The following is a 57,671-nucleotide window of genomic DNA, read 5'->3' as shown; positions in this document are numbered from 1 at the left end:
GTAATTCAAAATCAAAGTAACCACGGTTCGCAAGAATGACAGCATGTCCTACACCCCCATGTCCTTTACTCAATACAAGACGGTCCCTGTCTTCCCACGATGGATTTTTAGGGTCTATTCGCATATATTTCCAGTAAAGAACGACCATAAAATCCACCATACTTAAAGACCCACCGATATGGCTTCCACCTGACCAATGGGTAACATCGACGATGTCTTTTCTTATCTTTTTAGCAATGGTTTTTAGTTCTTTGTGTTCTTGTTCTGTTAAGGGCATAATTGAATACTCCTCTACAAATCTTTTTTATATTATATAGATGATTTTAAAACCTTAAATGCTTCCTCGCAAATATTCCATGTTTTTTGGATATCGGCATCAGTATGAGCCATAGATAAGAACCAATTGTGGTGGGAAGTAAAGAAGGCTCCTCGTTTTGTGCATTCTGCACACCATCTTTGATGAAGTTGTAGACTGGGGTCATCTGTAATTCGATAGTATGCCATAGCAGGGTGCCCTGTAACTTTTAAATTAAATCCATAATCTTTGGCTAACTTAATTAAACCTTCATTAAACTTATTTCCCAATTGCTCAAGATATTCGGGTGCTTTTAATCTTTTTAATTCTTGAAGATTGGCTATTGCAGCTGCCATAAAAGCAGCAGAATACCAATAACTACCGGTATGAAATACTTTGGATGCGGTTACTTTTAATTCTTCTTTGCCTACAAGGGCAGATATAGGATAGCCATTACCAATGGCTTTACAAAAACATATTAAGTCAGGTTTAAATTTGAAATATTCATTAGAACCGCCTAAATGAAGTCGAAAACCCGCCCGAACATCATCACTGATTAAAACAACACCATGTTTTTTCAATAACTTCTGAACGCTATCCCAATAACCTTCTGCGGGATATTCATTATCTGCAAACACAGGATGATGATATGGAGAGGATATAAAACCAGCAACCTGCCCATAGTTTTCTTCTAATGCTTGTTCCAGTGCCTTCAAATCATTCCAGGGAATCCGAATAACATTGGCTACATCTTCTTCGGTGACCCCGGGATGACCAATCCCCTGCATCCAGGGCGCTGTTCCGTGATACCCTCCTTTGATGGCTATAATTTTTTTTCTGCCTGTCTCTGCACGGGCTATCATCACTGCATAGTTCGTTACATCGGCTCCATTCTTAGCAAAAAATGCCCAATCCGCTACAGGAATTAAATCAACTAAAAACTCTGCTAACTCTACCATTTTTGTAGAAGCAATACTATTGGCGTCGGCCTGTTTCAATTGATTTATAAATGCTTCATCTACTACAGGGTTGTGATAGCCCATAATCATCGGACCATAAGCACACATATAATCAATAAATTCATTTCCATCTACATCCCAGAATCTGCACCCATCAGCACGAGTGCTGAAAAAGGGATAAGCATTTGTCGGAACACAGGGAGCTGGACTGAAATGTCCGTATACCCCACAAGGAATAACACGAGTTGCTCTTTCAAACCATTTTTGACTTTCCGAATAGTTGTAAACTTGCATAAATACAACTCCTTTACTGTTTAAGAAATATATTGCGTAATTCGCCCTAAAACCAGTCCTACATTATCAATAATAGGTATGATTCCGGAAATATGAATTTTCCCCAATCCTAAACCCGCAAATGTATCTAATTTGTTTGTAAGCAAAAGTTTGGTAGTTTCAAGGTCCTTTAAACTCAAAACGGAACTAATATTTTGTTCTGATAATGGGTCAACATATTTCCATTTACCATCTACATATCCAAAATATACTGCAAAATTAATACTTTCTATACTTACTTTTAATATTCCCGGAGGTGTGCCTGCAAGTATTTTTTTAGATACTTCTTCTTTTTCAGCAAGAACTTCGGCAGAACGCAGGGCTGTTTTAAGTTGGAGTATCGCATATATTTTTTTCTCTTCTTCGGTATAGTTTTGCGGTCCTTTTAAATAATACTCTAATCGTTTGGTAAGTGCATCAAAATTTTTCTTTAGAAAAGAAATCCGTGTAAAACCTTTTAATAAGAAAGGGAGTTTCCCTTGTTCAAAAACTTGTACTACATGTTCAGGGCTCATAAGAAGAATGTGGATGGTAGGATTATCCACTTTTTCAGGAGAATACGAAATTTCTCCGTTTTCAATCTTTAAAAAAGTTTTTTCTCCATTTCGAAGTGAAAAGAAAATTTTCTCGTTGGCAGATTGAATTAAATCTTTTGCAGGTTTGTCTAACTGAACGAGGTCAACAAGAGATGGTAATACAGCCTTTAAATAAATCGAGGCTTTAATGGTGTTTTGAATGTTACCTGATTCTGTTTTACAGAAAGGACAGGATAATGTTCCCATATCTTATACCCTTTAATTGTTTTTATTGAATTTTATATTTATGAATAATATTACAAAAATGATGGCCCTTTTACAAATTTTTATTTGTGGTTTTGGTCTGAGGGTTTGTTTATTTTCAAGATTTGTGTTTCTTTAAATTGAACGAGGCTTCTACATTCAGGATATTTCGGCAAGAATTGATTATATGTATCGCGAATGATTTTTAAATCCTCTTCTATATTTCCTGTTGGTATTAACGCAACACCAGAATTTCCAACTCTCTTAGTTTTATAATCCCAGAAGCCGAAAACAATAGGAACTTTTGCATGATAGGCAATATGATAAAAACCGCTTTTCCAATGGTCGCTAAATTCCCTTGTGCCTTCAGGTGCAATAGCGAGAACCACTTGTTCATTTCCTTCAAAAAGTTCAACTGCCTGTTCTACAAATCGATGAGGTGTAGAACGGTCTACGGGAATTCCTCCAATTCTTTTCAAAAACCAACCAAAAATACCTTTGAATAAAGAACCTTTGCCTAACCAATTTCCACGAACCCTTAATGCAAAACTACATAAAATTCCTACCAATCCATCCCAATTAGATGTATGAGGTGCAAAAATAACAACATATTTAGGGTAGGGAGGAGGAGGACCTTGTACCTTCCAACCCAATAATCTTAAAATTAATGTTGCTCCTGCACCTAAAAAAAATTTACTTTGCCTGCTCTTGCTTTAATCATATAAATTTACCTTACATTACAATAGTTTAACATCTAACAGTTATATTATAAACAATAAATTAAACCTTATTGCAAAAAAAATAATAAAAGGGGCAATTCATGAATTGCCCCTACAAATTTTTTTGTTTTTTCGCCATTACAAAATATTTTCAGCAAATTCTCTGTGTTCTTCTTTGTCTTCTATGAATAAAAATTCTATGTATATACATTTAAAGTATGAAATGTATATTTTTTACGACCTTTGCATTAATGATACTTATTTTTATTTGTGTTTGTTAGTATGATTCGAGATCAGAAAAAAAGCACAGACGAAATATCTGTCCTAAAGGAAGAACAAAAAATATTTTACCCTTATATGTTGTATGTCTTATAAAAAGGATTATAAATGTGTTTTTGAGGATAAATAAGAAATTATAAGTTGTCAGTCCCTTTTATCCATTTTATTTTATCTATTTCGATTGTTTTATTTTCCCTATCCATTCCTACACTCATAGAGAACACTATTCGGTATATTCGATTTGACACGCTCAACCATCGGATTGTTCCATATGTTTGAGCATGTAGACCCAACTGTTACTTAAATCAGTTTGCAAAAATTCTTAAAATATTACAAATAAAGTCTGGTAATTTTTGGTTTGAAGAGGAAATCTTAACAGAACCACTTTCCAAATTACTAAAATCACTAACACAGGTTTTGTTAATTCTTGCAATAACCCAATAAAATTTTGTTATCGTTTTCCCATGAGGATTACACATATCATTGCAATTTGATGAACATCCACAAGTAGTTTTATTCTGCTCTTGAGGTTCAATGATTATTATGTCTTCATAATAGAGGTTACTTGTCCATGGTGATATAGGAACAGCAGATGCGAGGTTATTTTCATCGTTCCTGTAAACACGATATTCTACGGCTCCCGGGGAAGAATTCCATGAGATAAAAATTTTGTCAGGGTAAATTCCATCAGTAGCAGAAATTCCTGAAGGAGGTGACGGCTTATTACAAGTAACAGTTATTTTATGTCTTATCGGGCTGCTATCTATTTCCTGGTCATTTACAACAAGTTGGAATTCATAAGTTCCTTCTATGTCTGCTGTAAAATTAATAATTTTTGCCGTGGGGTTTAATAAAGCAACAGAACTTCCTGTCGGTATAGAAACAATAGACCACTTATATTTCAATTCAGTTACATCCATGTCAGAATCATAACTATCTGAACCATCCAGAATTATTTCATCTCCAATAAATGCTGTTTCAGGTCCTTTAATAACAGCCACAGGAGAACGATTGATACATGTAATCTGGAAGTTTACTGTGTTACTTCTTAAGAAACCATCATTGACAACAAGTGTCCCCTGATAGAAGCCCTTTTTGTCTATGTTTAATGTGATAGTCGGTTGGTCTGCATTTTGTATTATTACTGCACTGTTTTCGGGTTTTGACAATAATATCCATTCATAGTAAATAGGAGTGTTGTCTACATCATAACTATCTGAACCATCAATAGTAACAATATCCCCCACATGTACCTGAAAATTATCTTGTTTCAATTGAGCCACAGGAGGATTGTTTGTGGTACTGACTCTAACGAGAACAGGTTTGCTGAATAGTTTCCCATCGGAGACGATTAACTGTATCTCATAATCGCCTTCCACATCAGGTATAAAGTAAGGTTTGGGTGAATTCGCATCAAAAAGTTCTGCCTGACTTCCAACAGGTTTTGATATGATTTCCCAGATATAAACTAACTCATCATTATTGGGGTCATAACTGGAACTTGCATCAAGATAACACTGTGTCCCTACTACTGCATTTCTATCTGTCCCTGCAATTGCTACAGGAGCCACATTCCCTGTGGAAAGAGAAATTTTTGTTATATCCGATGTTGTCTTTCCATCGTTAACTTGAAGTTCAATAGTATAAGTTCCTTCTTTGTCAATATACAATCGTGTTGTAGGTTCTGTTAATGAACTTAAAGTAGTTTGACTATCATTAGGTCGGAAAGATAACTGCCATTGATATGTAATAGTATCTCCATCGGGGTCATAACTACCTGTCCCATCTATTGTTACTTCATCGCCTATTTTTATTATCTGAGGGGCAGATATGATTGCTATTGGTGGGACATTAAGAGTCCTGAGAACGATTTCCGAACGAACTACAGAGGAATATGGGTCTGATACAAGTAATTCAATAGAATAATATCCCGGGTAATCGGGTATGAAGGAACAAATAGACTCAACGTTATTACTTAATTCCGTTTTACTCCGTTTGGGTTTATCGAGGAGTTTCCAGTTAAAGGAAAGTTCATCTCCATCCGGGTCGTAACTTAAAGATGCATCTAAAACATTAGTAGTTCCAATTTCAAGATATTCAGAAGAAATTATAGTAATTACGGGTTGACGATTTTCCGTAGTAATTATTGCTATAACCGGATTACTCCACATATTTCCATCGTAAACTTGAAGTTGCACTTGATAATCCCCATGACGGTCAGGTATCAGTTGTGTTATAACTTCTGCAGGATTGGATAATTGAGCAAAACTTCCCTGAGGTTTAGCAATGAGTGTCCATTGATAACCCTTGATAGTATCTCCATCGGGGTCATAACTATCTTCTGCGGAGAGAGGTACAGGGCTATTTATAAACCCCTGTGTTTCGGATTGAATTATCGCTACAGGGCGTTGATTAGAAATTTCTGCAGTAATAACGCAAGAAGCATTACCTCCCCATGGGTCTGATATCGTAACTTGAATCTCATAAGTTCCTTTACGGTCAGGTGTGAATGTAAATTCAGGTTCTGTTGAGTTTATAGAACCTATCGTGCTTTCTACTGGTTTTGAAATAATTTTCCAGGAATATGTAAGAGGGTCATTTTCTGGGTCATCTGTTTCAGGTAATGGTATGGTTAAAGGTTGCCCTACAGAACCTGTTATAGGTTGTTCCGGACATTGTATTTCGGGAGAACTATTCGTTGCTGTAATTTGTGAGGTTACTAACTCACCCGATTCAAAACCGTCATTTATTTGAAGAGTAACACTGTATTTCCCTGGGACATCTGTTTTTAGCCCAGCTATATTATTTTGAATTAAATAAATCTCTGCGCTACTTAATATAGGTCGGGATAGAAGTTCCCAATTAAAAGTAAGTGGGTCATTATCTGAATCAGAACTTTGTGTAGCATCGAAAAGAACCGTTTCACCATGAGGAATTTCAATAGCACTGGGGGTTACAATTGTTTGGGGTTTCCTGTTTACACATTGTATAGAGATGGTTTTATCTGTTTTTTCATAAGTATCGGAAACCTCAAGTTTCAATGTATAAGTGCCTCGTTTATCGGATATAAAACTAATTTCGGGTTGTGATGTTGAACTAAGTATTGAATTACTTCCCGCAGGTGCTGATACCAATCGCCATTGATATGATAATGGGTCATTATCTATGTCAAAAGTTGCTGATGCAGAAATAGAAACATTGGTATTCAAATAAACAGGGGTCGGAAAATTAATCGCAATTTCAGGGAGATGATTATAAACATCTAATTGCCATTGCATAAACGAATTATCAAAGCCATCTGAAATGTACAATATAAATTCATATTGACCTAATAAGTCCGGTGTAATTGTTACAATATTATTTAAAACCCCCTGAAGAGATACACGACTGTTATCAGGTTTTTTTACCAATTTCCAAAGAAAGTTTATTTCATCTCCGTCCGGGTCTATTACTGATGACGCATCTAATGTAACAATATCACGAGGCCGTGCTTTCTGTGGACCATTAATTATAATTTCAGGTAGACGATTAATGACTTCAATAATAACAGTATCGGGTTCACTTTGTGCAAAACCGTCTGAAACAATAAGTTGTGCAATATAGGTTCCTGGAAGGTCGGGAATTAAAATAGGATTTGCAGTATTTGCATTTCTTAGATATTCAAAACTATCAAAAGGTTTACTAATAAGACTCCATGAATAATTAATTCGGTCCCCATTAGGGTCGTAGGAACCTGTCCCATCAAGAGTAATAGATGATGGACGATATACATTTGTTATATCTTCTCCTGCATTGGCTATAGGAGGCTGATTTTCTAATGATTCTGATTGAAATTCTACGATATATGAGTTATAACCAGATTTGTCAACAAAGTGTAAGGAGGGTTTTTCAAGGTCATGTTTATGACTCGTATTCGTAGGTCTACTGACCCAATAATTTGCAGATGGAATAACACTCATATCTATTCTTCGGATACGAAGAATAACGGCATTTTCAGGAACATCTTCTGGAAAATTGGAATGTAAATAAACATAATCAGTCTGTTGTAAAGAGGTGTAAGAAATTCCGTATTCTTTGGGGGAATTTCTTGTAGGCACCCATACAGGATTTGATGGTGCGGAAATACTTAAAGTTTTTCCATCAGGTAAATAAATATTGTCAGGTATTCTTTGTCCATCATTATCATCGTTGCTAAGCAATCCAGTAATTATTGAAGCATTATCTCCTGTAATTTCAATAGTATGGATTAAATCGTGATACTGTTCCTTTGTTATAAGAGGTAATGGACTTCCCTTATCATTTTTATATGTCCATCGAGAGTTTAGATTCCATTTATTGGAAAGAGGTGGAGATAGAAAATACCATAGATAGGAAAGAGCCTGTTCTTTTTCAAAAGAAAGGTTGTTGTAAGTTAATTGTGGATAATTTGTTTTTATTCCGTTTATTTTCGTTTGAATTAAAGACAAAGACGCAATACTACCCGTTTCATGTATGTATTGAATATCCTCCCATTCAAATTTTACAGGATAATTAATATTACCTGACGGGGAAGATAGAATGGCTAATGGGAGGACTGTTTCTTGAGGGTTTTCTGCACTGGATGAAATTTGCAACTCGTGTATTTGCGGGGAAAATACATGCTCCGTTAATATCGGTTGAGAAAGGATTTTTATAGGTAGTGGGGGAGAGGATATATCCCATGTTCCCTGTAAAGAAGTAATATAAATTTGTGCAGACAAACTAATTTCAGATGTAGGATTCTCCCAAAATTCATTTAACGGATAAACCAGCCATTGTTTTTTCTTTATACTATCTTTTGACATGGTTGTTTTATTCAAATTAGATAATTCATAAATCTGAAACAGAGATGTTATATCTTCTCCATTTTCCGTATTTTTAATTTGCCATTGAATATTCATTTGCTCATAAAGTCCTATCTGATTGGCTACTCTCATTGTGATAGGTAAGACCTCGCCGGTAGATAGTGTCATTTGTCCCGTTGAATAGGAAAGAATGGGTACTTCTTGATTAGATTGATTATCGAGTAGTAATACTTGAATGTTTATTGGAACAATGACTGTCTCAGGCTTTGTTTCTTTTATTTGATATAGGTCTCCATAGACAGGGGTATAATCAGGACATAAAGCCCCCGTATTCCATAAAGGTATTACCATGAATTGTGACATGTTTTTATTATTTATTTGTTCCGAGAAAGTAATACCTGTCAAAACTGATGAAGAACATATAGAATCAAAGTCAAAAAATTCTGAAACTTGTGTAATAACAGGAATATTAATGGAAGATTGAGGTTCGATGGTCCCTAAATATTGCACAGGATACTGTGTATTTAATAAATCAGTTTGATATGGATATAAATATACATCATGTACAGGATTGTTCCCTTGATTCGTAATGGAAAGAGTAGAATAATAAGGTGAACCCGTGGTGATAAAAGGAATATAACCTGGTGATATTGTTAATGCAGAAGTATTGTTCGGTTCCAGTGTGGATGTATTTGATATTGAAGTGAGGTAAGGGTTCTGATTCTCATCAATAGTATAACACCAGAATTGTTCCGATGAGAAAGGTTCTAAATGAATGTCAATTGTTTCATGAGTATTTTTTAAATGGGATATAAAATAGGTTTGACTTTCAAATCCTTCGCTCATTACAACTATAGAAAAAGGTGTTTCTGGAAGGTGGTTTACTTCAATCTTTCCATCGTTATTTGTTTTAGAAGAATAGAGAACAGTACTTTCATTAACGATAGAAACATCTGCATTATGGATGGATTCATTCGTATATTTGTTTAAAACATTTATTGTTAAACTTTTTGTGGTATCTGGAATAATTTTTACAGGAATAGAAACATTTAACCCAGATTGAAAATTTATAGAAAGAGAGGTATTTATAGGTTCGGGTATTTCAATAAAAGGGATGCCTACCTGTAAAGAAACAAAATAACTTTCACCTGCGGGAATATTGTAAATTGCATTTGGACTAACTAAATGAATATTAGGATTATTAGGCTCTAATTGTATCTGAGCAGGTCCCGAGTCTTTTCCACCTGGGTTTTTTAGTTCTATCGTATAAAATTGGGTTTCCCCAATAACCAAAGGCAGAGAAACCTCTTCAGGCATAGATGTAATTATCGTTTGATAGGGTTTGGGACTAATATCGTATTGAGCCGTAGCGCGAGTTCCTGAATTACTTTGCAAACTAAGTGTTATAGGAAAATTATTTTGTGTTGTTGGCTTTGAATACAGAACAAGTTTGCAAGTTTCCTTAGATTGACCTTGTATGGAAGATGGAATAACATAATCATAATTCCAATCAGAGGGTATTCCCGTTACTACGAATGTTAATTGTTTTTCTTCCGTATCTCCTAAATTAATAATATCAAAAGGAATAGTATATATTTTATCAGGGATAACTTCAAGGGAATAATTTGTAGGAGTTATGGTAAGTCCCCGCAATGAGACTTCTTTAGTAATAGGATAATCTTCTTCCCTTGCATCTTTGGCTGAAATGCTGTATATTCCTCCTTCCGTGTTTGATACAGGGTAATATGTATAGTATATGTTCCCTTCTGAGTCCGTAGTAAATGAGTTTGTTTCTGAAAATCCTCGATGGGTAATTTGTAAAATAATTTGTTTCCCTACAGCAGGTTGTAGATTTTCAGGATTATATGCATACACTCTAATAGGAATAGGTATCCCTGTATTTCCTTCTGTTATATCTGTAGTGAGTTGAAAATCATATTCTCGGGGTTGTATTTGTATGATTTCGATAACCCCAATATTATTACCCATTGACTCTTCATAAACAGTCTTTGTTTTGTTAAGGTAAGTAAGAATATAAAAATTACCAGATATGGAGGAAGGTAATTTTGCTTTTAATGTATTTGTATATTGTTCCCCTACAGAAACAGAAGTATTATTGGTAATACAAGTTATTTCAATATCTGTTTCGTCAAGCCGTTCATCGTTGGATAAGTAGAAACAATCAATCCAACTTTTATTGTCGATATTTACAAAACCTGTATTTTGAGCTGTATATTTAATTGTTATAACTCCTTGAGAAAAAGGTGTCGTGGGCGTAACTGTCCCTGAAATAAAAGCAAGGTCTGGTTTTGGAACAGGTGTTAAATATATTTTAGAGATACTTGTTGTAATTTGGTCCCCAGTTGTTCTGTATATACCATAACCCGAAATTTCTTGTATACCCTCCGTTTCAGGAGACACACGAACGGAAAAAGAGAAAGTAATTCCTCCAGATGGGACAAATATCCATGCAAATTCTATTTGACCCGTTTCTGTATCAAAATAATATATAGGAGGAGGAGACCCGGAAATAAATTTCACAAACTGCCAATACTTAGGTAAAAATACTTTTGCCCCTAATGCGGTAATTTCCAGAGGATTTAAATATGAAATATTTACTTCAAATTCCATTTCTTGTTCAGGGGAGTATAGGTCGCCCGATTTTGAAGATATATTAAATGAAACGGATTCCGAAGACCCTTCTCCTTCGAATGTTCCCTCCCCTTCAATACCTTCAAGACTTCCTTCCACTATACCTTCTCCTTCAAATGTTCCTTCTCCTTCACTACCTTCAGTGCTACCTTCAACTATCCCTTCCCCTTCGATTTGACCTTCAGTAATCGGACAATCAAAATAGGAGACAATAGGTTCTGTTTTTTGAGGGTCCCCAGATAATCCATAAATACCAGTTCCTGTAATGGATTGATTTCCCCCACTAATAGGTTGTGCAAATCTTAAACGAAATGTAAAAGAAACAGGAAAAGATGGAACAAAAATCCAGCCAAATTCTAAGATTCCAGAGGCACCTATTGAAGGCTGCAATGGAGGTGCAGAACCACTTATGACTGCTTCAAAAACAAGCCCATCAGGGACTATTTCTTCTACTCCTAATGTAAGCAGGGGCTCTTCTCCCGAATATGTTAATTCAACAGATACATCAAGAAAAGAGTCTACAGCACAATCTGGGTTTTGCGATAAACTTTGGGTAATATTTAGTCCATCTTGTTTTTCTATTATTTTTTGTTCAGCATTTAATTCTGAAAAGCCTGGATGAGTGAATAAAAAGAGAAAAATTAATAATGATAAAAGAAAAAAACATAAATTTTTTCTGAATATTTTGTTATTGATATAAAGAAAATCTTTCATCAAAAATAACCTTGTTTTATTTTCAGTTGAATAATCAAATACAATTTGTAGCATATATATTTTATCACAAAGAGAACATGAATGGGAAAATTCTGTATAAAAACAATAAATCGGAGTTGAAAACTCCGATTTATTGTTTTTTTTATATCATTTTGTATTTCATTCTATTATTTGTAAAACTTCTCTACCTTTACCTTGTGCTATTAATGAAACATAATTTTCTAATTCTTTCTGGGTATTTTTATCTGTTAAGTCAATTACCCGTTTTTGTTCTGCGGACATATAAGCGGCTTGACATAATTTGGTTATTTCCAATCCGTATTCAAAGTTTAGAAAAGCATCTTTCCCCTTTTGGAAGGAATTTATAGCATCGCAAATTTCATCTACATACCCATATAAATCAGGTTCATTGGGTTCTACAATCAATAATCCACGACTTGCTGTTGATTTTTCTAACGCTGATTCCGCATCGGCAACTGCTTCTGCAGCAGAATCTCCAATGAAAACTTGTAGCGAAGACATCTGGGAGTTAAACTCAAATGCATATCCGGGACCTAAACCATCCATCATCAATCGCAGCCCTTGTTTATCATACATCCAGGAATTTGTAAATTGCCCTTTTACAATTTGTCCTGTTTTAGGATTTTGGAAAGTTACTATCCCTGTAGCAAAGTCTTCACCGGGTGTTTTGCTATAATCTACTCCTGTTTTCTTTAACAATTCTTTTCTCCATCGAGGCAATCCCCATTTTAGTAGTCCTACCTCTGCAGATACGCTGATAGGTTTCAAATAATTTACAGGTTTCCCCTGGGGAGTTAATACATACCAGCAACAGGCAATGCTGTGACAACCCATATCGCAGAGAACTCCTCCTCCCTGTCTTGTTGGGTCCCAGAACCAGCCTTCATGAGGACCGGAATGCTCTTCGGAGGAACGAGCCAACGCTATGGGTCCCATAACTTCTTCAACAGATGCTAATTGCGATTTCTGACTGCGGATAGCTTTCATGTGAAGTTGATTTTCAAAATAGGCTGTAGGTAATTTTGTTGATTTTGCTATGCTTACCAATTCCATGGCTTCTTTTACGGTTCTTCCCAAAGGTTTTTCACAAATAATCCCCTTAATTTTTGCCCCTCCCTTAACTGCATCCGCAATTTTTTGCATAATCTCTAATCGTGCGAAATTCGGAGCAAATATAGCAACCGCATCTACATTTTCACAAAGGTCTTTAATATTTTTATAAACCTTACAATCTCCAACGCCTAATCGTTTCGATAAAGAGGAAAGTTCACCTACCCCTTTTAGAGCATAAACACCTGCAAGTTCTACCCCACGGACACCTTGTAATGCTTTTGTCTGAAAACGGGCAATAAATCCAGCACCGATAAACCCTAAACGAAAATTAGCCATATCTTTCTCCTTTCTAATTTGTTTTAAGTTGCTTTTGTAAAGTTCATAATAATCATACAATATAAAATAAATGTATGCAAAAAACAATATTTTGAAACTTTTTTGTAAAAATAAATATCCAACATATATCTGTATGTATATTAATTGTTAGAATGTAAAATGTTTGACATTAAACAACCTATCTTGGTAAAATGATGTAACAAAAGTGGGAAATAATTTTATATTTTCGAAAGGAGGTGAAAAAATGACAGATACCGATGCTTTAGTCAGTAAAATTAAGGAAGTTATCGCCAACCGTTTAAGTCGTTCCATAGACGAGGTTACGGATGAGGCGCGTTTTATAGAAGATTTAGGGGCAGACTCCTTGGATTTAACGGAATTATTAATGACTCTTGAAGAGGAATTTAATATCCAGTTAGATGATGATGCCAATCAAATTATTACTGTGGGTGACGCCATTAAATATGTGTTATCCCGGGTAAAATAAATAAACAAAGAATATTTATAATCCCTGTAAATAAATTTTATTTGCAGGGATTTTTTTTCGCATAGGTTTTAAATTGGATATTAGGAAATCAATTTGATAAAATATAGTAACTTTGTATTATCGTTAAAATGAATTTAATCTTATGGAGATAAATATAGAGGGTAAGTGGGAAATCTTATTTTTATCTTGGGCGAGAAGATTAAGATTTAAGCCCAAAAATATTAATTTATTTAAGATGGCAATGACACATACTTCATTATATAGTAAAAAAACAAAAACACATCGTTGTATGTATGAATCTTTGGAATTTTTAGGCGATGCGGTTTTAGGACTGGCTATTGCTGAATATATTTATAATACCAATCCGGGATTATCTCCGGGAGAATCAACCTTAATGCGTTCTTCTATCGTTAGGTCACAATCACTAAGTCAGGTGGCAAAAAATATAAATCTACCGGATATTATTCTTATGAGTAAAGGAGAGGAGAATGCAGGGGGAAGAAATAAAGATTCTATTCTTGAAGATGCAATGGAGGCATTTATCGGAGCTTTTTATTTAGACAAAGGATGGAACTCAACAAAGAAATTTATCTACAAAATTTTTGAAAAATACCTGGAACAAATTTCCCATTTACCTGTCCGTAAAGATTCTAAATCTGAATTGCAAGAATGGTGTCAAAAAAATCAGAGGCCCTTACCGGAATATCGAGTAATAAAAGAAGAAGGTCCTGACCATCAAAAGAAATTTCAGATAGGAATTTTTATAGAGGATAAATTTATTTCTTCAGGGGAGGGTAAAACCAAGAAAAGTGCATCCCAGATTGCTGCTCAAAAGGCATTATCCATCCTTCAAAATATATCATAAGTATGAGATAATATCAAGGTTTGTGAGCAAGTAAAATAAATAAATGTGAATACGGTTAAAACAATAAAATTTAACTAAACGAAAGGAGTAAATGTTATGACAGGATTAGGTTATTTAAAAGTTACAGGCGCAGCCTCTATCCTTGCTTTATTGGTTGTTGCCTACATGATTCAGTATGTTTTGTCAAAATCTCAAGGCAATGAGAAGATGACACGGATTTCTAAAGCCATTCAAGAAGGGGCATTAGCCTTCCTTTTGCGAGAATACCGCTATGTAATGGCTACCGTACTTATTATTGCAGTGCTTATTGCCATCGTAGGTGGAATGCGTCCTGATTTGCCCTTAGGCTGGAAAACTTCTATCGCTTTCATTTTAGGGGCTGTTGCCAGCGCCATGGCAGGTTTCTTGGGTATGTTTATTGCCACGCGTTCCAATGCAAGAACCACAGAAGCCGCTCGCTCAGGTGGAGTAAAAGCAGCCATTGACATTGCTGTAAGTGGCGGTTCTGTGATGGGATTGGGCGTTGTCGGGATTGCAACATTATTGTTAGTTATTGTTTATAAGATTTTTAACGGAGAAGCCCAGATAGTGAATGGATATGCAATGGGTGCTTCTTTAGTAGCTTTATTTGCACGGTCTGGTGGTGGAATTTATACAAAAGGTGCTGATATGGGAGCAGACCTTGTCGGAAAAGTAGAAGCAGGAATTCCTGAAGATGACCCAAGAAATCCTGCTGTGATTGCAGACAATGTAGGTGATAATGTGGGTGATGTGGCTGGGTTAGGTGCTGATTTATTAGAGTCTTATGTAGAATCAATTATTGCAAGTCTTGCTGTAGCTGGAATGATAACGGGTAGTTCTTATGTAATTTCATTCCCCTTCTATGTTGCCGCTATTGGTATTATCGCTTCAATTATTGGTGTATTCTATGTTAAAACATTTACTAAAAGTGACCCCCAGAGTGCCTTGATGTGGGGAACTTATGTAAGTGCTGTTTTAACTATTTTAGGTGTGTTGGGTTATGGGTATTTAAAAGGTGGAACATTTAATTTAGATGGAACCGAGTATAGTTGGTGGGGACCTCCTATGGCTTGCATCTATGGAATCGTTTCCGGGATTATAGTTGGTTTTACCAGCGAATACTTTACCTCTGGAAAATATAAGCCTGTGCAAAAATTGGCGGAAGAAGCACAATCTGGACCTGCTGTTGCTGTTGTAGGTGGCACATCTGTCGGAATGTTTAGCACGGGTATTCCTGTCATTGTTCTTGCTTTATCTGTTATCCTTGCATATAAAGTAGGTGGAATGTATGGTGTGGCTCTTGCTTCTTTAGGTATGCTTGCAACTACAGGAATGGTATTATCTGTAGATGCTTATGGACCCATTGCCGACAATGCAGGTGGTATTGCTGAAATGTCCGGTCTTGACCCCAGTGTTCGGAAAATCACAGATAATTTAGATGCTGTAGGAAATACAACAGCCGCTATCGGAAAAGGTTTTGCTATTGGTAGTGCAGCGTATGCAGCAATCGGTTTGTTAAGTGCCTTTATGTTATCAGCAAAATTAGACCCTTCAAAGGTTTCTTTAATTGACCCCAAAATACTTGCGGGTTGTTTAATAGGCGGAATGGTTCCTTTTGTTTTCTGTTCCATGTTATTTAGTGCTGTGAGTAAAAACGCATATTCCATTATCGCAGAAGTAAGAAGACAGTTTAAGGAAATTCCCGGACTTAAAGAAGGAAAAGAAGATGTTATGCCGGATAGCAAAAAGTGCGTGGATATTGCCACTCAGTCTGCTATTAAAGGAATGATGGTGCCGGGTGTCTTAGCAATTGTAATCCCCGTAGTTATCGGTTTTGGTTTAGGTGCCCCAGCTTTGGCAGGATTCCTTGTTGGTGCAATTACAACAGGGGTTATGCTTGGTATTCAGATGGCAAATAGTGGTGGTGCTATGGATAATGCCAAGAAATATATTGAAGAAGGTCATTTCGGAGGAAAAGGTTCCGAAGCACATAAGGCAGCGGTTGTCGGTGATACTGTCGGTGATCCGTTAAAAGATACAGCCGGACCTTCTATTAATATTTTAATCAAGTTAATGTGCGTAATTGCTTTAGTATTAGCCCCATTATTTGTATAAATTAAATAATTTTTGTATATTAAATAATAAATAAGGCACAGGATAATTTTCCCTGTGCCTTATTTTTTAGTTGGTAATCAATAGGACATAAATTAACAGATTTATACTTTCTTCTCAATTATAAAGGTACAGTACGCAATCCTCTTATCGGAATAAAAGAGCAAGAAAATTGTATTTGAAGCCTTTTTCTTTAGGTTCTTTTCACTTTGTAAACTTTGAGAAAAGTCTTTGCACTTTTTGTGGTAAAAAGAATCTAGCACAGAGGACACAAAGGAAATTTTACACAAAGGACACAGAGGAGGTGATATAAAAAATATGTAAGAGCGAAACATGTTTCGCCCCTACATTGTGAACCCTGTCAAAGCCTATGTGTTCTTTGTGGTAAAAAACTTATCCAATTAAAAATATCAAAAGCGAGGACGCTTTATCTACATTGTTTGATTAAAATAATGCATGATGGGTTTTTTCTATTCGTGTCTATTAATGGGATTCGTGATTATAATTTTTTAACTAAATTAAATTCAGTCTACAAAAAATAATAGTAGTGTATGTCAACTTGTAAGATATTTTCTTTTTTCTTCATCCCTATTTTGGGTTTTCTTCATAGATAAAAAACAATATGTTTTACCTATGTGCTATAGTTGCCCAAATAAACTATTCAGAGGTTCTCTTTACAATTCAATAGGAGATGCGGATATAATTCCTTGTATGCAGGGACGAGGATTATTCTCTACAAATAAATCAAAGCGTTTAGCATCGTTTTGTGTATTCTTTATACAAAGTTTGCAGGAAGAATTTAAGGGGATAGGTCCTTTAAATACATGATAAAAATATAAAGTATTTGAGCTATCAATACTTAAATAATGTAAACATTTCCCAATAGACCACATACCATGAATAATAGGTTTAGGAAGACCTGCTATACGGGCAAATATCGACGAAAGATGTATTAAGTTATAATCGCCAGAAACCCGAGCATAGGAAAAAGCATCTTTTCTTGATACATACCAATGGTGTTCTTCATCATATTTATCATACGATTCAAAAGAAAATTGTTTTTTCCCATTTCCTTCCTCGTCTCTATACTTTTTTGAGAATTTAAGATAGGTGCTATGACATTCCCATATTGGTTCGGAATTAGAATTTATTAGGATTTTTACAGTTATTTCAAGTCCTTTCTTTACTAATCGAGTTAAATCTATATGACAATAGGCTTCCATCTTTTCGTCTTTAGGAATAGGTTTATACAATGTCATATTATTGCTTACATGCAAGAAACCCAAAGGATTTATAAGTATTGAAGGATGAGCAAATAATTGTATTTGCATGGGCATTGTTAAAATAAAAGGATACGATATAGGTAAAAAATCAGAAGAGGGCAAATCGAATAATCTTAAATATTTATCAAATATTTTTGGAGGGACATTTAAATGATTTGCATAAATACGAATGGGGGGAGGAGAAAGCAGATTTTTCAAATCTGACTTTTTTCGCATCAATGATAACATTTTTATGGTTGAATTAAAATTATATAAATTAATAGTTTCCATTGAATACAAAATCCTTATATATTTAATTCATAAACTATAAAATCAATAAATTATATAATATATTTGTTTGTTTTTGCAATTTTAGATTTTTGATTTATATGGAGAGGTTTAAATAAATTTGATTAAGAAAATATGAATATGTCGTTTAATAAGAGAGTATCAAGAATAATTATTGGTCTTTTTTGACTCGTTTCCATTTATAGGGAGGAGTAGCCATTTCTTTGGGATGGAGAACATCATGTCCCATGTATTTCCCAAGGTTGGCATCCATAGGTGCCTGCTTGGCGTCGTCATAAGCTTTTTTCTGTTCATCCGTAAGTTCCGGTAATTCCTGTTCTAATACAGAGCAGGTAAGGAAGATTAACAGTTCGTTAATTTGGGCTTTCCGTTGATTAGACCTGAAAACAACATTCAACACTGGAATATCGCCTAATATCGGCAATTTTTGGGCGGTTACGCTATCGTTCCGTTTTCTTAAACCACCTACAAAGATGGTCTGACCACTGTTAATATGAAGTGTGCTTGTAACCTGTCTCATATCTTCAATAGGAACGCCATTAAATTCACCTACCACAGTACTTTCTTTTCCTTTTATATCAATGATAACATGATTATCATGAGTAACACGCGGAGTTACTTCGAGAACTGTACCTATTTGCTTAAATCGGGTGTTTGTTAAAGCACCTCCTTGACTTGTTTGAGAAAGGTCTATGTAAGGTATTTCTTGAGAGATTGTTATTGTGGCAGGTTTGTTTTCAATGGTGGCTACTACAGGATTAGAAATAAGATGTCCGTTCCGATTTTGAATCTGGGCTTTAATAACACCCTTCCAATCAATTTCATTTGTAAGAATGTTAAATGTAAGACTACCTATAGTATCACCTGTTTTAGATGCTCCACCTAAATCAAGTTGTTGAATATTTCCAATTTTTCTACCTTCCGGCCCATACATTACAAAATCTCTCCAACTCTGACTGTGAACAGATTTTAATAACCAGTCAATACCGGTTTGAGATTCATCTCCTAATGTGGCATCTACAACCATTGTATCAATGAGGACTTGTTTAACAGGGACATCAAGGGTTTGCACGATTTCTTTTACCTGTTCAACTACAACCGGAATATCCGTTACGATAATATTTCTTGCACGAGCATCGGCAGATACATTTCCTGTTTTGGGTGTAAGAATTTTTTGGATAGATTTTGCCAAATCTTCCGGCTCTGCATAGTTTAATTTGATTGTTGTCGTAATTGTTGGAATAACAGGTTTGGCTATATCCAATTCTCTCGCCATTTGTGCCAATCCCTGAATACTTTCTTCAGGTCCAGAGACAATCACAACATTTGTTGTATCATTGGCACTAAGGGTAATAAATTCACGACCTTTAGTACCCTTGGAGATTTCTTCAAGGACTTTTCTTACTTCAGTTGCTTTTGCATTTTCAAGACGGACAACAATAGTGCTTCTATCACTGGATAACGCCTCTTCATAGGGAACAATTCTATAGATATTTTCTTCTTGTATAATTCCAAGTCCATTCATTCGTAGCGCAGCTTCAATGGCTCTTCTAAGAGTTACCTGTTTCAAACTCATGGTAACATTGCCTTTGAGATCTGCTCCCGCAATTACATTTATACCTGCTTTATAGGCTAATAAAGGAACTACTTTGGCTAATGGCATCTGTTCACATTCAAAATCAATAATTGTATCTAAACCTTTAGGCGAAGGTTTTATTTTTATTTCTTCAGGAGCTTCTTGTTTTGGCTTTTCTGCTTCTGCTGGTTTTCCTGTAGATTTCGGTTCTTCAGGAGTTATAGGAACTAATTGTTTATCTGTTCCTTCATTTGTGGATTGAAGTTCTCTTAATTCCCTGGTTATTTCCGCGGTAGCATCTACCGCTTGTTCCGGTGTAGTTTCGCGAGGCATAGGGGGTTGTGCCCCTTCTTCTGCAGGGGTTCCTTGAGGTGCTTGAGGTTGTTCGGTTTGTTGTTCTTTAGGTGGTTCAGAAGGGGTCTGTGGAGTTTCAGATTGAGATTGCGTATTTGTGTTTTCTACAACAGGTGGAGAGGGTGGGGAAGGAGGTTCTACAGGTTCTGCTTCACGGATTTCAATTTTTCGTTCCGGATTCCCAACATTTCCCACAGAAAGGGACTGGGCTCCTGTTGTATCCTGAGCAAAAACTTGTTTTGGTTCTTGTATTACAAATTCAGGTGTTATTTGTTTGGCTAATTTGAGTTCATTTTCTACTCTAAGTTTAGAAATAGAGTTATCTAAAGAGTTGATTTTTTCATCAATATTAGAGGTTTCGGTTTTATGAGGATTATTTATGAGGGATTGTATATCCAAAGCGACTTTGTCAATTTCAGAAGTATAATTTTTTACGGGGTTGAAGATGATAAATAATCCTGTGTCCCCTTTTTGCACATTATATGAGTAATCGGAAGCGATGGAAAAGGTGTATTCTACTTCAGATTTATCGGATTTTGAACAAGCAATATTTATAAAGTCAGGTCTATCTTGTAATATCTGTTCTGTAGGGAGAGAAGTACCTTCAGAACATCCTAATGTAAGTTTAATTTCATTCTTTTCTTTGTTTTCCGATATGAGATAGGACATATTGGAATCATTTTTAATTTGGAAAGTCCATGTTTTTTCCTGCTGTTTCCATATAGAATTTGTTGCATCATCAATAGCAAAAGATGATGAACAAACAATAAAAAGTATAGAGAAAAACAGCAGAAAACCAGAAACAAAATACCCCTTTTTACATGGTGCTGTTATAACAGTTTGATGTAAAGTGGAACAGATATTTTTCCTTTTTTGCATTTTATTGCTCCTTTAATCTTACCGGGAAAATTGTATCTTCGAGTTTAAATACGATTCTTGATGGTTCAATCTTAAATACTTGTATACGGTCTGGAAAGGTATGTCCTTCTGCCACAAGTTTATTATCAATTATGGCTAAAGGTTGATATTCATCCCAGATTATTGCCGAAATCTTTTTACTCAAAACCTGTCCCGGGGTTACTTCTGTGCTTGGAACAGGAGTCTCTGCTTCAAACATTGTTGTCTGTATTACACCAACCAGTGGTGTCATTGGATTTCGAGGGGGGACTATTTCTTGATAGTTAAACTGAACTATTTGAATGGCAGTTAATAAGTTTTCAATGATCTCATCAACATTTTGTTCTAAAGTATCAATTGTCGGTGCAATGGATGTACCTCCGGCAGAGACAGGTGTTGAGGGGGTAGGTGTGGGTGATTTTGCAGGCGTTGGAGCCGGAGCTTGGGTATTGGTCGTTGATGGAGATGATGGTGGTTTTGGTTTTGCCAAAACAAATTGATAAAAAAGAACACCGATAAGTATAACGAGTAACGCACCTGCTATGATTATTTGTCTTCTGTTATCCATAGTTATGACTTCTTCTGTTGTTGGGTTCCAGTATCTTCTTGTTCAACGAATCGGAATGTACTAAGAACAAATTTTGCTTCACAAATCCCTGCTTTTTCAGGGCCAATATCAAGGTCAGAAATTTTTAAATAACGCTGGTCTTTTTCCAATAGATTAATGAAAGCAACAATTTGGTGAAAAGAGCCTTTCGCCACAACCTGATAAGGGATGACCTCTTTTGATGAATCCACAGTAGTTGGTAGAGGAGTGAGTTGGGTCTTTAATCCAAGACTATCGCCCATACTTTCAAATTGTTTCATAAGTTTCGGAACTTCTCTTTTCTCAGGCAATCGTTCATTGAACATTTTCACCAGATTGTCCATTTTCTTTGCTTGATTTTGTAACTTGTCATAGTTTTCTACAGTTTTTTTCGCATCCGAAATCTTTTTTTGCAAATCTTTAATATCATTTTGTATTTGTGCAATCTTATTTTGTTGAGGAATAAAAAGTAACAGATAAGCAACAATAAATAATCCAACAACAACGGCCACAACTAAACCAAAGACTGCCCAATCTTTAATTGTTATTTTGCCACGAAATAAATCAATCATTTTTAACTCCCGGTTTGGCTTCAATTAAATATTCTAATGTGAATTTACGAACAGAAAAACCATTAAACTCTGTATCTTCAATCTTGGGTCTCAATAAAGTAAACTGCTTCACAAAATAGGAGGCTTTTTCAGGGTCTGTTGTATTCTCAATAAGAGGTGATATTTGCCGTTCCCCCTGTTCTCCACTAATTACATAACCAGTAATTTCAAGAATAGGCTTCTTTACACTTTTTTGTTCAAATTGGGGTTCTTTTGTTTTGGGGTCAATTACAGGTTTCCCTGTTTTTTGGTCTATTTTAATAACCTTTTCTCGGAATGTCTGCCAGGTAACACGAATTCTATCATACCAAACATTTTCCGGTGTCAGATTAGCAAGTAAGAAAAGATTTTCAGACCAGATGATACGGTCACTCAAAATTTCCTGAATAACAGCTACCCTTTTTTCTAAATCCTGTTTTTTCTTATCTAACTTCCGGTACTCATTTACAACACCTGAAAGGGTTATAAATTCTCCATCTTCGTTTTTTAATTCCGTAGGAGAATCATATTCTTTTTGAAGGTTACTCTTTTGTGTCACAAGTTGAATAGATTTTTGATGTAGTGATAAGTAGAAAAAAACGATAGAAAGAAGACCTAAAACAAATACCACCATTGCTAAGAAGTATGGTAGTATGGATTTCTTTACAGGTCTAAATTGTTCGGGTAGTAAATTAATTCTTATCATATTTCGGATAATCCTCGTGCTGCTAAGCCAAAGGCAACAGTAAATTTTGCTGAATGTTCTTTAAAAATTTCTAATGATTTTGAATTAGAGAGTAAAACTTCCTGAGACATTAAATCCGCAACTTCAACTGTATCTACATTAAATTCTTCCACCAATGTTTCGCCTATTAAAGGATAACAAGATATACCCCCGCAAAGAATAATCCTTTGCACGGGTTTCTCATAAAGTTGGTGTTCATAGAAGTCAAAAGACCGTCGCACCTCGCTTACCATTCGATTCATGGGTGATACCATAATTTCACGAATGCTTTTGGGTGTAAAACTTACAACTTCCACAGGAGGTCTATCTATATCAAATTCTTCGTCTAAGGGTGCAAGAGGAGAAACAGGTTCTGCTATAATTGCCTCTTCTGCTTCTGCTATCTCGGGTGTGGCAATTTCAACTGCTTCAGGATGGTCAGTTTTAGTTTCTTTGCTTGCGGATATTAACTCTTTTTCTGCTTGTTTATAATCGCATTTTCTTTCTTTTACAATAGCATCAAGAATATCTTTTGCCCCCCACATTAAGTCACGAATGAATACAGATTTCATATTACACACAAAATGGATACTTGAAGAAGAATAACCAATATCAAATATAGCAATGCTTTCCTCCGGATGTAATAAGTGACACCGTTCTATTGCATTATATACCGCAATGGAATCAATATCGAATACAGAACAGGCAATATCACATGCCTGAAAGATGCGAAGGCGACTATTTATAGCATCATTCTTTGCTGCTACAAGAAGTATCTGCACTTTGGATTCTTCTGATTCTTGTGCTATTACATCCCAGGATAGAAGTACTTCGTTCAAATCGAATGGAATATGTTGAGAAGATTCCCTCTGGACAGCACTTGCTATGGTCTCATTTTGTTTCAATGTAATTTTAGGATAACGAACAACGGCAGTATTTCCGGGCAATGCAGAAACAATATAACTTTGTTTAGGAGTTAATCCTGTAAGTGCTACAAGTAAAGCATCTGTATTTGCTTTGATTGGATCTGCGACAGCCAATTCATTATCTATTTCTGCATAACCTGCTTCTTCTATATATATTTTTCTTCCTTGTTTAGATATTTGTAATGTTTTAACAGAGTGGGCTCCCAGGTCTATGCCTATTACTTTTTTAGGTCTTGAAAATGATAGCACCTTTTTTGTCCTTATTTTTTATCATTATGTTTAATAATGTCAATCATTATATTTATTATATTTCATTATGTCAAATCAGTCTTTTTTATAAGACTAATAATTTACTAATTCATTTATTGTTATTAATAATATCATATTGAAAATCATTTGTCAAGAATAAACTTCAAAAATTTTTTAATTTTTTTTGTAAAAAAATCCCGCGTGTGTCGTCGGACTTTTTGGAAACGTTGTGAACCTAATTTTTATAAGTGGGTGTTCTCACGATAGCCATCCGACTTCCTTTACTATGAAGGCCTGTCGTAGACTACTCGAATTTTGCTCTCGGCTTTGAACTCCCTAAAATTAGTTTTAAGGAACCACGTTTCGCAGTCCATCTCGAGCACCGCAGGAATATGAAAACTTTTTCGAGTATATTTTATCAATTATTAACTTACATTAAATTAATAATGTTTATATAATAACATGAAATTATATATTTTTCATAATCTTATTGAGTTTGTGTAATAAAATTATTGAATTAAACAAGTTGATAATTGAAAGATATTTTTGATATACTTTTATTCCCGTTACATTTCCAATAGTTTTACAAATTAATAAGTATGTCTATTTTCTTTTTATTAAGAGGAGAACATTGGTGAAAACATTTATACCGAAAATAAATGAAATCGAAAAGAAATGGTATTTAATTGATGCTGAAGGTAAAGTATTAGGTAGAGTAGCCGCAGAGGCTGCAAAAATATTGCGGGGCAAGCATAAATCCATTTTTACCCCCTTTATGGATTGTGGTGACCATGTAATTATTATCAATGCCGAAAAGGCAATTCTTACGGGAAATAAAACAGAGCAAAAGAAGTATTACAGGCACTCAGGTTATAAAGGTGGATTAAGGGAATTTACCTACGAGCAAATCATAGCAAAACATCCCACGCGTGCTATGGAATTGGCTGTTTGGGGAATGCTTCCCCATAACCGTTTAGGAAGGAAAATTGTAAAGCACTTAAAAGTTTACGCTGGTAATGAACATAAACATCATGCACAAAACCCGGAAATCTGGGAAATTAAAGATTAAGACAGGAGGATAACAGAACCGTGATAGACCCAAATACAAAAGAAATTGTAACGACAGGTAGAAGAAAACGCGCAGTTGCCCGTGTTCGTATCAAACCCGGTAGTGGAAAATTTACTGTAAACGGAAAACCGGTAGAACAATATTTAGCACGAGAAGTTTTAGTTCGTATTGCAAAACGAGCCCTCGTAGTTACAGGTACGGAAGGGATGTATGATATTCGTGCTCTTTGTGATGGTGGCGGATTAGCAGGTCAGGCAGGAGCATTACGACATGGTATTGCGCGTGCTTTATTAGAGGCAAACGAAAATTTACGTACAACGCTAAGGAATTATGGCTTATTAACCCGTGACCCGAGAGAAGTCGAACGGAAAAAATACGGGAAACCGGGTGCCCGAAAACGTTTCCAATTTTCAAAACGCTAATATTCCAATTATTTTTTATCTTTTCAAAAAGGGCGAAATGAAAACTTTCGCCCTTTTTTATTTTGTTTGTTAATGTTTTATTTGAGATCTCTGAATAAAGGTTTAATTTTTTAATTATTGTAATACAGAGGGAGTTTCGAGGGAAAATGAAACGAAAGAGAGCGGGAGTGGTATTAATAATATCGGTAAGGAATAGCGAGATAATGAAATTTAATAAGAGGAGAATATCCCATGCAAGGACAAGAGCCACAGATGAGTTTTGCGGAGTATGAGTTATCCTTACAGAGGTCAACTCGAATGGGGCAATTTTTAGAGCAGATGGGGAAATTGGTTCCCTGGGAAGAGATAGAGCGGAAGTGTATCGAGGTAGGGGTGTATAAGCCGAACCGGGGAGAACAAGGGCGTCCCTCGTATCCGTGTCGAGTATTAGTAGGTAGTTTGTTTTTACAGTCGTGGTATGGATTATCGGACCCGCAGACGGAGGAATTGATTTTGGCTCTACCGATATACCGAACTTTTTTGGGGATAGGGGTAGGAGGGGCAGTACCTGATGAGACGACGCTATGTAAGTTTCGGAATAAGATGATAAGCCAGGGGTTAATGGAGTGGGTATTTGAATTGGTTCGGAGGAAGATGGAGGAGCGAGGTTTAATGGTTCGAGGGGGAGAGATAAAGATCGTAGATGCGACGATAGTCTCGACCGCGAAGCCGAAGAAGAAGGAGGTAGAAGGAGAAGCGGGAATATGATAAGGAAGCGGGATATACGAAGAAACGGGAACAGATATATTATGGATATAATTTACACATATTAACAGATAAGCAAGGCTTGGTCAAGCGAATAAGTACGAGTTCGGCATCGGTGCATGATAGTCAGAAAATGGAGGAATTGGTGGAAGGGGTAGAGGTAGAGGAATTGTATGGAGATAGTGGTTATATGTCGAAGGAGCGGGAGGAGTGGTGTAAGGAGCGGGGTATAAAGTATCGGGTAATACGGAGGCGGGTGCGGGGAGAAGGTGATCTACCAGAAGCGATAAGGAAAGAAAATAAGGAGATAGCGAAGGTGCGTGGGGTGGTGGAATTGCCCTTTGCGATATTAAAGAGATGGATGGGGTATCGGGGATGTCGGTTTCGGGGCTTAGAAAAAAACGGGGCGTATCACTTTTTATTGATGGCGATGTATAATTTGAAGCGGTGGTATGGGATGATAAAGCGGGGTTTGCAGGAGGCGTATGCCTAAAGGAATAAAAATAGATAAAAAAGAGGAAAAAAGGACAAAAAATCAATAAGAAAAAACTCAATTATTGGTTATAGAAAAGATATTTTCCTTTCCCAAAGCGATTTTTCCATTCCAAAAACGGTATAATTATTTTGTAGATTAATCCCAAACCTAAAAATCCTATTTGTTCAGAGGTCTCACTTCTTTTGGAGGAACAGGAAAAACAACTACGGAATTATTAAATATAGACACATTTCTAAATGCAGGATGGGACTTCGATAATGTATGGCATTTCCCCTCCAAGACGCAGAGCTATCCCCAGTTAAAAGATACACCACTAATTCAATTTATTAATATTCCACGACTTATAGATTTAACCCAAACCGAAGCGAATAATGCCTTAACAGAAGCAGGATTGAGTAGAGGCACTGTATCAGTCCAATGTAATACGGCATACTCAGCAGGAGTGGTATTTGCTCAAACTCCTGAAGAGAGCCACCTTGTTGCAGAAACATATCCCGTGGATATATCTGTTTCATCAGGACCTTGTCCTACAAATGTTCCTAATGTAGTTGAGTTTACCATAGAGCAAGCAGAAGTAATACTTGCCAATGCAAATCTGTTAATAGGTAATGTCAATTATCAGTGTTCCAATCTGTATGATGAAGGGATTGTTTTAGCACAAAATCCAATAGCAGGAACTCAAGTCCCTGAAGGGTCTTCTGTGGATATTACAGTTTCTCAGGGACCCTGTATGACCACTGTGCCTTATACTATCGGATTACCACAGGTAGAGGCGGAAGTATTAATAAATGCAAGTGAATTAACTGTTACTATTGTGGTTGAATGTAATGATGAGATAGAGGCAGGTATCGTTTTCGGGCAAGAACCATCTGCAGGGACACAAGTGATGACAGGTACTGAGGTTACCATATATGTGTCAAGTGGTCCATGTGTTGAAGGAATAACCGAAGGCGAAGGTGTCCCTGAAGGTATTTTAGAAGGCGAAGGGATTATTGAAGGAGAAGGGATAGAAGAAGGGATTGTGGAAGGCGAAGGTGTTCCCGAAGGTATTTTAGAAGGAGAAGGAATAATCGAAGGAGAAGGGATACATGAAGGAACCATGGAAGGCGAAGGTATTGCAGAAGGGATAGAAGAAGGCGAAGGTATAATTGAAGGTGAAGTTATAACAGAGCATTCAGCAGATATAGATGGCGATGGGAAGATTAATTTGAGCGAACTTCTTCGAGTTATTCAATTCTTCAATATACGAGGTTATCATTGTGAAGAAGGGACTGAAGATGGTTATGCTCCGGGTTTAGATGGAGACCATACCTGTCGTCCACATGCGTCCGATTACAATCCACAAGATTGGCAGATTGACCTTGGAGAATTATTACGATTAATCCAGATATTTAACATTGGACATTATTACATTTGTCCAGGTATGAGTGAAGATGGTTTTTGTTTCTAGTATTTATAAGAAATTTTAATTGAATGTATAAACACCTACATCGGAAATTAATTTTTCTGTTTCTTTCATTTCACCAGATAAAGGTTTTTGAATGTATTTTATCTTAATTGGCAGTTGGGGTATTTGACTTACGACTTCTACATTTAAATCAGAATGAGTGGCTGTGATATTTAGAACCCAATTTCTATACTTTATATTTTTTACAGTAAGATTGTTAATATGAGATGGTAATTTAGGATTTATTTCAAGTTTATCCGCTTTTAGAATAATCCCCATAAAACCGTAGACAAAAATAGAGGGCAAAAGACTGCTTTCAAAAAATTCGCAATCAATTCCCAGTCCACCCGGTGTATTACAGCCTTGCAAAGTTGTTCCTTGTTTTCCCTCTTCATAGTATTTTCTGTATCCACCGGCACTACGAACTTCTTTTTCCCATTCTACAATTTCTTTGAGCCGTTGCCATGCATTATCGGGACCTAAAACATGCAATCTTGCCCATAAATCGTAGAATGAAAAACCCAATACAGCCCCGCCATCTTGGACCTGTCCGCCCCATGGGATTTTTTCAGGTCCTGTCCAACAAAAGACATACCAATCAATATTTCGTAAGGTAGTTGCACGAGGACCAAAACGCCAGTGATAAATATCCGCACCTTTTGAAGTGTCCGATTCAATAATTCGTTCTCCATTCAACCATTTTAAGATTTCGGATGCTTGTTCATTAGAAGCGGTTCCATACCAGATACAGTCGAGATTTAAGAAAGTAAAACCGTAATCATGTTTATCTCCATTACGGTCAATACATGCAACAAACCGTTTTTTATATGTATCCCAGAACAAGGATTGTGCTTTTTCGCGTACTTTTTGAGCATGTTCTTGAAGTTCTTTGGGATCAATGGCAAGAGCACCACGAGGGATATTCCATTCCGGGTGTTTCAAAATAACCTCTTCTATTTCTGCCATGGCAAGGAGTGATGCATAATACTGGTTGGTAGCATAACAATCATAACCGCCAAAAGGGAGTAAATCCCAGTAATTATTTCCAATCCCGTGCCCAATATTAAATTCTTTCCCCTTTTCAGTGATTTTGTAGCCGGGGATACCGTCATGCCCTACCCATGGGTTGACAATACAAAGGTTCGTATCGCCACCTAATTCTTTCCGTTGATATTGAAGTGCCATTCGCATCTTATTTATTACCTGCCGTAAAAAATCTATGTCGCCTGTCCAATTGAAATAGTATTTACATGCGAGAATGTAAATAGGATTATTTATAGTTTGGCGAGTATCAAACAAAGAGAAAAAAGAATCAATCAAAAAGAAACCCGAACATTTTTCTGGGGCTAAACAAATGCGTATCTGGTCAACAGTTCCGTTCCATAGTGGATGCTTGTAAACAGGTATATGAGAATGTGACCAGTCAGGGGGGGATAGTGCAGTGTTCTGATAATAAAAATAAAATCTTCTTTCAGGAGAAAAATCGCTATCCCCAACCCTTTTCCATTCTATATAAGGGAGTAAATGACTTTGGGATTGTATTTCTCTTTTCCATCGTAACTGGAAAAAAGGTATGTCTTTAGCACTTAAATTAAGATTAGGAATAGAAGTTATTATTGAAGGACCCTCCCCCGTAGTTTCTAATTTCCACTTATTCTCAATGATACCATGTGAGATTAAATTTTGGAGTTCCCATTGTTTAATGGCATTCTCACCGCAGGTAGAATCATTTTTAGCATGTCGGAGATTATCACCAACCCAACCCGGAACCTGTTCCAGAGGTTGAAAGTGCCAACCTATTCCTTTATCCTTTTGCCCGTAGGTTTGTGTCCATAAGGGAAAGGGCCAACCAGCATCATGTGCATGGGAAAAATGCTGATGTGTGTCAATGTAGCCTTCATCATCTATTCGGATAGATAAAAGGTCTTCTCTGTGAACCTCCTGTATAGTTTTATTCCTATGAGGTTCTATAAAATCGTTTACCCATGTATCTGCACAGAGTAAGTATTCTTTATTAAAAAGAGTAGGTCCATTTCCAAGTCTCTTAAAAAGGTGATACCATAAATATTCCGTCATTACTGTTCCTACTTCTTTATCGTCTGGAATTTCAAAACGGGTGAAATTTTCAGGCAATAAGTAATCTTCCGAAAATGAATTCAAAAGGATTGAGAGAAAAGCAATAGGTAATAATATATATTGTTTCTTTACCATTATTTATACCCTTTATTTAGTTAAATTTAAGTTGTTGACAAATGCCAATATTTGGTAAATTTTGGGATAATATATGAATGTGATATATTGTATTAATAAAATCGTATTTTGTTTTATTTCGTAACGGGTTAACAATAGCAAATTCTATACAGGATAATAAAATATGAAAATTACAGTAATAGGAACGGGCTATCAAGGCTTGGTTGTAGGTACTTGTTTTGCTGAAAGTGGGCATATAGTAACCTGTGTTGATTGGGATAAAGAAAGGATTTCATTACTAAAACAAGGAGAAATCCCTATATATGAACCGGGATTAAGTGAACTGGTTTCGCGAAATATTGAAGAAGAACGGCTTTTTTTCACAGATTCTTTACAGGAAGCCGTTCAAAACTGTCTTCTTGTATTTTTATGTATGGACCCTGTGCTTTCATATTCGACAGTAGATGATATTATTAAACCTGTTTTAGATGTAGTAAAAATAGTTGCACGGGTTATGACAGGATATAGAATAATTGTAAATAAGATGACCTTACCCCCCGGGACAGCTGATAAAATTAAGGAAACATTAAAGGAGAATACACCGCATCCATTTGATATTGTGGTTAATCCTGACTTTTTAAAACAAGGAACGGCTGTGGATGATTTTCTTCGTCCTGACCGTGTAGTTGTGGGATGTGAGGATGTTCGGGTGCAGGAAATTATGAAAGAAATATACAGTCCTTTCTTGCGAACGGGTAGACCATTGTTATTAATGAGTTTGCGTAGTGCGGAATTGAGTAAATATGCAACCGCAGTGATGCTGGCTGGACGAATATCTATTATTAATCAGATAGCGGATTTATGCGAAGTTTGGGGAGCCAATATCAGTGAAGTCCGAGAAGCCGTTGGGGCGGATAGCCGTATAGGACAAACATTCTTATTCCCCGGTATCGGTTATGGTGGCATTTGGTTACCCCGAGATTTGGACTTATGTATGCTATTTGCCAAAGAAAAAGGAATATCCTACTATCTTTTTGATGCTATCCAGAAGGTAAATAAAGAGCGGTGTGAAAAGTTCTTATCTATGATACTGGAACATTATAAAGGGGATTTAAATGGAAAAACACTTGCAATTTGGGGGGCTTCATTTAAGGCAAGAACTGACGATATTCGGGAAGCCCCTTCGATTTTTATTATAGAGGAATTGCTAAAGAAAAAAGCAATATTGAGGGTTTTTGACCCTCTGGCAGGACCTAAACTACGAGAACGATTTGGTACTCAAATTGAAATCGCACCAAAACAATATCCTCCTTTAGAAGGGGCAGAAGGACTTTTAGTTCTGACAGAATGGAATGAATTTCGTCGTCCAGATTATGAACGCATGGCTCAATTAATGAAAGAAAAGGTGATATTTGATGGAAGAAACCTTTATACACCTAAAACAATGGCTTCTTATGGCTTCCGTTATTACAGTATTGGTAGACCTCCTGTAGGATAAATAAATTATGGCTAATAAATTAAATTCTTTATTTGTAGGGCGAAAGAGTAGGGTTTTTACGGTAGATATATCTCCCCGAGAAGCAATGAAATATGCTGCGGGTATATATGAAACCAATCCGCTTTTTTATGATGACCGTGTTCATCCTTTATTGGTACATCCGATGTATGCGGTAGCGTTAACATGGAAAATTTCATCTCGATTTGACGAATATTGGGATACTGCAGGGTTTCCTCTGGATGTACTGGAAAGACAGGTTCATTATCTTGAAGAACTTCGCTGGTCTCAACCCCTCTATGCAGGTGAAACTTTGCAAATACAGGGGGAAGTAAAAGCCATTGTCCCTCATTTGTCCGGAACTTTGTTCTGGATAGATTACACCGCGAAGAATAGAAAAGATGAGATTGTCTTTGTTGAAGGATTAGGTGCTTTGTTAAGGGATATTCCATGTGAAGATGAAGGTAAAGGGAAAGAATTGTTTTTTAGAAATGTAAAAATTGATAGACAAAATGAAAAAACTTTATGGGAAGAAAATATTGTTATCCAGCCAATGGACCCTCTTATATATGATGCATGTAGTGATATTCATTTTCCCATTCATACTTCGTGGGCTTTCTCTCAAAAAGTCGGATTGTCAGCTCCTGTATATCAAGGAACAGCAACCTTATCCCAATCTGTGCGAAAAATATTTGAACATGGTTTTAATCCAGCTCAATCAAGGATTGAATATTTATATGCTCGCTTTTCGTCCTTTGTTTATGGTGGTGATGTATTAACAATAAGAGTTTTTAAAGATGAAAGTAATATAAATAATAATAAATTGTGTTTTGAAATAAAGACACCGAGGAATGATTATGCCATAAAAAACGGCGTAATTATTTTCGGAGGGTAGTATTTAAAAAAACAAAACAATTATTTTAGGAGGATAAAGATAAATGAACAGTGAGGATAGGAAATTACTCTGGCATAGCGTAGAATACTGGGCAAGTGTAAAGCCAGATAGTGATGCAGTTATCTTTGAAGATGTTCATCTCACATGGAAACAGATGAAAGAAAAGATGGATTTACTTGCTGAGGCTTTCGTATCTCTGGGTGTAGAAAAAGGAGACCGTGTCGCTTTATTATCTATGGCATGTCCAGAATTTATAACATCTTTTATGGCAGCGTCAAAAGTAGGTGCTATATGGCAGGGTATTTCTCCAAAATTTTCAAGAGATGAAATTTATTATTTTCTTTCCGACTCTCAGCCCAAAGTTCTTTTGGCTTTAGACCATTATATGAATATTGATTTACTTGAAATGATACTTGACTTTAAAGAAAAATTCCCATTTTTACATGAAGTCGTTATCATTGGCGACCCCAGAGGAAGTGGACTTATAGAATATAACGAATTTTTATGTAGAGGAAATGAAAAATCAAAAAAACTTTTAGAAAAAAGAATTCCAGAAGTAAATGAAAATGATGAAGTTTTGTTAATGTATACTTCCGGTTCTACGGGTAAGCCCAAGGGTGTATTACATACACATCGAGCAGTAATGTGTAGTGCAAAAGTAGAAAGCCAATATATGTTTTGGGATTCGGATAGCCGTATTTTACTTCATTTCCCTATAAATCATGTAGCTGCAGATGTAGAGATGGGCTATACAGCCATATATAGCGGTGCAACTATTGTGTTAATGGACCGTTTTTTACCAGAGGGTTCTCTTATAGAAATAGAAAAACATCGAATTACTCATCTGGGACAGGTCCCGGCGATGTATTTAATGCAGATGAGTACATCCAAATTCCGTTCGATGGATTGGAGTTCATTGAAGGTTATGGTTTGGGGTGCGTATGCAGCGAATGAACGAATGGTAAGGACACTGTCGGAATTAGCCAAAAAGTATAATTTCTTATTACTGACGGGATATGGTTCAACAGAAGTTTGTGGTTTTACTACCTTTGCCAGTCCTAATGACCCAGTGGAACTTTTATTTAGTTCTACGGGGCGTATTGTTCCTCCGTATGAAGTAAAGATTGTGGATGAAGAACGAAAAGAAGTCCCTAAAGGAAGAATCGGAGAGATTGCTTTTCGGGGTCCCGTAGTTATGAAGGAATATTTAAATAATCCCATCGCAACTTCTGTGGTAAAAGATAACAATGGATGGTTATATACTTCCGATTTAGGTTGGGTAGACGAACAGGGATATTTATTTGTTTGTGGACGCAAGTCTGAAATGTATAAGACAGGAGGCGAGAATGTTTTCCCGAAGGAAATTGAGGATGTTCTGGAAATGCATCCATCTGTATTAATGACGGCTGTGATTGGTGTTCCGGATAGTCTTTACGGGGAGGTGGGACATGCCTTCATTGTTCCAAAACCAGGTGCAGTCATTAAGGAAAATGAACTAAGGGATTATTGTAGAAGACATCTGGCAGGATTTAAAGTACCAAGACGGTTTGATGTTCGTCCCGTTTTACCTATGTTAGCAAATGGCAAGATTGATAAGATGACACTTCGGCAATGGATTGCCTCGTAATCTATTTATTGTTTTCGGATAGATTGAATTTCAATAAACTTATCCCATAAAGGCTGTTCTATATAGAGATAGCGAAAAACACCAGGACGAATTGTGTATATCTCTTTCATGTAAGGTTTGTTCAATCGCTTGTCAAATTCTTGCAGTAATTCTGGTGATACTATTAAAAAAGGGATATTCTCAATATTTGAAGGTATTTTGGACCAGAAACCCTTTTTATCAATTTTCCGTAAATACCATGGGATAGGCCAGTAATCATTTATCGGGTCAATTACAAAGACAATGGGTTCTTGATTTTCTTTAATAAGTATGTCAGACAATTGATATATACGGTCCATCATTTTGACTAAGGATGTGCTTGTATGAGCATATACATAGGGGTTAGAAATATCAGCGAAATAAATAAAGTTTCCCTGATATGTTTGATAAGATAGATGGTATATACCTGACAATAGGATAATAGATAAAATAAAACGAGCCCATATTTTCCTAAATTTTTGCCAAAGTGCCTGAAAACCAATGCCTGCAAATATTATCATACCCAGGAGTGGAAAGAGTATATTCCATGGAGTTTTATAAGGTATGAGGGAAAATATAAGAAAGGTTGTAAAGAAAGAAACGAACAAGAAAATATAAAATGATGATAATGTCTGCTCTCTTACATCGCATTTCTTTTTAATAAGAATTCCAATCGTGAAACATAACGAAATGATGATTCCGACAGAACATAAAAGAATTATAAATCCTTCTGACCATATAGGTCCTACAGTTTTGTTAAAGTAAGTCAAAATTTGTAAATAATACCACCAGGGTTTGTCATGAATCCCGGAAGAACCTTCTCCACTTGCCCTGAAAAGATAAGTCTGATAAGCCCTGAAGAAATCTAATAATCCCTGTTTGTTCGTGAAAAAAGAAGAAAATAATAAAAGCCAGGGGATAAAGAATGCTATAAAGAGTGCAAAGATATGTTTTAATATTTTTGTCCATGTTAACACATGGGGAAAGATAGTAGAATTTGTCTCCATAAATTGAGAAGTTTTAATTAAGTAAACAAAGGTTATTACAGTTGCTAAAGAAGTAGCAAAAAGAACAATTAATGTAGTTTCTTTTGTAGCGAAGGCAAGGGATAGATTAAAACCTGTAAGAATTGCTGAAAGAATATTTGGTTTGCTTATATAACCCCATAATGAAAATATAAAGAGGGAAGAAAATAAAACGAAAAGTGTTTCATGGACATAATAACGACTATAGAAGAAGAATGCATGAGATACCGCAAGAAGTATAGAAGATACGAGAAAAGCAATAAGTCCAACATATTTTTTCATAGGTAAAAGTGATAAAAAGATTAATATACTAAAAAGAACAGGAACTATACGGAACATAGTTTCATTTGTCTCGCGAAACTGATGAACTCCATAAAAATAAAAAATAGGCAATGTAGCATAATATAGTAAAGGACCATGATGTTCGTGAGGGTCATATTTATAAAGTCCTTTTTCTAATAATATCCCTGCTTTATAAGCTTGATTGGCTTCATCACAATGCATAGGGCGAATAGAAATTCCGTAAAAACGGGATACAAGAACAGAAAATAAAAATAAGATGTAGAATAAAAGGAAAAGATATTTTGGGATTTTTTTCTTATACATTTTTATAAAGTTTTTTGTTTTATTATGAGCAACTATAACTTAAAAGGCAAATTTGTTTTTATTAAAGAGAAATGCCACCTTTATTAATTAAAGGTGGCACATAAAAATCATGTAGTCGGGGTATCTATTATTTTCCGTAAACTTCTACTTCGATATAGTGATTCATATCATTGTAAGAATTGCCATTGCTGTATAAACGAACATATTTTCCTTTGACGCCTTCTTCAATGCCAATAAGCCTTCCTTTGTTATTTTCAATAAACTCCTTGTCTTTTCCAATACCTAAGCCTGCAGAATTATCATAGTCGTTATTGTAAACTTGCTTACCACCGTCTTTAAATTCAGGATCGTTTCCAACAGTTACAATAAAGTCTTTATATACGCGTTTACCTTCGTGGAAGTGCCATACAACGATTGCATAAATAGTATATTCTTTATCAAGTTCGATTTGAACCCATTGTAAACCGGAGGGAAGTTCGACAACGCTTTTCTTCCCATAATCTTTATCACCATCCGTGATTTGTTTTAGTTGACCACGAGTTGGGGGAACACTACTGGTTACAGGTTTGTCTTTGGAAATAAGTGTAACACCTTCGGGAACATAATAAGGTGGACGGTCTTTATAATCTTCTTCTTCTAAATTGGGACTGTAGTAATCAATGGGCGTTCCACCAAAGAATGGTTCTGGAAGCTCAAGTTTTAATTCAATTTTTCCTGCGGGAGGATTGTCATCTGCATATACAGTAGGTGAAGCCAGAATGAGAAGAACCATTATTCCCATAAAAGAGAGGACATAATACATTTTTTTTGTGTAATCCATAATAAACTCCTTCTAAAATTTTAAGTTGATATTGTTTAATGATTTGACCAAATTTATTTCCGGTCCAAGATGACAAAATATTTTAACATATTTTTAATCATACATTCATCTTGTAATGTAGTTGATATTATATGTATTATAATCTGTTAATAAAAACGAAGGTTTTAAATTTTATATTTACATTTTATGTAAAGAGGTTTTAAAAATAGATATTATTTGAATCCAAGCAGATATTTTTTTCAATAATTAGATAATATAACTTCAATTTTATAAATAAGTTATAATGAAATATTATGATATTGAGTTTAACATATTTCAAAGATTAGTTGATTTCCATTTTGACAATTGTGTATAAATGGTGGTAAATTATTATTTACTTATCATTAAGTATATAAAACAATTGAAAATCTTAACCAAGATGAGGGTAAGACTATGGCTACAAAAGAGGATTTAAAAGCAAAAGATGCAGCAATGGAACTTGCAGAAGAGGCACGTGAAACGGAATGGAAATTCCCAAGTTTCACCGCAGAAATGTTCCGTGGTAATTTCCGCTGGGATTTACTACATCCCTATCCAGCACAGTCCGAAGAGGACAAAAAGATAGGAGATGAATTAATTGCAAAAATTAAAGATTTACTCGACAAGTATGTTGACCCTGTTGAGATTGATAAGACAGGTGTCTATCCCAAGGAAGCATTGGAAAAAATGAAGGAGATGGGTTTGTTTGGAATGAAGATAAAACCCGAATATGGTGGCTTGGGTCTTTCTGTCACCAACTATGCCCGTGTGCTTTCTTTCATTGGTAGTTATTGCCAGAGTACAATTACATGGCTTTCTGCACATCAGAGTATTGGTGTTCCGGAACCTCTTCGCACCTTTGGAACAGAAGAGCAAAAGAAAAAGTATTTACCGCGGGTAGCCAAAGGTGAAATTTCTGCCTTTGCTTTAACAGAGCCAGAAGTGGGTTCAGACCCGGCTCAGATGAAGACCACGGCTACTCCTTCTCCTGATGGTTCCTATTATCTGTTGAATGGAGTTAAATTATGGACGACGAATGGTCCAGATGCGGATGTGATTGTTGTAATGGCAAAAACTCCTCCAAAAATAAAGAATGGTCGGGAAATTCCTCAAATCACAGCATTCATTGTTGAAACTAACTGGCCCGGTGTAGAAGTAGTAACCCGTTGCAAGTTTATGGGTCTTAAAGGTCTTTCCAATGGTATGTTGAGATTTAATAATGTGAAAGTCCCCACAGAAAATATTATTGGTAAGCCTGGTATGGGATTGAAAATAGCCCTTACCACATTAAATACAGGTCGTTTAGGTGTTCCATCCGCAGGTGTTGGTGCTGCAAAACGGTTGTTGGAAGATGCAGAATGGTGGGCAAAAAACCGTGTTCAATGGGGAAGACCTATTGGTCAGCACCAAGAAATTGCTAAAAAAATAGCTGATTTTACTGCAAATACATTTGCAACTCAGGCTATGGTATTTATTACATGTTCCTTTGCGGACAAGAAAAATGCAGATATTCGATTAGAAGCCGCTGCCGCAAAATATTTTGCTACAGAGATGGGTTGGAAAGGTATGGATGAACTATTGCAAACTTTGGGAGGTAGAGGCTATGAAATGGCTGACTCCCTTTATAATCGTGGAGAAAGACCTTTCTTTGTTGAACGGTTTATGCGTGATAGCCGTGTAGGTCGTATTTTCGAAGGTTCCTCTGAAATCATGCACTTAATTATGGCTCGTGAAGCATTAGATACTCATTTCAGTTTGGTCATGCCTATTATGAAGCCTCAAAAAGGTCAAAGCATGGTTAAATTAATTTGGAATGCATTGAAATTCTATATTAAATGGTATCCCAAATTATGGATGCCTTCTTCTACGAACTTTAATGTGAAGAAATTAAATTCTACCAACAGAGACCATCTGAAATATACAGCGAAAACATGCAAGAGACTTGCTCGTAGCATTTTCCATACAATGGCTAAGTATGGTCCAAAATTGGAAAATGAACAATTAATTCTGGGGAATTATGTAGATATTGGTGTTGACCTGTTCGTGATGGCTTCCTGTTTATCTTATGCCGAGTATCTCATGAATAAGAATCCTAATGACGATTCCCCGCAAGATTTAGCGGATTTGTTCTGCAAAAATGCTCGTCAGAGAATCGAAAATAACTTTAAGGCTGTTAAAAAGAATCACAACTATATGTATCGAAAAGTTGGTGATAAATTGTTAGAAGGGAAATATCGCTGGTTAGAATTCGATGTTTATGAAGGTTTACCTCCAAAATATCGTGATTATGAAAAGAACCTACCTATACCTGCAGAAGCACCTGATAACTCAAAATCGGGAGTAAAAGCATAAGTTAGATTTTTGTTAGATTAAGTAAAACGAGAGAGACTTGAAAAAGTCCCTCTCGTTTGTTATTTGTATTTGCCCATTAAGACATTCCAACGAATTTTGAAAAGGTCATAAAACATTTTAGAAGAATCTTTGATAGGATGAACCCGTGACTCTTTTCGATTACGCCATCGTGTAGGAACTTCCTTTATTTTTAGTCCATGTTTTTCTGCAATGAATAATATTTCTGCATCAAAACTGAATCGCTTTAATGTCTGTCTTGGAAAAACAATGCTTATAGATTTTTCATTAAAGCATTTACAACCGCATTGAGTATCCTTAAAATGGGTAAGACAAAAAAAACGGAGTATGAGATTATAAATTTTCCCCATTGTTTGGCGATAGAATGGCTGTGGAACTTCAATAATGGATTCGGGTAAAGCCCTGGATGCTATTGCAATATCGTATCCATTATTAATTTCACGAATAAGTTTTTCCACTTCTTCGATAGGGGTAGAAGCGTCTGCATCATAAAAACAACGAATATTTCCTTTTGTATGATGTAACATGGCTTCTTTAACTACACTTCCTTTTCCCTGATTTTGGGGGAATGCGATAACTTTTACAATCCCTTTATATTGTTCTGCCCACTTTTGAGCTAGAGAGACGGTATTATCAGTACTTCCATCATCTGCAATAACAATTTCAAAAGGGAAAGGTTGTTTTTGAAGATAATCAAGAGTATATCGCAATGTTGTTTCAATCTCTTCTTCTTCGTTATATGTGGGAATTATCAGAGAAAAAGAAAACAAAACAATACTCCTTCTCACCCCTTTCTAATGTTTATTTTATACAAATTTATATATTAATTTGCGGGTTTATACCAAATGTTTCTGTAGCGAACGGCATTCCCATGGTCTTGAAGCATTAAAACACCTTTGGGGGTTTCCTGGTCGCTTACACCTCCGGGTGTCGGTCCTTTTAGTTCTACATTATCGTGAATTACAATACCATTGTGGACAACGGTTATGAATGCATTCTTAATCTTTTTACCGGTTGCATCATATTTGGGACCTGTAAAAGTTATATCATAGGTTTGCCATTGCAATGGAGGAAGAGATGCACATACTTTGGGTGTAGCCGCTTTATAAATGCCACCGCAAAGATTATCAGCAGGCAAATCCCCAAAACTATCTAATACCTGAACTTCATATCTTCCGAAAACATACACACCACTATTTCCTCTTGCTTGACCTGTTTCATTAGGCATGAATGGACACATAAATTCAACATGATATAGCCCATCTCCATATTCTTCTTTTGTGCAGAGATTTGTGGCTACGGTGCGTGCAGAACCATCTTCAACCAATTGCCAGTGAGATTTTAAATCCCACATATCAAGATTTTTCCCATCCATAAGAACAATAGCACCTTCGGGTGGTTGTTGTCCTAAAGTGGGTGATTGTAAAAATACGCGTTTGAATTCAAAAATTGCTTTTTCTTTTCCCTGTTCAATAGTACCTTTAAACACTTCATTCTTAATTTGTCCTGTTACCTTTCCTTTTCCTCCAAAATTACCTTTAAAATCCACTTCGCCATCAAAATTGATTTCAGCCATTCTTTTAGCTTTTTCTTTATCCTGTTCCATAATTCCTGCAGGTCCCGAAGGTGCTTTCATACCTTTAATCTCGGCTCTTTGTTCAGGATTAGCACCTTCAGTATAAAGTAATACACAACGATACCTACCACCTCCCTGGGCTACAACCTGAGCATGAAGACTTTTACCGTCCCAGTTTTTCCCTGATATTGTCCCTTTATAATTGCCCATTACTAAGTCGTCATCTTCATCTGCTATAACCGATGTGGCAAACATAACAATTGCAGTGAAAAGTAACAGAAATAAATAATTTTGCTTTACAGAACACATAATACATTCCTCCAAAATTTATGTTTTTTGTTGTTAAGGACATTTGTAATTCCATCTTAACATTATACTTTAATTGTAGTTAACTTGAAAAATGGAATTTAATCAATGACTTTAATAGAAAGTAGATAGTTTCATCAAAAATGAGAGTTATTTTTCTTTTGTCCTTTACAAAAATAGACATGAAGAAAAATATAGAAATACAAGCAAAGCCCCTTAAATCGAGCATTTATGAGTTGTATTAATGATTGGAAAAATCCCTTAGAGATAGGCTTATATTCTTTATGTATTGAGTAAACGAAGGTATGTTTAGCACCTGATAATTTACTCAACATAATTTGACGAGGGCTCTCAAATAATACTGTAAAATGGTCTAAATCTTGGGAACGAATAATTTTTATGATATTCAAAAATGTTTTTATTCCTTTTAGTAAGGAAATATGCTGCCCCTGCCATGGTAAAGGAATGAGAGATACGGGAAGTTTTTCAAAATAATAAGAAGGAAAATCTTTTGGAATAAATAAGATAATGCTATCATTGGGATATTTTTCGACGAGAAAATGTGCCGCCTTTAAGAAATGGGGACCATAGCTATAAAACAAGCCAATTTTCATAATCTATTATTTCTCCTTTGATAATAAATCTTCAATAAGGGGTATATAGTATTTATCAATGATAGTATCCCATGTGTAATTTTGTAGAACGAATTTTCGAGCATTGTCTCCTAAGGTAATTCTAATGTGAGGATTGTCGAAAAGTAAGTTTAGTTTTTCTGATAATTCGAGTGGATTACCGGGTTCAAATAAGAGACCATTTTGATTATCTGTTATAATTTCTTTCAGTCCACCTATTCTGCTGGCAATAACTGTTTTTCCTATTGCCATCCCTTCTAACGCAGTAATTCCAAAGGGTTCTGCCCAACAACTGGGGACAACACAAATATCCGATTGCCTGTATATGTTAAATAATTCATCACGAGGTAGCCATCCTAATGGTAAAAACCAATCATTATGGAGATTGAGATTAAATGAAGTTACATATATCTTAAAATCTTTTCTTTTTTGATAAAGGATATTTCCCGCCTCATATAATATCCGCATTCCTTTGGAAGGCTCATCACATCTTCCTGCCATGAATATTCTTTTTTCTTGATTAGGAGTATTTTGTAAGGTTGGTTGCTCAACAATATATTCTTTTTCAATTCCGCCAGGAATTGCTACAGCATCAATACCTTGTTCCAGTAATTCAGTTTGAAGGCCTTTATTATAAACGATAACTTTTTTCCACTTTTTGATTATATTGAGGTATGATTTTGCAAAAGAACAGGAAAAACTTCTGCTCTGAATGTAATCTTTTGTCCATGTATTATACATTCCCGATAATATTTCTTTTTTTAATCCGTCTAAAGAACATTGGCGACAATAGTCAGGTGTCTTAAAAATGCTTTTAGGACAATGTTTATCATCTTTAAATCGTAAAGGACCTCTAAGACAAAATAATTCATGAGCGAAAGCCTTGGATATAATTGGAATATCAGGGAATAAAGTCATTATGTTTTGGCTAATGGGTATTTTTATTAAATAACCATGTTGTAAAAAAATAAGGGAAGGCTTATAGTCTTGTATTAAGAAACATACTTTTTTTGAAATAATGTTGATATTCCAATGTTGCGAAGGAATTGAAATACGAAGAGAAGGGAAAGGTAATCGTTGTGGGTCGAAATTCCCTCTATCCGAAGAATGTTCTTCGGCAATTCCCAAAAATAAAATATCATATTTTCTCTCTGATAGAAGTTTTAATACATTATAAGTATCAATATCAGCACCTCCATTCGGAGGCCATGAAAAATTGAAATCAATGAATACAATTTTTTGTTTTCTATTCAACAAATGTATTCCTTTGTGTCTTAACAATGGATTTATCTTATTTTAATAATTCTTTTTCATAATAATTTGTAATAATACTTTCCCAACTATAATTTTGGGAAACATACTGCTGTGCCTTATTACCCATATTATTTCTAAGGGTATCATTTGATAATAATTGGTCGAGATAATTCATCAGAGTTTCAGTGTCCTCAGGCGGAAATAAAAAACCATTCTCTCCATGAAGAATTGTTGTCCTTAATCCACCAATATTACTTGCTATAACAGGATTTCCTGTAGCCATGGCTTCTAATGCAACAATTCCAAAAGGTTCATCCCAGATACTTGGGACAACACAAATATCCATTTCAGAGTAAACCTGAGGTAATTCTTCATAATCGAGCCATCCCAGGAATTTTACCCAATCGGGAAATCCATGTTCCCAGCCTCCAGTGCAAACAAGTTCAAAATCGTTTCTCTTCTTTCTTAATTCTTCGCATGCTTTATATAAGACATGAAAACCTTTTGCAGGGTCTTCAATTCTCCCAGACATGAAAATTTTTTTTGTTACGTTATTTTTATTTTTTTCTGTATAAAAAAGTTTTGTGTCTATTCCTGCTGGAATAACTACTATTTCAGAGTGATAACACTTCCATGTGTTAGCCATGGTATCAGAAGATACAACAATTTTTTGGACTTTTTGTAAAGCATTTAATAGTATTTTAGAATAATTAGATTTGTAGGCTTTGGTAAGCAAGTATTCCTCCATCCATGCATTCATCTCTAATTTTTTTAATTTTTCCTTTTGATGATATAGACCGCATTTGCGGCAAATGTCCTGTGTAGAAAGATAATCCAGCGGACAGGGTTTATTATTTAAAAATTTGAGAATATCCTTTTGACAAAGAAGTTCGTATGCATATTGACGCCAGATGATAGGGATGGATATTTCATCAAAGAACAATGTAAGAATAGGTTTAAGGAAAAAACTATCTCCAATAATAATATAATCTGGTTGATAATTGGATATAGATGAGAGTAAGAAATCTTTAAGTTGGTTTAAAAAGTAAGTATCAAAAAAATCCACGGTGATTTTTTTCGCAGGGAATGGTAAGGATTCTATCTTAAACATTCCTCTGTTTTGTGTAGATGAAGTAATGGAAAGAAGCAATACTTTATGGTTGCTTTTTGAGAGTTGTTTCAAGACATTAAAGACATCAACATCCGCTCCACCTCGAGGAGGCCAGTTAAATAGCAAGTCTATAAAACAGATTCTCATCTTTTAGTAATCCGATACCATTTGTTAACGATGTTTTTGTGAGCCATACCATTGACTACCGCCGTGGTCAAGATGAAGTAGCGGTATCCCTGTTAAACGGTGTTCGGGACCAAATGTTTGTACCACCGACCTTCCAAAAAACCAATCTGCACCTTCAAAATGATTGAAATCAGGATATTTTATCTTTTGAAAGACCTCTTTTCTACAACACTGGCAGTATCCGATAGGTATTCCATCTGCCTCTCTTCTTCGCCATTCACCCGGACCTTCCATTAGGGTGTCGTATTGTTCCCATGGGCGAATAAGCCCTAACAGTATTTGGGAAGTGGTTTCTGGCGTTAACATCTTTCTACCATCAGGTGCTACAAAGGGGATATCAGGTCCGATTTTATCCATAGTTGAAAGGAAATTGGGATGAAGGACAATATCTGCGTCAATTAATATGACCCAATCAGCAGAACATAACGGCAAGGAAGCATTGATTAAAAAACCTTTTGATTTCCAGTAACTTTGACTGAAAGGTGAACGAATAATTTTGATATTGGGAAAGGCAGACTCAAAACAATCGAGGACATCATCCGTTGCATCTAAATCGGGAACATAAGCAACAACAATTTCTACCTGATTTAAATCGAATTGCCTTTGATGGGCAATACTTAATAAAGAAGCTCTTAAACGATTTGAATATCGGGAACAAACATATAAAAAGGAAAATTTGGGTTTTATTGTTTTATCACCTTCGGAAACTTTTTCAGGTTTCCATAGAGTAATCCCTTGTGTAACAATTTCCCCATCAATGTTCCAAACGGATATGCGGGGTTCTAATTTTTGGGGTAATCGAGGGGGAACTAAGGAAGCATTGAAAAATTCTGTAGGGTAAATAATTTCTTTATCTCTAATCAAAACATAATGCCCCTTTTCGTTTATGTGTAATATCAATTTATGACTTTGGGCTATCATAGGACAAACAATTTTTATATGGGCTCCGAAACTAAAGCCAATTTGTTCTGCAAATCCGCCTCCGAAAGTAACAGAAATTGTCAGAGGTGGTTCTGTCTTACAAAGAGGGGTGCTTTGTAATTCACCACAATTAAAAGCAAACCAACGGACAGCCCCAGGCATATAATGGGTCATTCGATTCTCAATTTTATAATCCTCAGGAGCGATTTCCTTCCAGGGTCTATGATGTAAAGTAGTTTGAATACCTTCTTCATAGAGTTGTTCTAATTTTGAGAATTTAGAACGCTTTTCTTCATCAACACGCACAGAGTATCGAGGTATGTATGAGCGAAAATAGAGAGGATTTCTAATCGGATTTCCTGATGAAGGGTTTAATTTAAATTGGGATACCAAGAAGGGATTGTCCCCTTTATCACAGATATACCTGAGGAAACAGTTTGAGCATATTCCCCAGTTCTTCTCTCTCTTTTTTTGCTCTTGAATTATTCGCTGTTCTATCTGACTTGTGTTTTCTGGGAGTGTTTCGTAGTTTCTCCGCCATTTTAAGTGTCGTGTGAGTTTATGCCATGCCCATAGAGGAATGTATAAACCGGGATGATTTAGTATCCATGGAAGGACCATGTTATCAATTCCGCTATGGAATGATATTTTTTCTCTCAGTTTCATTTCCAATATTTTGCGAATTTTATAGGTGCGAAAATTCCACAACATTTGAGCAAATTCAAATGCAGATTGGGTGTAAAAGTCGGAATCGGTATAGAATTGATAAGAATTTACAATACTATTGCTACATGAGGGTTCTAAGACACAGAAGGGTATGCCAAGAACACTAATGGAAATTTGGGAATTAATCAATGCCCGTATAAGTTCATTTAGTTGTTTTATTTTTTCTCCCGAAAGTGTAATTGTCTCTTTAAATTTATTAGTGAAAGGAAATTTTTCAAATAAAACAATGGAAGCCACAGATTTGAAGGATTCTATCGCAGTAGATGAACTTAATTTTAATATGTGAGAAATTGGGGAATATATTCTCAAAGGTGTTTCTAATTGTGTGCAGATCTTTATCCAGTCGTCCACTTGTGATTGTGTGTGATGGGATATAAGTAGAAAAATATCTAAAATACCCAATTCCTTTAATAATTCGATATTTGTAGGCGGCTTGAAAAGGGTTGTTCCCCAGGATAGTTCACATTGAAATTCCTGTTTTGTAAAATTGATTAAATCAGCCAATGTTTTTAGATTATCATCAATATTGGAAAAAAAATCAATCTTTTCTACTTTAAATTGTTCATATTGAATACGAGCCCATTTTTTTAGGTCCTCTAATGGAATTATTTCGTTGTAATTATTTGTATGAAAAATAAATCCGCGAGTAGGTGGAAAAATTTTTAGTGAATATAATTTTGAGTCGTCCATATCTAATGATATTTGTTAATGTTTGAAAATATTTTTTGTTTTTCGTGCTAAATTATATAAAAGAGGGAAACGGCCTTGCGTTATCATTTTCGCCAACATCCATCGTCTTTGCCATTTCCATCTACCTTGGGGATACATTGCTTTTTCTCTAAATTTTTCATTCCAGAAATAGCAAACGGTACTACATCCTTTACAGCCATTTTTGCCAATGGCATGCAAAATCTCTTCCTTTATATTTGGATTTTCTATGATTTCATCTATAGTCCTATTATTAATGTTTCGGTTTTCTTTCTTTATCCATGGATAATGCCAACAAGGAAGAACCCATCCCTCTTCATCAATACCCAAATGAGTTGTAGGAATAGGGCAATTTTCGCCTGGATGCATAATAAAGTTAGGGTAACGGAAACTCAATTCAAACCCTTTTATCATTTCTTTAGATAGTGAAACATGTTTGTTATCTAATAAATCTCTTTGAAGGATTTCATATAATTGATTTATGGCTTCGGATAGATTTTCAAGAGGAACCAGTTCTTTTTGATGGTAAGATTCTGCAAAAGAAAATCCATGCCATACAAGTGGAAAATTCTTAAAGTATTCATAAGTTTCAATTGAATGGGTAAAATTACTTTTTTGAATGACAGTATTTACAGCAACCTTAGCACCGTTTTCTATCAACGATAAAAATACTTTGTTTGTTTTCTCAAAATTCCCTTCTCCTCGTATGTAGTCATGGACATTACCAACACCGTCAATAGATATATTTAAAATGACATTTTGATGTTCTGCGTAATAACGAATATCATCTTCAGAAAGTCTTGTTGCATTTGTAAGAATCCAAATTTCTACGGAATTTTGGGAAAGGGTGTCAATTAATTCTTTCAAATAAGGTAGCAAAGTGGGTTCGCCACCTCCAATAACAACTCGTTTTACTTTTTTACGCAAAGCAAAATCTGCAATATGCAATGCCTGCTTTTGTGTAAGACTTTTTTTATTACGGGTAATAACAGGACACATTCGGCATTGCAAATTACAACAAGAAGTAGCACAAATTGTAATCTGTTCCCAGTTATAAAAGTTCTCTATCATGGTTATTATATTATTCAATTCTGAAAATTGTGATGATAATATATTAAAGTATACCATTGAATAATAGTGTAATATAAATTGAAGAATATTGCTTGAATAAAGAAGGAAAAATATGGCTTACGAAAAAGAATGTTCCAATTTATTACGATATTGTGTTGAAAGGCAAGCCCCGTTATATGAAATTGTTTTTTTTCTTACGAATCGCTGTAACCAACGATGCTTGACATGCTGGCAATGGGAAGAAGATTTTAAAACGATAGAAAAAGAACTATCAGATGAAATGTGGATGAAACTATTGCAAGAATCCATTGCCATGGAAGCCAGACATTTGTATATTGTCGGTGGGGGAGAACCTATGGTTCGAGGAAATCTTGTAATAAAATTAGCTGAATTTGCTAAGCAGAGAGGAATGTTTTGTGTGCTGCATACCAATGGGACTTTATTTAAGAAAGAACAAATGGATAAATTGATTTCTTTAAAATGGGACCAGATAATTTTTAGTATAGACGGTCCCAACCCAGAAATTAATAATTTTATTCGTGGTGAAGGGACATTTGAGAAAGCCTTTCAAAATTTAATGTATATAAGTCAAAACAGGAATCATTTAATACCAGATTTGGGCATCAATGTTACCATAACAAACAAAAATTATCTGTATTTAAAAGAAATGGTTGATTTAGCAGTGGAAACAGGTTGTGGGGGTATACACGCTACATTAGTTCAACCCTTTAATAAACAAGCAGAACAGTTTGTATTAGAAAAAGAAGAAGTAGAGAGATGTAAAGAAATACTTATATCTGCAAAAGCAAAGGCTGAAATTGCCGGACTTTATCATACATTTGATTCTGTGCTTGAAAGTTTTGAAAATGTAAACAACGGACAGAATAAAGATGATGATAAAAATGACTTGAAGAATGGAAGAAATAATAATGACCGTTTCGTAGAAACTTATTGCTTTGAACCCGTGCTTTCAATGACTATTTCAGCAGATGGGAAAGTCAGTCCTTGTTGTATGTTCTGGAATAAAGACAATCCATCGGTTCACGATTATTCTTTATCAGAAATCTGGAAGGGACCTTTTTTTAATACAATCAGGGAACAATTGCAGAAAAAAGAGGCTATTCCCGATATTTGTATTAATTGTCCCTCTCAACTTCGACAACGGAGTGAGAACATCAGGAAAGAATTAAAAACAATGGGGGAGAAGACCACAAAGAACCCAATCCTATTAATAGTTCGTTTTTTAAATCGAATAAAAAAAGAGGGTTTTTCTTCCGCTTTGAAACGAGTAAAAGAATGGCTGTATATCCGTGCCGGGAAGGTTTGATTGTTGTAAAATCAGGATTGATTATCTTTTAGAGTTTGTTTTTTACCCTCTTTCCAGCCGGAAAGATGGGATAGCCTCTGAAAAAGAGTGAGTAGAAGAATTTCAAAGGTATTTTTACAAGATAATTTTTCTTGCCTGCATTTGTTCCATTGATATTTCATATCGCGAAGGCCACTACGGATACCCGTCATAGGTGGGAGCATAAGATATCCAGGCCAGTAGTTTTCATAATCTGGCATTTGTTCTGGATTGGGATAGATTTCATCTAAATTTAGACAGCGATGAATTACTATACTACATCCAAAGCCATAGTTATACCATGTTTTAATAAAGGAACGGAGATTGGTATCAAAATCATGATATACAATGGCATCTTCTTGATAAGCAAAACGCCATCCTTTTTTCCATAGATGAATACTGGCAGAAATATCTTCACCGCCGGGATTGCGTATATCGCCTGCAAAACCACCAACTTCAAGCAAAGGTGCTTTTGAAAAAGCGCAATTGCAGGTTACAAGATAGTGAAGTCTTTGCGGTGGTTCTAAAACACGATGGAATAGGAAATGTCTTGCAAACATTGATTTTTCGGATACGGCTTTTACTCTACCGCCTACACCGACAATTTTTTTTTCTGTATTAATTGCAGAGGTAATTTTGCTTAACCAGTGAGGATGAACTCTACAATCGGAATCTGTGAAAGCAACAATATCTCCACGAGCCATTTCTAATCCTGTGTTCCGAGCGATACCAGGACCACTATTCTTAGGCAAACGGTAATACCTGAACTCATACGGGTGCCACTGTTTAGCCCAATTCTGGCATGTTTCTGGTGTCTCGTCCGAGGAAGCATCATCTATAACAATAACTTCATACGGTTTTTCATATTCTAAAGAATCAAATGAATGAAGTAGATGTATTAATCTTTCATGGTCATTATAAGCAGGAACAATTATCGAGGTTTTAATTTCATTCATTTATCTAATATCCTGATTTATATTTTTTGTCGTTTGAAATCGAATGCCTCCATCAAATAAGAAATGCAAACCTGTCTTTAAGTGAAAGACAGATTTTTGTTCAGGAGTTGAAATAGCCTGGATTATTCTGGCACCTAAAGAGTATTCAGGATTAATAGGACTCATTCGGAAGGTATTTTCTTGATTGGTAAAAAGACAAATTAAAGGTAAATTATCCCCTTGTGCTTTTATATAAAGAGATGGACTGTAATTCTTATTTAGATGACGGTATTCTATTTGTTGCGGTAAAATTTCAGGGAAAGTTCCTTTTTCAAAACTTGTTTCCCATTGACTATATGGGTAAACCAAACCTATAGAAATATTGTATTCTTCTAAATCAATTTCCTCCATAGTCTCACACCATATTTTGGTGATAATACAATCCGTTTCGTTGTCAGGGGTTAATTCCCATTTTAATTTTATAGGGAATCGTTGGGATTCCCCTTCCATTAACCATGAGTTGCCTTCTCTATAAGGTGTTTTCCATAGGAATGTCTGGCTAAGAAACCACATACCTTGAAGACGAAATTGAGTGTGAAAATGCACCGCCTGAGTAATATGTTTCATTGTATTTTTATCTATAAATTCAATATAACCTTCGCCTAATCGGGCTTCGATATGTTTTAAATGAATTGTTCTTTGTTGGAGCCATGAAGATTTCCATGTTTCATATTGTTCTTTTGTTGCGATGGAAATTTTAAGATTACCAATAGAGTGAGTTCCTAACTTTTGAAGGTTGCTTGTTTCGGGAATCTGGAGATGGCAATTCACAAATCGTGAGCGTCCTATGTAGTCTGTATTGCCTATCGTAATAGATGTCCCGGGTTCACAGGATTCAAACTCTATCTTCAAAAGAGGATATTCCTCATGACTGCTTAGTAAAAATGCAGAATTTTCGCCTATTTTGGGCGGAACCATAGGAACCCAACCTAAATTTCCGGGTTGAATAGGAGAAAATTTTCCTTCATTACCTGCGTAAAAGAAACGGTCATATACCTCTGGTAGGAAAATACGGAATTCTAATGCCTGTAATGGAATTTCTTTTAATAACTTATAAGTGGGCGATAGAATGAGCGAGTTGTTTTCTATGATTGCCTTCCATTCCCATTGTAAGGGCAATCGGTATAAAGTACCATTACTAACGAGTGTTTGTTTTCCTCTTTCCAGAACAGACCAGTCACCCATAGATGAGGTATGAACCTGCTGAAGATGGACAACGATTCCTTCGATACCTAATGGAGATGTGATTTCCTTTTGAAAGTGGAATAAAGATATTTTTCCATGGCTGAAAATGGCTTCAAGATTTCCTGTTTCATCGGAAATGGTATGTATTCCTTCGGCTCTACCAATCTGTCTTAAATAAAAGTCTATAGTGGCAGAAACAGAGCCACGGTCTATCAATTTTCCATGGTCGAGTAAGAAAACACGATTGCATAAAGCATTGACAGTGCCAAGGTCGTGGGATACAAAAACAATAGTTTTTCCCTGTTCCCGAAGTTCACCTATCCGATAACGACATTTGCGTTGGAATTCCTCATCCCCTACGGACAATACTTCATCTACAAGGAATATATCCGGGTTTACAAAGGATGCTACTGCGAAACCGATACGGACATACATCCCACTACTATAAGTATCAACAGGTTGGTCAATAAATTCACGGATGCCCGAAAATTCTATAATTTGCTCAATGACTTCATTAACCTGTGCTTTTCGCATCCCTAATAAACCCGCATTGAGATAAATATTTTCTCTACCTGTAAGTAGAGGATGAAATCCAGCTCCTAACTCTAATAATGACGCCACCCTACCATAGACCTGTACTCTTCCTTCTGTAGGAATTGTAACACCTGCGATAATTTTTAAAAGGGTGCTTTTCCCAGAGCCATTTTTCCCTATTATCCCAACTGTTTCGCCACGATAAATATCAAAGGTTATGTTGTCGAGGGCACGAAAGTTTTCTGTTTTTTTACCTCGAACCCAGTCAAACAATCCTCCTTGTCCACGGAGGTCACGAAAACCCCTTCGTATAGGATATTCCTTAGTAATGTTTTTTAGTTCTATAATAGGTTCATTCATCGTTTACAAATAATCCGAAAAAGTTGCAGATTGTTTTCTAAAAATATACATCCCGACGGAAAAACAAATTAGGCTGATTATTGCGGAGTATATCAAAAAAGAGAACTGAGGCGTTTGTCCATAAAGTATACTTTCTCGAAGGTTTGTCAATATTCCCGCCATAGGATTTAAAATATACAGGTAATAAAACCATTGAGGAAGGGATTGATTATCACATGCATGACGAACCCACTCCAACGGATAGAAAACAGGAGAAGCATAAAACCCAAATGTTAAACCTACATTTACCATGTTTCCTATATCTCTGAAGTGTATATGTCCTGCAGAAAGGATAAGCCCCAACCCTGCAGAAAACATGAATAATATGGGGAAGATAATAACTAACCAAAGAATTTGTAAAGATATACTTTTTTGCAATAGGAAATGGATTAGTATTAATGTGAGAAAACCAATAGATAAATTTACAATAGGGTAAATAACAGATGAGAGAGGAACAACTTCGCGAGGAAAAAAAACCTTTTTTACCAGATTTTGGTGATTAATTAGAGACAAAGTAGCACCTGAAACGGAAGAGGAAAAATATTGCCAGAAAATTAATCCGCACAAAATTTGTGTTGCCATCGGAACTTCGGAATTACCTGATGAAGGAATGCGTTGCTTAAAAACAAAAGAAAATACGAAAAGAAGTAATAACATTAAGGTAACAGGCTCAATAATAGCCCATAAAAAACCTAATACCGCATAACGATAGCGGGCTTTTATTTCACGCCCTACAAGTCCCCAGAGTATTTCTCGGGCTCGAATTAAGTCGAAAGGGACTTGAAGGACAGATTTTTGTTTTTCACTGTCATAATATACTGCTTTTGTTAAAGGGTTTGTTTCCATATTCTCAACCTATGGGTTTGGGAAAGGAGGTAAAGATTTCATAGGGTCAAAACTACCACTTTCCATACCCCCACCCTGGGGTGCAGGTATCTCCTCAGGTGGAGATACAGGTGCTTGTTCTAATGGAATTCCTCCAGGTGTTAACATCGGGGCTACGAATTTCTCTAAATTAAATTCTTGTTGTTTTTCTTCGGTTATTAATGGTTTGAATTCTTCCGATGTTATTTGTATCTCATTGTCAACGATTTTAACAGTCCAGACTTTACGATTTCTTAATTTTTGTGATTGCGGTTTTTCTATAGGCCAGGAACGACGAAATTCGTTATAATAGCATCCAATTTTATCAATAGGTATTTGTTGAAATTTTAGGTTTTTTAATGCAAGTGAATCTACTTTAATCCAGTAATCATCATTTTCAGGACTTAAAAATTGAGGGTTCGCTATGATACTGGAATTATCAAAATTTCGTTCTTGCCATTTCGCGAAAGGAATTTTTTCGTAATCATCTTTCTTATAACTTTGCCAATGAACTCGGACATCTTTCCCATAATGGAATATTAAGTTAAAATCGAATTTATTTGTTTCGGGGTCAAAAGGAGATAAATGATATACCGCGGCACTTTCCTTTTCAGATTTCATATTAGAAATACCACAAAAATCATCTCTTTCGTAAGATACAATATTCCGTATGAATTGATTATTAGCGGGTTTGCGACGGTCATCTTGGTATAAAGAAAGTAGTTCCGGATAACGAATGCTATAAGGGGGTTCTTTAGGTTTCATGGCTTCCAATCGTTCATCCATGACATCCCAACAATAAGTATCCCAGCGTGCATCAATATGAATTGCAGGGATACAATCCACAAAAATATTATTTTCTACCAAATTATCTCTTCCTCCACCAATCATAACGCCACAAAGAGGGACGCGATATAGAATGTTTCCATATACCGTGACACCGCTGGTGCAATCGTCTAAATATATTCCCCAAGCCCATAGAGGAGTTTCATATTGATAGTTAAAGTCTTCATTATTCAATGAATCCTCATGCCCAAGTCCAAAACCATAAATATCATGAAAAATATTATTCCGCAGGATATTTCCTCGGTTTGTCCAGTCTCTTCCCATATAAAAGGCACCTGCATCGCCCGTTTCCTGACATACACGATATATCCTATTATATTCGATAATATGGTCATTACCGCCTAATATGATTGCAGAATGTGGTGAATCGTGAATTTCATTGTTAGCAATACGATTAGCCACACCATTGATGGAAACTCCCGGGTGGTATGTCTTATGAATTTTTGCAAAATTAAAGATGTGATTGTTAATAATTTGATGTCCGCCCGTTTCTAATGTTTTCTTATCTCCTCCATTAACAGAAATTCCAGAACCCCCTAATTCAAAAAGGTCACACCCTTCAATTCGGTTATTTTTACCGCCATTTATTACTCCTGCAGTTTTGTAAATACCGGAAAAGGAACATTTAGCGACCAGACATTGTTCCGAGTTTTCTATAGTAATACCTGTATCATTAGAACAAAGAAAATTTAACCCTATAAAATTTAAATATTTGGCATTTTTAATATATATTAAGTTATTTAATGTGGCAAGTATAGGTTTCTCTTTTGTCGTTTGTTCTCTTATGGGCATGAAGAAATAAAGTTCTTGAGTGTCTTTATCGAAATACCACTCATTTTCAGTATCAAGTAATGCGATATGATTTTGTAAAAAGAACCTTCTCCCTTTTTTGGCTTCATAGTTAAATTCGCCATCTATATATATAATTCCACCTTCTTTTATGGATTTTACTTTTGCTATTTGAAAAGCCCAATTATAATTGGAGAAAGTGGCAACTTCGAGGTTTTTTATTTCAATATTCCGTAAATTCTCAGGGAGGAGAGAACATTGGAACGCATGTTTGGCTATCTCAGGAGTTACATTTGTGATAAACGCCCATATTCCTCCCGGAATTTGTTCATCACTCTGATTAGGCCAACGGGCTAAGGTTTGAAGTTTCCCATTATACATTAAAATTCGTGGCTCTGATGTAATGTTTTCTATTTTTGCTTTATAAATATTTCCTTGAAAACTTTCAAAATTCTGGATTTCTTTACCTCCTATGAGGTATACCTCTTCGCCTTTATAGCTTTGCCATACAACAGGAAATTCACTGCTTCCTGAATCTGCTTCATTGAATTCTAATGGCGATGAGAGTTCATATCTGCCTTGACGAAGAAGAACAATGCCACCTTTCTTTCCAACAGAGTTCATTATTTCTCGAAGTTTATCACGGGCTTTTTCTAATGTTTTGAACGGGCCATCACTTTTATCCTCCGTGGGGTCGGGAAGTGTTCCAGACCAGCTATCATTTCCCTGTGGAGAAACATAAAAAATAGGATATTGGTCTGAAAAGACACGAGCAGGTATTAGAGAAATAAACAAAAGACAAAAGATTATAAAAAGAGATTTTTGGGGCATTACTTTTATTCCTTTATTTTATTTTTTATGGGAATTTTAACACCTGTTGCCATAGTAATTTTTGTTGTAGATAATTTTTTTAATGATTTTATGTATTCCTGTGGTATAACAGGATATCGAATTAATTTAACTTCCTGTTCCCAGAGATTTTTAAACCATATTATCGCTTTTTCCTCTCCTAATACATTATAAAAAGCATTTAAGAAATCAAGGGGTTCATCTGGCATCAAGGAAAATTTATTATTTCCCCAACGCCATGATGTTGTCATGATTTTAGATATTAATTCAGAAGGTGAAATGGGTTTTATAATTTTTCTACAAGCAATAAGTTTAAGCCGATGTTGTCTTGAAGGGCTTCTTTTGATAACAAAATCACCAGAAGCGATTTCAGGAAGAGCAATACTGGCTCTTTTTTTATCATCATAAAGATGGATTATTGTCTCAATAATCTTGCTTTTTATCCAGTTGGTTTCTTCTATAGAAAAAGTATGAGGATTTGAAACATTTACAAAGAACTGTAAATTTTTATTTACCCCCAATTCATCAAATCCATTCAGCCATTGTGTTAGATATGCGTATATCTTTCGATGGAATTCCTTGCGGTTGTGTCTATCCGGGAAAAACAAATAATCACCAGAAAAAGGTTTAACTACAAGTTCCGGACATTTCTTGTTAAGGACAAGTAGATATTGATGTTCAGATTTTGCTACTTTTGAAAATTCATCTCCATCTTTAGCAATTACCAGGGCAAAATGGGCTTGTTTTAGTTTTTGGTTTTCTGCTTTTAAGTGAAATATGAACTGATATTTCCCCTCTTGAAATAGATGTATTTTCAAACTGGTTATAGGAGCATTTCCCAGAACTTTTTGAATAGAGGGAATAATAAATTTATCTTTACCACAGAGATAATTATTAAATGAGTTTACTAATGTATCAAATTGGTAAAATCTTTTGAGTTCATTGCCCCAATAATCAAAAAGGGGTCTGAATCCAGACCATAAAACTTTGATTGATGTTTTATTGAATTTTGATTGTGCTAATTTTTTCATGAAACGATAAGCCTATCTCTTATTAATTCCCTTTTATAAAAAAGGGATATTATATCTTCTTATAGTGAAATTATATTACTTTATGTGGTATGCTTTCTCATTCGTCTTTCTGTGTCAGAAATATCTAAACCTTTGTATCCAAAATAAATACAATTCCGTTTTTATAATAAAATTAATTTCAGTAGAAATCGAAACGCCATAAACTCCCCTTTGGTTGAAATATGCCTAAGAAAAATATTTATAGTATAATTTTTTTATTAATATTCTTTTTAGAAGTAAGTTCTTTTGCAGAGAAGGAACATTGGGTAGATATTCAACAAAAAGATAAGAATATTTTAGCAAAACAAAGATTTGAAATATTAGTGAATATAAAAGCAGAGAAAGAAGAAAATCCTTACTGCTTTTTCCCTCCTGAATTCGAAAATGACAAAGAAAATCTTTCTTTGAATGTTAAGAAGATGGGTACACGAGAATCAGAAAGAGAAGTAAATCTGGAAATATGTATTGAGGGAATTGCTCAAGAAGCTGGGGAATACACAGTAGGTCCTATGAGAATCCCTTATATTGTGCTTTCTTCGGATATGGAAACGGAGTTTATCAAAGATAATACACGGGTTATACCTACTTCTTATTGGGAAGTTCCTTCATTACAAATAAAGGTAAGAGATGAACGATTTTTTAAATACAAAAGATATGCATACATAGGTGTTGGAATTATCCTATTTTCTGTATCTTCTATATTTATGGTTTTATTTTATAGAAATAGAATGAAAAATCAACCGATAAAAGCAGAAATAACAATGAGTGATTCTCTACATGTGGCAAGGAAATATAGGCTGGATGGTAATTATTATGAATACTTAAAAACACTTCTTGAGATTGTAAAAAGATTGCAGGAAAAGAAAGGAGATAAAGAATTACTAAATTTAGAGCAAAAATTAAAAGAGAAAATAAATGAGGTAGGTTATAAAGGAATTACTCCTACGGAACAAGAAATGGATTTTTTCTGGAAAGAAGTAGCAAACAATGTTTCTATTTATGAAGATAAAAAGAATGTATGATGTCTTTTAATAAACATTAAGAAAGGAGACAATCTATGTCTATGAGCGTTCAAACAATTCGAGCACGAGTAGAACGATATGCAGATATATTAATGCGTGTGCAGGAAGAGATAGGAAAA

General features: G+C 35.5%; 40 protein-coding genes, 1 other RNA gene and 1 pseudogene (1 of these 42 running past the window's edge). 14 read left to right on the top strand and 28 right to left on the bottom strand.

Annotation, left to right across the window (positions count from 1 at the left end; genetic code table 11):
• The 6 genes from PLA12_01240 to PLA12_01215 all read right to left on the bottom strand — a co-directional run.
• Nucleotides 1–277, bottom strand: the 5' portion of a protein-coding gene (locus PLA12_01240; GenBank protein ID HOQ31114.1) for a transketolase. The gene continues 569 nt to the left of window position 1, outside the view; 277 of the gene's 846 nt are visible here — the first part of the coding sequence; it begins with the start codon at nucleotides 275–277; its stop codon lies beyond the left edge, outside the window.
• Between the two features lie 32 nt (nucleotides 278–309).
• On the bottom strand, nucleotides 310–1,548 hold the full coding sequence (locus tag PLA12_01235) for an aminotransferase class III-fold pyridoxal phosphate-dependent enzyme (GenBank protein ID HOQ31113.1): 1,239 nt from the start codon (nucleotides 1,546–1,548) through the stop codon (nucleotides 310–312).
• A 20-nt stretch (nucleotides 1,549–1,568) separates the two neighbouring features.
• Nucleotides 1,569–2,369, bottom strand: coding sequence for a hypothetical protein (locus PLA12_01230; GenBank protein HOQ31112.1), 801 nt, complete (start codon nucleotides 2,367–2,369; stop codon nucleotides 1,569–1,571).
• An 80-nt stretch (nucleotides 2,370–2,449) separates the two neighbouring features.
• Entirely contained in the window at nucleotides 2,450–3,019 is a 570-nt protein-coding gene (locus tag PLA12_01225; protein ID HOQ31111.1) for a 1-acyl-sn-glycerol-3-phosphate acyltransferase, read from the bottom strand.
• Between the two features lie 650 nt (nucleotides 3,020–3,669).
• Nucleotides 3,670–11,553, bottom strand: a complete 7,884-nt coding sequence (locus PLA12_01220; protein HOQ31110.1) for a PKD domain-containing protein — start codon at nucleotides 11,551–11,553, stop codon at nucleotides 3,670–3,672.
• 159 nt (nucleotides 11,554–11,712) lie between these two features.
• Nucleotides 11,713–12,963, bottom strand: a complete 1,251-nt coding sequence (locus tag PLA12_01215; protein ID HOQ31109.1) for a Gfo/Idh/MocA family oxidoreductase — start codon at nucleotides 12,961–12,963, stop codon at nucleotides 11,713–11,715.
• 244 nt (nucleotides 12,964–13,207) lie between these two features.
• Between PLA12_01215 and acpP the strand changes: the two genes are divergently transcribed.
• From acpP to PLA12_01200, 3 genes are all read left to right on the top strand, one after another.
• On the top strand, nucleotides 13,208–13,450 hold the full coding sequence (acpP, locus tag PLA12_01210; protein ID HOQ31108.1) for an acyl carrier protein: 243 nt from the start codon (nucleotides 13,208–13,210) through the stop codon (nucleotides 13,448–13,450).
• 142 nt (nucleotides 13,451–13,592) lie between these two features.
• A complete protein-coding gene (gene rnc / locus PLA12_01205) occupies nucleotides 13,593–14,315 on the top strand; it encodes a ribonuclease III (GenBank protein ID HOQ31107.1) in 723 nt (240 codons plus the stop codon).
• Nucleotides 14,316–14,411: 96 nt separating this feature from the next.
• Nucleotides 14,412–16,451 carry a sodium-translocating pyrophosphatase gene (locus PLA12_01200; protein HOQ31106.1) on the top strand — a complete coding sequence of 680 codons (2,040 nt, stop codon included), beginning with the start codon at nucleotides 14,412–14,414 and terminating at the stop codon, nucleotides 16,449–16,451.
• 671 nt (nucleotides 16,452–17,122) lie between these two features.
• Here PLA12_01200 and PLA12_01195 read toward each other — a convergent pair.
• From PLA12_01195 to ssrS, 7 genes are all read right to left on the bottom strand, one after another.
• Nucleotides 17,123–18,001, bottom strand: coding sequence for a MaoC/PaaZ C-terminal domain-containing protein (locus PLA12_01195; protein ID HOQ31105.1), 879 nt, complete (start codon nucleotides 17,999–18,001; stop codon nucleotides 17,123–17,125).
• A 169-nt stretch (nucleotides 18,002–18,170) separates the two neighbouring features.
• A complete protein-coding gene (locus PLA12_01190) occupies nucleotides 18,171–20,828 on the bottom strand; it encodes a secretin N-terminal domain-containing protein (GenBank protein ID HOQ31104.1) in 2,658 nt (885 codons plus the stop codon).
• 1 nt (nucleotide 20,829) lies between these two features.
• Nucleotides 20,830–21,414 (bottom strand): hypothetical protein, encoded by a 585-nt coding sequence (locus PLA12_01185; protein ID HOQ31103.1) that lies wholly within the window; start codon nucleotides 21,412–21,414, stop codon nucleotides 20,830–20,832.
• 2 nt (nucleotides 21,415–21,416) lie between these two features.
• Nucleotides 21,417–22,004, bottom strand: a complete 588-nt coding sequence (pilO, locus tag PLA12_01180; protein ID HOQ31102.1) for a type 4a pilus biogenesis protein PilO — start codon at nucleotides 22,002–22,004, stop codon at nucleotides 21,417–21,419.
• On the bottom strand, nucleotides 21,997–22,728 hold the full coding sequence (locus tag PLA12_01175) for a hypothetical protein (GenBank protein ID HOQ31101.1): 732 nt from the start codon (nucleotides 22,726–22,728) through the stop codon (nucleotides 21,997–21,999). The genes pilO and PLA12_01175 overlap by 8 nt, the downstream gene beginning before the upstream one ends.
• The gene (pilM, locus tag PLA12_01170) at nucleotides 22,725–23,921 is read right to left on the bottom strand and encodes a pilus assembly protein PilM (protein ID HOQ31100.1); all 1,197 of its coding nucleotides are present in this window, start codon (nucleotides 23,919–23,921) and stop codon (nucleotides 22,725–22,727) included. The genes PLA12_01175 and pilM overlap by 4 nt, the downstream gene beginning before the upstream one ends.
• A 190-nt stretch (nucleotides 23,922–24,111) precedes the next feature.
• A non-coding RNA gene (ssrS, locus tag PLA12_01165) (6S RNA) lies at nucleotides 24,112–24,315 on the bottom strand.
• A gap of 237 nt (nucleotides 24,316–24,552) precedes the next feature.
• Between ssrS and rplM the strand changes: the two genes are divergently transcribed.
• The 5 genes and pseudogenes from rplM to PLA12_01140 all read left to right on the top strand — a co-directional run bounded on the left by rplM (nucleotide 24,553) and on the right by PLA12_01140 (nucleotide 28,102).
• Nucleotides 24,553–24,990: a 50S ribosomal protein L13 gene (rplM, locus tag PLA12_01160; protein HOQ31099.1), complete on the top strand. Its 438-nt coding sequence runs from the start codon at nucleotides 24,553–24,555 to the stop codon at nucleotides 24,988–24,990.
• Between the two features lie 20 nt (nucleotides 24,991–25,010).
• Complete coding sequence (gene rpsI / locus PLA12_01155) at nucleotides 25,011–25,412, top strand: 30S ribosomal protein S9 (protein ID HOQ31098.1); 402 nt, start codon at nucleotides 25,011–25,013, stop codon at nucleotides 25,410–25,412.
• 231 nt (nucleotides 25,413–25,643) lie between these two features.
• Entirely contained in the window at nucleotides 25,644–26,159 is a 516-nt protein-coding gene (locus PLA12_01150) for a transposase (protein HOQ31097.1), read from the top strand.
• 13 nt (nucleotides 26,160–26,172) lie between these two features.
• A pseudogene (locus PLA12_01145) lies at nucleotides 26,173–26,649 on the top strand (transposase).
• 163 nt (nucleotides 26,650–26,812) lie between these two features.
• Entirely contained in the window at nucleotides 26,813–28,102 is a 1,290-nt protein-coding gene (locus PLA12_01140) for a PASTA domain-containing protein (protein ID HOQ31096.1), read from the top strand.
• Nucleotides 28,103–28,117: 15 nt separating this feature from the next.
• Here PLA12_01140 and PLA12_01135 read toward each other — a convergent pair whose 3' ends face one another.
• A complete protein-coding gene (locus PLA12_01135) occupies nucleotides 28,118–30,310 on the bottom strand; it encodes a glycosyl hydrolase family 65 protein (GenBank protein ID HOQ31095.1) in 2,193 nt (730 codons plus the stop codon).
• Nucleotides 30,311–30,473: 163 nt separating this feature from the next.
• Here PLA12_01135 and PLA12_01130 point away from each other — a divergent pair, with 163 nt between their 5' ends.
• Genes PLA12_01130 through PLA12_01120 form a run of 3 tightly spaced genes read left to right on the top strand, consistent with a single transcriptional unit; the run spans nucleotide 30,474 to nucleotide 34,306 of the window.
• A complete protein-coding gene (locus PLA12_01130) occupies nucleotides 30,474–31,787 on the top strand; it encodes a UDP-glucose/GDP-mannose dehydrogenase family protein (protein ID HOQ31094.1) in 1,314 nt (437 codons plus the stop codon).
• Nucleotides 31,788–31,794: 7 nt separating this feature from the next.
• Nucleotides 31,795–32,679, top strand: a complete 885-nt coding sequence (locus PLA12_01125; protein HOQ31093.1) for a MaoC/PaaZ C-terminal domain-containing protein — start codon at nucleotides 31,795–31,797, stop codon at nucleotides 32,677–32,679.
• 43 nt (nucleotides 32,680–32,722) lie between these two features.
• Nucleotides 32,723–34,306 carry a class I adenylate-forming enzyme family protein gene (locus tag PLA12_01120; GenBank protein ID HOQ31092.1) on the top strand — a complete coding sequence of 528 codons (1,584 nt, stop codon included), beginning with the start codon at nucleotides 32,723–32,725 and terminating at the stop codon, nucleotides 34,304–34,306.
• A gap of 5 nt (nucleotides 34,307–34,311) precedes the next feature.
• Here the strand turns inward: PLA12_01120 and PLA12_01115 are convergent, their stop codons facing one another.
• Together PLA12_01115 and PLA12_01110 are read right to left on the bottom strand one after the other, a co-directional pair.
• Nucleotides 34,312–35,955 (bottom strand): TIGR03663 family protein, encoded by a 1,644-nt coding sequence (locus tag PLA12_01115; protein ID HOQ31091.1) that lies wholly within the window; start codon nucleotides 35,953–35,955, stop codon nucleotides 34,312–34,314.
• Nucleotides 35,956–36,082: 127 nt separating this feature from the next.
• Nucleotides 36,083–36,775, bottom strand: coding sequence for a hypothetical protein (locus tag PLA12_01110; GenBank protein ID HOQ31090.1), 693 nt, complete (start codon nucleotides 36,773–36,775; stop codon nucleotides 36,083–36,085).
• 432 nt (nucleotides 36,776–37,207) lie between these two features.
• On the opposite strand from PLA12_01110, the gene PLA12_01105 reads away from it, so the two are divergent.
• Nucleotides 37,208–39,145 (top strand): acyl-CoA dehydrogenase family protein, encoded by a 1,938-nt coding sequence (locus PLA12_01105; GenBank protein HOQ31089.1) that lies wholly within the window; start codon nucleotides 37,208–37,210, stop codon nucleotides 39,143–39,145.
• A 59-nt stretch (nucleotides 39,146–39,204) separates the two neighbouring features.
• On the opposite strand, the gene PLA12_01100 is transcribed toward PLA12_01105, so the two are convergent.
• The 7 genes from PLA12_01100 to PLA12_01070 all read right to left on the bottom strand — a co-directional run bounded on the left by PLA12_01100 (nucleotide 39,205) and on the right by PLA12_01070 (nucleotide 47,654).
• Entirely contained in the window at nucleotides 39,205–39,933 is a 729-nt protein-coding gene (locus tag PLA12_01100) for a glycosyltransferase family 2 protein (protein ID HOQ31088.1), read from the bottom strand.
• A gap of 53 nt (nucleotides 39,934–39,986) precedes the next feature.
• Complete coding sequence (locus PLA12_01095; protein ID HOQ31087.1) at nucleotides 39,987–41,048, bottom strand: DUF1080 domain-containing protein; 1,062 nt, start codon at nucleotides 41,046–41,048, stop codon at nucleotides 39,987–39,989.
• Between the two features lie 134 nt (nucleotides 41,049–41,182).
• Entirely contained in the window at nucleotides 41,183–41,659 is a 477-nt protein-coding gene (locus PLA12_01090; GenBank protein HOQ31086.1) for a hypothetical protein, read from the bottom strand.
• A gap of 6 nt (nucleotides 41,660–41,665) precedes the next feature.
• Nucleotides 41,666–42,931 carry a glycosyltransferase family 4 protein gene (locus PLA12_01085; GenBank protein ID HOQ31085.1) on the bottom strand — a complete coding sequence of 422 codons (1,266 nt, stop codon included), beginning with the start codon at nucleotides 42,929–42,931 and terminating at the stop codon, nucleotides 41,666–41,668.
• Between the two features lie 37 nt (nucleotides 42,932–42,968).
• Nucleotides 42,969–44,189 carry a glycosyltransferase family 4 protein gene (locus tag PLA12_01080; GenBank protein ID HOQ31084.1) on the bottom strand — a complete coding sequence of 407 codons (1,221 nt, stop codon included), beginning with the start codon at nucleotides 44,187–44,189 and terminating at the stop codon, nucleotides 42,969–42,971.
• 24 nt (nucleotides 44,190–44,213) lie between these two features.
• On the bottom strand, nucleotides 44,214–46,565 hold the full coding sequence (locus tag PLA12_01075; protein HOQ31083.1) for a hypothetical protein: 2,352 nt from the start codon (nucleotides 46,563–46,565) through the stop codon (nucleotides 44,214–44,216).
• Nucleotides 46,566–46,580: 15 nt separating this feature from the next.
• A complete protein-coding gene (locus PLA12_01070; GenBank protein ID HOQ31082.1) occupies nucleotides 46,581–47,654 on the bottom strand; it encodes a radical SAM protein in 1,074 nt (357 codons plus the stop codon).
• A 112-nt stretch (nucleotides 47,655–47,766) separates the two neighbouring features.
• On the opposite strand from PLA12_01070, the gene PLA12_01065 reads away from it, so the two are divergent.
• On the top strand, nucleotides 47,767–48,981 hold the full coding sequence (locus PLA12_01065) for a radical SAM protein (protein ID HOQ31081.1): 1,215 nt from the start codon (nucleotides 47,767–47,769) through the stop codon (nucleotides 48,979–48,981).
• 11 nt (nucleotides 48,982–48,992) lie between these two features.
• Here the strand turns inward: PLA12_01065 and PLA12_01060 are convergent, their stop codons facing one another.
• Genes PLA12_01060 through PLA12_01040 form a run of 5 tightly spaced genes read right to left on the bottom strand, consistent with a single transcriptional unit; the run spans nucleotide 48,993 to nucleotide 56,491 of the window.
• Nucleotides 48,993–49,955, bottom strand: coding sequence for a glycosyltransferase (locus PLA12_01060; protein ID HOQ31080.1), 963 nt, complete (start codon nucleotides 49,953–49,955; stop codon nucleotides 48,993–48,995).
• A complete protein-coding gene (locus tag PLA12_01055) occupies nucleotides 49,956–52,073 on the bottom strand; it encodes an ABC transporter ATP-binding protein (protein HOQ31079.1) in 2,118 nt (705 codons plus the stop codon).
• Nucleotides 52,074–52,076: 3 nt separating this feature from the next.
• Nucleotides 52,077–52,958, bottom strand: a complete 882-nt coding sequence (locus PLA12_01050) for an ABC transporter permease (GenBank protein HOQ31078.1) — start codon at nucleotides 52,956–52,958, stop codon at nucleotides 52,077–52,079.
• A 9-nt stretch (nucleotides 52,959–52,967) separates the two neighbouring features.
• Nucleotides 52,968–55,442, bottom strand: a complete 2,475-nt coding sequence (locus PLA12_01045; protein HOQ31077.1) for a right-handed parallel beta-helix repeat-containing protein — start codon at nucleotides 55,440–55,442, stop codon at nucleotides 52,968–52,970.
• Between the two features lie 5 nt (nucleotides 55,443–55,447).
• Entirely contained in the window at nucleotides 55,448–56,491 is a 1,044-nt protein-coding gene (locus tag PLA12_01040) for a hypothetical protein (GenBank protein ID HOQ31076.1), read from the bottom strand.
• Between the two features lie 221 nt (nucleotides 56,492–56,712).
• Here PLA12_01040 and PLA12_01035 point away from each other — a divergent pair, with 221 nt between their 5' ends.
• Nucleotides 56,713–57,552: a hypothetical protein gene (locus PLA12_01035; protein ID HOQ31075.1), complete on the top strand. Its 840-nt coding sequence runs from the start codon at nucleotides 56,713–56,715 to the stop codon at nucleotides 57,550–57,552.
• Nucleotides 57,553–57,671 lie beyond the last annotated feature (119 nt).

Source organism: Candidatus Hydrogenedens sp. (assembly GCA_035378955.1).
Lineage (GTDB): Bacteria > Hydrogenedentota > Hydrogenedentia > Hydrogenedentales > Hydrogenedentaceae > Hydrogenedens.
This window is presented reverse-complemented; position numbering and strand designations above follow the sequence as displayed.

Excerpts from the sequence above, each read along its gene's own strand:
- PLA12_01075 (HOQ31083.1), bottom strand. The coding sequence starts at position 46,565 with ATGGACGACTCAAAATTATATTCACTAAAAATTTTTCCACCTACTCGC.
- PLA12_01070 (HOQ31082.1), bottom strand. The coding sequence starts at position 47,654 with ATGATAGAGAACTTTTATAACTGGGAACAGATTACAATTTGTGCTACT.
- PLA12_01135 (HOQ31095.1), bottom strand. The coding sequence starts at position 30,310 with ATGGTAAAGAAACAATATATATTATTACCTATTGCTTTTCTCTCAATC.
- PLA12_01150 (HOQ31097.1), top strand. The coding sequence starts at position 25,644 with ATGCAAGGACAAGAGCCACAGATGAGTTTTGCGGAGTATGAGTTATCC.
- PLA12_01065 (HOQ31081.1), top strand. The coding sequence starts at position 47,767 with ATGGCTTACGAAAAAGAATGTTCCAATTTATTACGATATTGTGTTGAA.
- PLA12_01060 (HOQ31080.1), bottom strand. The coding sequence starts at position 49,955 with ATGAATGAAATTAAAACCTCGATAATTGTTCCTGCTTATAATGACCAT.
- PLA12_01220 (HOQ31110.1), bottom strand. The coding sequence starts at position 11,553 with ATGAAAGATTTTCTTTATATCAATAACAAAATATTCAGAAAAAATTTA.
- PLA12_01125 (HOQ31093.1), top strand. The coding sequence starts at position 31,795 with ATGGCTAATAAATTAAATTCTTTATTTGTAGGGCGAAAGAGTAGGGTT.
- PLA12_01050 (HOQ31078.1), bottom strand. The coding sequence starts at position 52,958 with ATGGAAACAAACCCTTTAACAAAAGCAGTATATTATGACAGTGAAAAA.
- PLA12_01045 (HOQ31077.1), bottom strand. The coding sequence starts at position 55,442 with ATGCCCCAAAAATCTCTTTTTATAATCTTTTGTCTTTTGTTTATTTCT.
- PLA12_01090 (HOQ31086.1), bottom strand. The coding sequence starts at position 41,659 with ATGAAAATTGGCTTGTTTTATAGCTATGGTCCCCATTTCTTAAAGGCG.
- PLA12_01105 (HOQ31089.1), top strand. The coding sequence starts at position 37,208 with ATGGCTACAAAAGAGGATTTAAAAGCAAAAGATGCAGCAATGGAACTT.
- PLA12_01200 (HOQ31106.1), top strand. The coding sequence starts at position 14,412 with ATGACAGGATTAGGTTATTTAAAAGTTACAGGCGCAGCCTCTATCCTT.
- PLA12_01195 (HOQ31105.1), bottom strand. The coding sequence starts at position 18,001 with ATGGAAACTATTAATTTATATAATTTTAATTCAACCATAAAAATGTTA.
- PLA12_01130 (HOQ31094.1), top strand. The coding sequence starts at position 30,474 with ATGAAAATTACAGTAATAGGAACGGGCTATCAAGGCTTGGTTGTAGGT.
- acpP (HOQ31108.1), top strand. The coding sequence starts at position 13,208 with ATGACAGATACCGATGCTTTAGTCAGTAAAATTAAGGAAGTTATCGCC.
- PLA12_01095 (HOQ31087.1), bottom strand. The coding sequence starts at position 41,048 with ATGTGTTCTGTAAAGCAAAATTATTTATTTCTGTTACTTTTCACTGCA.
- rnc (HOQ31107.1), top strand. The coding sequence starts at position 13,593 with ATGGAGATAAATATAGAGGGTAAGTGGGAAATCTTATTTTTATCTTGG.
- pilO (HOQ31102.1), bottom strand. The coding sequence starts at position 22,004 with ATGATTGATTTATTTCGTGGCAAAATAACAATTAAAGATTGGGCAGTC.
- PLA12_01190 (HOQ31104.1), bottom strand. The coding sequence starts at position 20,828 with ATGCAAAAAAGGAAAAATATCTGTTCCACTTTACATCAAACTGTTATA.
- PLA12_01035 (HOQ31075.1), top strand. The coding sequence starts at position 56,713 with ATGCCTAAGAAAAATATTTATAGTATAATTTTTTTATTAATATTCTTT.
- PLA12_01215 (HOQ31109.1), bottom strand. The coding sequence starts at position 12,963 with ATGGCTAATTTTCGTTTAGGGTTTATCGGTGCTGGATTTATTGCCCGT.
- PLA12_01235 (HOQ31113.1), bottom strand. The coding sequence starts at position 1,548 with ATGCAAGTTTACAACTATTCGGAAAGTCAAAAATGGTTTGAAAGAGCA.
- PLA12_01040 (HOQ31076.1), bottom strand. The coding sequence starts at position 56,491 with ATGAAAAAATTAGCACAATCAAAATTCAATAAAACATCAATCAAAGTT.
- PLA12_01055 (HOQ31079.1), bottom strand. The coding sequence starts at position 52,073 with ATGAATGAACCTATTATAGAACTAAAAAACATTACTAAGGAATATCCT.
- PLA12_01080 (HOQ31084.1), bottom strand. The coding sequence starts at position 44,189 with ATGAGAATCTGTTTTATAGACTTGCTATTTAACTGGCCTCCTCGAGGT.
- PLA12_01115 (HOQ31091.1), bottom strand. The coding sequence starts at position 35,955 with ATGTATAAGAAAAAAATCCCAAAATATCTTTTCCTTTTATTCTACATC.
- PLA12_01185 (HOQ31103.1), bottom strand. The coding sequence starts at position 21,414 with ATGGATAACAGAAGACAAATAATCATAGCAGGTGCGTTACTCGTTATA.
- PLA12_01175 (HOQ31101.1), bottom strand. The coding sequence starts at position 22,728 with ATGATAAGAATTAATTTACTACCCGAACAATTTAGACCTGTAAAGAAA.
- PLA12_01230 (HOQ31112.1), bottom strand. The coding sequence starts at position 2,369 with ATGGGAACATTATCCTGTCCTTTCTGTAAAACAGAATCAGGTAACATT.
- PLA12_01120 (HOQ31092.1), top strand. The coding sequence starts at position 32,723 with ATGAACAGTGAGGATAGGAAATTACTCTGGCATAGCGTAGAATACTGG.
- PLA12_01110 (HOQ31090.1), bottom strand. The coding sequence starts at position 36,775 with ATGGATTACACAAAAAAAATGTATTATGTCCTCTCTTTTATGGGAATA.